Source organism: Antarctobacter sediminis, assembly GCF_019218285.1.
Taxonomy (GTDB): Bacteria; Pseudomonadota; Alphaproteobacteria; order Rhodobacterales; family Rhodobacteraceae; genus Antarctobacter; species Antarctobacter sediminis.
On sequence record NZ_JAHUZG010000006.1, the window covers coordinates 115,344 to 172,500 of the forward strand.

At 64.1% G+C, this 57,157-nt stretch carries 52 protein-coding genes (2 of these 52 only partly in view); 22 read left to right on the forward strand and 30 right to left on the reverse strand.

Going from position 1 to position 57,157, the window contains the following annotated elements:
- Together KJP30_RS21975 and KJP30_RS21980 are read left to right on the forward strand one after the other, a co-directional pair.
- Positions 1–567, forward strand: the 3' portion of a protein-coding gene (locus tag KJP30_RS21975; RefSeq protein ID WP_218451526.1) for an ABC transporter permease. Its footprint begins 372 nt before the window's first position; only the last 567 of its 939 coding nucleotides appear in the window; the start codon falls outside the window, past its left edge; its stop codon occupies positions 565–567.
- Positions 564–2,417, forward strand: coding sequence for an ABC transporter ATP-binding protein (locus KJP30_RS21980; protein WP_218451527.1), 1,854 nt, complete (start codon positions 564–566; stop codon positions 2,415–2,417). Before KJP30_RS21975 ends, KJP30_RS21980 begins: the two co-directional genes overlap by 4 nt.
- An 81-nt stretch (positions 2,418–2,498) precedes the next feature.
- Here the strand turns inward: KJP30_RS21980 and KJP30_RS21985 are convergent, their stop codons facing one another.
- The 6 genes from KJP30_RS21985 to KJP30_RS22010 are packed head-to-tail and all read right to left on the reverse strand — an operon-like array spanning position 2,499 to position 8,692.
- Entirely contained in the window at positions 2,499–3,359 is an 861-nt protein-coding gene (locus tag KJP30_RS21985; protein WP_218451528.1) for an endonuclease/exonuclease/phosphatase family protein, read from the reverse strand.
- Between the two features lie 16 nt (positions 3,360–3,375).
- On the reverse strand, positions 3,376–4,239 hold the full coding sequence (locus KJP30_RS21990) for an ABC transporter permease (RefSeq protein ID WP_218451529.1): 864 nt from the start codon (positions 4,237–4,239) through the stop codon (positions 3,376–3,378).
- Positions 4,199–5,125, reverse strand: coding sequence for an ABC transporter permease (locus KJP30_RS21995; protein WP_218451530.1), 927 nt, complete (start codon positions 5,123–5,125; stop codon positions 4,199–4,201). The genes KJP30_RS21990 and KJP30_RS21995 overlap by 41 nt, the downstream gene beginning before the upstream one ends.
- Positions 5,122–6,147 carry an ABC transporter ATP-binding protein gene (locus KJP30_RS22000; protein WP_218451531.1) on the reverse strand — a complete coding sequence of 342 codons (1,026 nt, stop codon included), beginning with the start codon at positions 6,145–6,147 and terminating at the stop codon, positions 5,122–5,124. The genes KJP30_RS21995 and KJP30_RS22000 overlap by 4 nt, the downstream gene beginning before the upstream one ends.
- The gene (locus KJP30_RS22005; RefSeq protein ID WP_218451532.1) at positions 6,144–7,127 is read right to left on the reverse strand and encodes an ABC transporter ATP-binding protein; all 984 of its coding nucleotides are present in this window, start codon (positions 7,125–7,127) and stop codon (positions 6,144–6,146) included. The genes KJP30_RS22000 and KJP30_RS22005 overlap by 4 nt, the downstream gene beginning before the upstream one ends.
- Positions 7,124–8,692 carry an ABC transporter substrate-binding protein gene (locus KJP30_RS22010; protein ID WP_218451533.1) on the reverse strand — a complete coding sequence of 523 codons (1,569 nt, stop codon included), beginning with the start codon at positions 8,690–8,692 and terminating at the stop codon, positions 7,124–7,126. The genes KJP30_RS22005 and KJP30_RS22010 overlap by 4 nt, the downstream gene beginning before the upstream one ends.
- Before the next feature lie 201 nt (positions 8,693–8,893).
- Here KJP30_RS22010 and KJP30_RS22015 point away from each other — a divergent pair, with 201 nt between their 5' ends.
- A complete protein-coding gene (locus KJP30_RS22015) occupies positions 8,894–9,652 on the forward strand; it encodes a GntR family transcriptional regulator (protein WP_218451534.1) in 759 nt (252 codons plus the stop codon).
- Between the two features lie 33 nt (positions 9,653–9,685).
- Here the strand turns inward: KJP30_RS22015 and nanR are convergent, their stop codons facing one another.
- On the reverse strand, positions 9,686–10,420 hold the full coding sequence (nanR, locus tag KJP30_RS22020) for a transcriptional regulator NanR (RefSeq protein WP_218451535.1): 735 nt from the start codon (positions 10,418–10,420) through the stop codon (positions 9,686–9,688).
- Between the two features lie 14 nt (positions 10,421–10,434).
- Positions 10,435–11,259, reverse strand: a complete 825-nt coding sequence (locus KJP30_RS22025; RefSeq protein WP_218451536.1) for a phosphogluconate dehydrogenase C-terminal domain-containing protein — start codon at positions 11,257–11,259, stop codon at positions 10,435–10,437.
- 87 nt (positions 11,260–11,346) lie between these two features.
- Between KJP30_RS22025 and KJP30_RS22030 the strand changes: the two genes are divergently transcribed.
- Both KJP30_RS22030 and KJP30_RS22035 read left to right on the forward strand, forming a co-directional pair.
- A complete protein-coding gene (locus KJP30_RS22030; RefSeq protein WP_218451537.1) occupies positions 11,347–12,603 on the forward strand; it encodes a ribulose-bisphosphate carboxylase large subunit family protein in 1,257 nt (418 codons plus the stop codon).
- The gene (locus KJP30_RS22035; protein ID WP_218451538.1) at positions 12,603–13,907 is read left to right on the forward strand and encodes a four-carbon acid sugar kinase family protein; all 1,305 of its coding nucleotides are present in this window, start codon (positions 12,603–12,605) and stop codon (positions 13,905–13,907) included. Before KJP30_RS22030 ends, KJP30_RS22035 begins: the two co-directional genes overlap by 1 nt.
- 43 nt (positions 13,908–13,950) lie before the next feature.
- Here the strand turns inward: KJP30_RS22035 and KJP30_RS22040 are convergent, their stop codons facing one another.
- The 4 genes from KJP30_RS22040 to KJP30_RS22055 form a co-directional block, all read right to left on the reverse strand.
- Positions 13,951–15,750: an NAD(P)/FAD-dependent oxidoreductase gene (locus KJP30_RS22040; protein ID WP_218451539.1), complete on the reverse strand. Its 1,800-nt coding sequence runs from the start codon at positions 15,748–15,750 to the stop codon at positions 13,951–13,953.
- 156 nt (positions 15,751–15,906) lie between these two features.
- Positions 15,907–17,646, reverse strand: coding sequence for a sigma-54-dependent Fis family transcriptional regulator (locus KJP30_RS22045; RefSeq protein ID WP_218451540.1), 1,740 nt, complete (start codon positions 17,644–17,646; stop codon positions 15,907–15,909).
- A gap of 97 nt (positions 17,647–17,743) precedes the next feature.
- On the reverse strand, positions 17,744–18,673 hold the full coding sequence (gene kce, locus KJP30_RS22050) for a 3,5-dioxohexanoate:acetyl-CoA acetone transferase (protein WP_218451541.1): 930 nt from the start codon (positions 18,671–18,673) through the stop codon (positions 17,744–17,746).
- 15 nt (positions 18,674–18,688) lie between these two features.
- Positions 18,689–19,621 carry a 3-hydroxyacyl-CoA dehydrogenase gene (locus KJP30_RS22055; RefSeq protein ID WP_218451542.1) on the reverse strand — a complete coding sequence of 311 codons (933 nt, stop codon included), beginning with the start codon at positions 19,619–19,621 and terminating at the stop codon, positions 18,689–18,691.
- 149 nt (positions 19,622–19,770) lie between these two features.
- Between KJP30_RS22055 and KJP30_RS22060 the strand changes: the two genes are divergently transcribed.
- From KJP30_RS22060 to KJP30_RS22085, 6 genes are all read left to right on the forward strand, one after another.
- Entirely contained in the window at positions 19,771–21,408 is a 1,638-nt protein-coding gene (locus KJP30_RS22060) for a tetratricopeptide repeat protein (protein WP_218451543.1), read from the forward strand.
- Between the two features lie 184 nt (positions 21,409–21,592).
- Positions 21,593–22,078, forward strand: coding sequence for an OmpA family protein (locus tag KJP30_RS22065; protein ID WP_218451544.1), 486 nt, complete (start codon positions 21,593–21,595; stop codon positions 22,076–22,078).
- Positions 22,075–22,764 carry a hypothetical protein gene (locus KJP30_RS22070; RefSeq protein ID WP_218451545.1) on the forward strand — a complete coding sequence of 230 codons (690 nt, stop codon included), beginning with the start codon at positions 22,075–22,077 and terminating at the stop codon, positions 22,762–22,764. The genes KJP30_RS22065 and KJP30_RS22070 overlap by 4 nt, the downstream gene beginning before the upstream one ends.
- 53 nt (positions 22,765–22,817) lie before the next feature.
- Positions 22,818–24,491, forward strand: a complete 1,674-nt coding sequence (locus tag KJP30_RS22075; RefSeq protein ID WP_218451546.1) for an ABC transporter substrate-binding protein — start codon at positions 22,818–22,820, stop codon at positions 24,489–24,491.
- Between the two features lie 11 nt (positions 24,492–24,502).
- A complete protein-coding gene (locus KJP30_RS22080) occupies positions 24,503–25,255 on the forward strand; it encodes a VWA domain-containing protein (RefSeq protein ID WP_218451547.1) in 753 nt (250 codons plus the stop codon).
- 3 nt (positions 25,256–25,258) lie between these two features.
- Positions 25,259–25,879, forward strand: coding sequence for a hypothetical protein (locus KJP30_RS22085; RefSeq protein WP_218451548.1), 621 nt, complete (start codon positions 25,259–25,261; stop codon positions 25,877–25,879).
- On the opposite strand, the gene KJP30_RS22090 is transcribed toward KJP30_RS22085, so the two are convergent.
- The 4 genes from KJP30_RS22090 to KJP30_RS22105 form a co-directional block, all read right to left on the reverse strand.
- On the reverse strand, positions 25,876–26,619 hold the full coding sequence (locus KJP30_RS22090) for a maleate cis-trans isomerase family protein (RefSeq protein ID WP_218451549.1): 744 nt from the start codon (positions 26,617–26,619) through the stop codon (positions 25,876–25,878). The genes KJP30_RS22085 and KJP30_RS22090 overlap by 4 nt on opposite strands.
- Positions 26,616–27,782, reverse strand: coding sequence for a M24 family metallopeptidase (locus KJP30_RS22095; RefSeq protein WP_218451550.1), 1,167 nt, complete (start codon positions 27,780–27,782; stop codon positions 26,616–26,618). Before KJP30_RS22095 ends, KJP30_RS22090 begins: the two co-directional genes overlap by 4 nt.
- Entirely contained in the window at positions 27,775–28,815 is a 1,041-nt protein-coding gene (locus KJP30_RS22100; RefSeq protein ID WP_218451551.1) for a pyridoxal-phosphate dependent enzyme, read from the reverse strand. Before KJP30_RS22100 ends, KJP30_RS22095 begins: the two co-directional genes overlap by 8 nt.
- An 80-nt stretch (positions 28,816–28,895) precedes the next feature.
- Positions 28,896–29,615, reverse strand: coding sequence for a GntR family transcriptional regulator (locus KJP30_RS22105; protein ID WP_218451552.1), 720 nt, complete (start codon positions 29,613–29,615; stop codon positions 28,896–28,898).
- Positions 29,616–29,783: 168 nt separating this feature from the next.
- Here KJP30_RS22105 and KJP30_RS22110 point away from each other — a divergent pair, with 168 nt between their 5' ends.
- From KJP30_RS22110 to KJP30_RS22150, 9 genes are all read left to right on the forward strand, one after another.
- Positions 29,784–30,824, forward strand: coding sequence for a TRAP transporter substrate-binding protein (locus KJP30_RS22110; RefSeq protein ID WP_218451553.1), 1,041 nt, complete (start codon positions 29,784–29,786; stop codon positions 30,822–30,824).
- 156 nt (positions 30,825–30,980) lie between these two features.
- Positions 30,981–33,056, forward strand: coding sequence for a TRAP transporter large permease subunit (locus tag KJP30_RS22115; protein WP_218451554.1), 2,076 nt, complete (start codon positions 30,981–30,983; stop codon positions 33,054–33,056).
- Positions 33,057–33,065: 9 nt separating this feature from the next.
- Positions 33,066–33,188 carry a dihydroxy-acid dehydratase gene (locus KJP30_RS22120; protein ID WP_218451555.1) on the forward strand — a complete coding sequence of 41 codons (123 nt, stop codon included), beginning with the start codon at positions 33,066–33,068 and terminating at the stop codon, positions 33,186–33,188.
- 11 nt (positions 33,189–33,199) lie between these two features.
- A complete protein-coding gene (gene araD / locus KJP30_RS22125; RefSeq protein WP_218451556.1) occupies positions 33,200–34,930 on the forward strand; it encodes an L-arabinonate dehydratase in 1,731 nt (576 codons plus the stop codon).
- Between the two features lie 94 nt (positions 34,931–35,024).
- Positions 35,025–35,921, forward strand: coding sequence for a dihydrodipicolinate synthase family protein (locus KJP30_RS22130; protein ID WP_218451557.1), 897 nt, complete (start codon positions 35,025–35,027; stop codon positions 35,919–35,921).
- Positions 35,922–35,932: 11 nt separating this feature from the next.
- Complete coding sequence (locus KJP30_RS22135) at positions 35,933–36,658, forward strand: ribonuclease activity regulator RraA (protein ID WP_218451558.1); 726 nt, start codon at positions 35,933–35,935, stop codon at positions 36,656–36,658.
- 9 nt (positions 36,659–36,667) lie between these two features.
- Positions 36,668–38,197: a UxaA family hydrolase gene (locus KJP30_RS22140; protein WP_218451559.1), complete on the forward strand. Its 1,530-nt coding sequence runs from the start codon at positions 36,668–36,670 to the stop codon at positions 38,195–38,197.
- Between the two features lie 12 nt (positions 38,198–38,209).
- Positions 38,210–39,736 carry an aldehyde dehydrogenase (NADP(+)) gene (locus tag KJP30_RS22145; RefSeq protein WP_218451560.1) on the forward strand — a complete coding sequence of 509 codons (1,527 nt, stop codon included), beginning with the start codon at positions 38,210–38,212 and terminating at the stop codon, positions 39,734–39,736.
- Positions 39,737–39,822: 86 nt separating this feature from the next.
- A complete protein-coding gene (locus KJP30_RS22150) occupies positions 39,823–40,620 on the forward strand; it encodes a glutathione S-transferase family protein (protein WP_218451561.1) in 798 nt (265 codons plus the stop codon).
- A gap of 6 nt (positions 40,621–40,626) precedes the next feature.
- Here the strand turns inward: KJP30_RS22150 and KJP30_RS22155 are convergent, their stop codons facing one another.
- From KJP30_RS22155 to KJP30_RS22220, 14 genes are all read right to left on the reverse strand, one after another.
- On the reverse strand, positions 40,627–41,430 hold the full coding sequence (locus KJP30_RS22155; RefSeq protein WP_218451562.1) for a methyltransferase domain-containing protein: 804 nt from the start codon (positions 41,428–41,430) through the stop codon (positions 40,627–40,629).
- Between the two features lie 67 nt (positions 41,431–41,497).
- Positions 41,498–42,487 (reverse strand): ABC transporter ATP-binding protein, encoded by a 990-nt coding sequence (locus KJP30_RS22160; protein ID WP_218451563.1) that lies wholly within the window; start codon positions 42,485–42,487, stop codon positions 41,498–41,500.
- Entirely contained in the window at positions 42,484–43,437 is a 954-nt protein-coding gene (locus KJP30_RS22165; protein WP_218451564.1) for an ABC transporter ATP-binding protein, read from the reverse strand. Before KJP30_RS22165 ends, KJP30_RS22160 begins: the two co-directional genes overlap by 4 nt.
- On the reverse strand, positions 43,434–44,369 hold the full coding sequence (locus tag KJP30_RS22170) for an ABC transporter permease (protein WP_224874458.1): 936 nt from the start codon (positions 44,367–44,369) through the stop codon (positions 43,434–43,436). The genes KJP30_RS22165 and KJP30_RS22170 overlap by 4 nt, the downstream gene beginning before the upstream one ends.
- Positions 44,366–45,295, reverse strand: coding sequence for an ABC transporter permease subunit (locus KJP30_RS22175; protein ID WP_218451565.1), 930 nt, complete (start codon positions 45,293–45,295; stop codon positions 44,366–44,368). The genes KJP30_RS22170 and KJP30_RS22175 overlap by 4 nt, the downstream gene beginning before the upstream one ends.
- 141 nt (positions 45,296–45,436) lie before the next feature.
- On the reverse strand, positions 45,437–47,053 hold the full coding sequence (locus KJP30_RS22180) for a peptide ABC transporter substrate-binding protein (protein WP_218451566.1): 1,617 nt from the start codon (positions 47,051–47,053) through the stop codon (positions 45,437–45,439).
- Between the two features lie 175 nt (positions 47,054–47,228).
- Positions 47,229–48,011, reverse strand: coding sequence for a hypothetical protein (locus tag KJP30_RS22185; RefSeq protein ID WP_218451567.1), 783 nt, complete (start codon positions 48,009–48,011; stop codon positions 47,229–47,231).
- Positions 48,008–48,346: a hypothetical protein gene (locus KJP30_RS22190; RefSeq protein ID WP_218451569.1), complete on the reverse strand. Its 339-nt coding sequence runs from the start codon at positions 48,344–48,346 to the stop codon at positions 48,008–48,010. The genes KJP30_RS22185 and KJP30_RS22190 overlap by 4 nt, the downstream gene beginning before the upstream one ends.
- 86 nt (positions 48,347–48,432) lie before the next feature.
- Positions 48,433–49,269 (reverse strand): P-loop NTPase family protein, encoded by an 837-nt coding sequence (locus KJP30_RS22195; RefSeq protein ID WP_218451570.1) that lies wholly within the window; start codon positions 49,267–49,269, stop codon positions 48,433–48,435.
- On the reverse strand, positions 49,266–51,275 hold the full coding sequence (locus KJP30_RS22200; RefSeq protein ID WP_218451578.1) for a dynamin family protein: 2,010 nt from the start codon (positions 51,273–51,275) through the stop codon (positions 49,266–49,268). Before KJP30_RS22200 ends, KJP30_RS22195 begins: the two co-directional genes overlap by 4 nt.
- 33 nt (positions 51,276–51,308) lie before the next feature.
- Positions 51,309–52,442 (reverse strand): hypothetical protein, encoded by a 1,134-nt coding sequence (locus KJP30_RS22205; protein WP_218451579.1) that lies wholly within the window; start codon positions 52,440–52,442, stop codon positions 51,309–51,311.
- Positions 52,439–53,335, reverse strand: a complete 897-nt coding sequence (locus tag KJP30_RS22210) for a PP2C family protein-serine/threonine phosphatase (RefSeq protein WP_218451580.1) — start codon at positions 53,333–53,335, stop codon at positions 52,439–52,441. Before KJP30_RS22210 ends, KJP30_RS22205 begins: the two co-directional genes overlap by 4 nt.
- On the reverse strand, positions 53,328–54,230 hold the full coding sequence (locus KJP30_RS22215; RefSeq protein WP_246594699.1) for an FHA domain-containing protein: 903 nt from the start codon (positions 54,228–54,230) through the stop codon (positions 53,328–53,330). Before KJP30_RS22215 ends, KJP30_RS22210 begins: the two co-directional genes overlap by 8 nt.
- A 17-nt stretch (positions 54,231–54,247) precedes the next feature.
- Entirely contained in the window at positions 54,248–55,567 is a 1,320-nt protein-coding gene (locus tag KJP30_RS22220) for a serine/threonine-protein kinase (RefSeq protein ID WP_218451591.1), read from the reverse strand.
- Between the two features lie 250 nt (positions 55,568–55,817).
- Here KJP30_RS22220 and KJP30_RS22225 point away from each other — a divergent pair, with 250 nt between their 5' ends.
- Positions 55,818–56,678, forward strand: a complete 861-nt coding sequence (locus KJP30_RS22225; protein WP_218451592.1) for a tryptophan 2,3-dioxygenase — start codon at positions 55,818–55,820, stop codon at positions 56,676–56,678.
- On the forward strand, positions 56,675–57,157 hold the 5' end (the start) of the coding sequence (gene kynU / locus KJP30_RS22230) for a kynureninase (protein WP_218451593.1). The gene runs 708 nt beyond the window's last position; the window shows 483 of its 1,191 coding nt (coding positions 1–483); its start codon is at positions 56,675–56,677; the stop codon falls past the right edge of the window. Before KJP30_RS22225 ends, kynU begins: the two co-directional genes overlap by 4 nt.

The following is a 57,157-nucleotide window of genomic DNA, read 5'->3' on the forward strand; positions in this document are numbered from 1 at the left end:
GGGATCGCGGCGGCTGTCTCGGGGCGATACGTGGACATGGCGCTAAGCCGCTTTTTTGACGCGGTTCTGGCCTTTCCGAACATCATGCTTGGCCTGATCGTGATCGCGGCATTTCAGTCTTCGATCCCGCTGCTGATCTTTTTGGGGGGATTTGTCTACTCGGCCTCGGTTTTCCGGATAGCGCGCGCCCTTGGGCAAGACATCATGGTGCAGGATTATGTCGAAGCCGCGCGCGCCCGTGGCGAAGGCCCTTGGTGGATCATCACGCGCGAAATCCTGCCAAATGCGATCATGCCCCTTGCCACGGATTTCGGTCTGCGGCTGGTTTATGTGATCCTCTTTGTGTCCAGTCTGAGTTTTCTTGGCCTCGGGGTGCAACCGCCCGACGCCGATTGGGGCAGCATGGTGCGTGAGAACATGCAGGGCCTGTCGCTTGGGATGGGAGGCGGTGCGCTTGCCTGTGTCGCACCCGCGCTGGCCATCGCCTCTCTGGCGATTTCCATCAACCTGATCGTGGACGATATCTCGGCGGCCTCGGGCGGGCGCCTGTCGGAGCGGATGAAATGACAACTGACAAGATCCTTGAAATCCGCGACCTTGCGATTGAAAGCCGCCCACGCAAGGGGGCTCCCGTCACGATCGTCCGGGACATCAATGTCGATGTGCGGCCCGGCGAGGTTGTCGCCCTTATCGGGGAATCCGGGTCGGGCAAGACGACGGTTGCCTTGTCTGCGCTGGGCTACACGCGCCCCGGGCTTCATTTCGCCAAGGGCCATGTCAAACTGCGCGGTCAGGACCTTGTCACCGCCAGCAACGAAGACCGCCGGATGCTGCGCGGAACCAACGTAGCCTATCTTGCGCAAAGCGCGGCGGCCACTTTCAATCCCGCGCTTAAGATCGGCGAACAGATCACCGAGACCGCCGTCCTGCATGGCACCATGACCCAGAACGAAGCGACCGCACGCGCCAATCATCTGTTCCGGGTCTTGGGCCTGCCGGATGCGGAGCGGATCGGCGAACGCTATCTGCACCAGTTTTCCGGCGGTCAGTTGCAAAGGTTGATGGCGGCAATGTCGATGGTGTCGCGGCCCTCGCTTCTGGTGCTGGATGAACCGACCACTGCTCTGGACGTGACCACGCAGATCGAAGTGCTGAAGGCGTTCAAGGACCTGATCCGCACCGAAAAGGCAGCGGCGCTATACGTGACCCATGACCTGTCGGTTGTGGCCCAGATCGCAGACCACATTGTTGTGATGTATCGCGGCCAGATCATGGAGCAGGGGCCGGTCAGCCAAATCATCAAGGCACCGGCACACAGCTATACAAAACGGCTTATGGCGGCGGTCGCTCCGGGTGTGGCCGGGGGGCACACCGCCCGCCCCACAACCAGCGCCGCGCCCGTTGTCGACGTGCGCAAAGTCAATGCCGGGTATGGCAGGGTCACTGACGGGACTCCGGCGGTTCCGGTCCTGAGCGATGTCAGCCTTTCGGTCGATCCGGGCCGTGGGATTGGCGTGATCGGTGAATCCGGATGCGGGAAATCGACGCTTGCACGTGTCATCGCCGGACTTCTTCCCTCGGCAAGCGGCGATGTCTGCCTTGATGGCGACCGGGTACAGCCGGGACTGGAACAGCGCAGCCGCCGCGATCTTCAGCGGGTGCAATTCGTCTTTCAGATGGCGGACACCGCGCTGAACCCAAGGCAAACCATTGGAGAGATCATCGGGCGGCCGCTTGGTTTTTTCCGCAATCTTAGCGGCAAGGCGCGCCGGGACGAGGTGGCGCGCATCCTCGAACTGGTCGAACTGCCAGCCGGTTTCGCCAATCGGTTGCCCGGCGAATTGTCCGGCGGGCAAAAGCAGCGCGTCAACCTTGCCCGCGCGCTGGCCGCAGAGCCGGAGGTCTTGATTTGCGACGAGGTCACAAGCGCCCTTGATGCGATTGTCGGCGACAATGTGGTGTCGTTGTTGAAGGCATTGCAGGAAAAGACCGGCGTTGCGATCATCTTCATCAGCCATGATCTGTCGACGGTCTCGTCCTTTGCCGATGACATCGTGGTGCTTTATGCCGGTCGCGTGGTGGAAAGGGGGTCGACGGCGCAGGTTCTGGCGGAGCCGAAACATCCCTACACGCAGCTTCTGATCGCGTCAGTGCCGGAAATGCGGATTGGATGGTTGGAAGAAACGATCCGGAACCAGACCGATGCCTCGGTTGGGGGTGCCGTCCAAATCGCGCAACAAGGCTGTTCTTTCTTTGCGCGGTGCAAGATTGCCGAAGCGGGACTTTGCGACCGGATCGCCCCAAAGCTGCAACCCGTCGAGCCAGGGCGTTTCGTGGAATGCCACAAGGTACAGGCGCCACAGGTGGCCGGTGGCTACAATCCCGCCAAGGGTCAAGCCTTGGGTGTCGCACCCTGACAGGATGCGTGGGTTGACAGCCAAGTGCAGAGCCGGACAGTCACGGGTGGCGCATGCGCCACCCGCACTGGACGTTCAGCGTCAGGCTGAAAACTCGAAGAAAACCGGCTGATGGTCCGAGCCTTGCGCCTCGGTATCGACCCATGCCTTGGAAACGCGCGCGGCAAGATCCCGGGTGACAAAGCAATAGTCGATGCGTTCGGCATAGGTGTCAAAGAAGATGGTCGGGCCTTCGTCTTCGGCGTGACCGGCGGCGACCCAGGCATCTGCAAATCCATGCGCTTCGTGCACCCGGCCAAACAGGCGCGACTGACCACCGACCATCAGGTCGTATTCGGCGCTGTCCGGGGCAAAGTTGCAATCCCCCATCAGGATGACCGGCGCGGGCATCGGCGGTTCAGGTCGTTCGAACCAGCCAGCGTCGAAAGGTCCACCCCAGCTTGCGCCGGCGCGCGGGCCGTCCAGCAGGATCTCTTTCGCAAGGGCGATTTGCGGCAGGCGGGTTGACGGACCGATGTGGTCAAAATGAACCGAGGCGCAGCGCAGCGCGCCCAGCGGGGTTTCGATCACCGCTTCGATCATGGCGCGGCGCGAATGCACCAGCCCGTGCAGCGCCACCTTTGGCAGGGGATGATTGGTCACGGACAGAAGGGGCCAGCGCGACAGGATCATGTTGCCGAACTGCCGGCGTTTGTTGATCACCCGCCCGTTCTGGACGACCGATACATCCGCGTCGATCCCCGGTCCGTAGGACCAGTACATATGCGGCATCCGTTCGGCGAGTTCCCTTGCCTGATCCAGATCACCGCTGCGTTCAACATGGGTTTCCACTTCTTGCAGGGCGATAAGGTCGGCGTCGCCCAGCTCGGCCACGATACGATCCAGATCGTAGCGGCCGTCTTTGCCCTTGGCATATTGGATGTTGTAGCTTGCACAGAGCATGAAAGCGTCCTTTTGATCAGTGGCTTGCGTGGTCAAGGCGGTCGCGCAGGCTGTCTCCGAGCAGGCTGATCGCGAGTGCGGTGAGGAAAATGGCCAAGGCGGGCAGGGCGGCAAGCCACCAGTGCAGCACCATGTGGCCACGGGATTCATTGAGCATCAGCCCCAAAGAGGTCATGGGCGGCTGGATGCCAAGCCCGACAAAGCTCAGCCCGGCTTCCAGCAAAATGGTCTCGGGCAGGTTGATGGTGAATTGCACCAAGATGGCCCCGGCGATGTTCGGCGCGAGGTGGATCAACGTCACCCGCCATTCGGCCAAACCCATGGCGCGGGCCGCCCGGGCGTATCCCCTTGTATTGGCGTCCAGGACCAGCCCCCGTGCCAGGCGGGCGTATCGCTCCCAGCCCTGAAACCCCAGCAGCAGGATGAACAGCGCAAGATTGTTGCCGAAAAAGGCGATGATCAGCAGCGCGAAAATCAGGAAGGGCAAAGCGGATTGCGCATCGACCAACGCCATCACGGCTTCTTCAAAGAGGCCGCCCCATTGCGCGGCAAGCACCCCAAGCAGCGTGCCCAGAACGGCCCCGATGACCGTGCCGGCCAGTGCGACAATGGCCGAGATGCGGATGGCATAGATCAGGCGCGACAGGACGTCCCGGCCAAGATGATCGGCGCCCAGCAGGTGATCGGAACTGCCGCCAAGGAAAACCGGGGGGGCGAGCCGGGACAAAAGATCCTGTTCTTCGTAGCCATAGGGGGCCAGCACCGGCGCAAACAGGGCCACCAGGCACATCGCGGCCAGCCAGCCAGTGGCCAGTTTCAGGCCAAACGGCCAGCGGCGCCTAGCGGCGGGAGAGGCGAAGCTGGGGGTTGAGGAGAACATATGTCAAATCCACGATAAAGTTGGCGGCGATCATGGTGCCCGCAAACAGCAGGACCAAAGCTTGCACCACGGCAAGATCCCGCGCCGTGATCGCATCAATCAGAAGTCGCCCGATCCCGGGCCATGCAAAGATCCATTCGACGATGATGGACCCGCCGACGAGGCCACCGGCGATAAAGCCCATGACCGTCACCAGCGGGATCGCGGCATTTGGCAGGATGTCGCGCAGGATCACCTGTCGCATCGGCCATCCCTGTGCCCGTGCGGCCAGAACATGCGGCAGCCCCATGACTTCCAGCGTGGCGGCGCGGGCATAGCGGGCCACGATCGCCGCATTGGCCGTGGCCAGTGTCAGCAGCGGCAGAACCAGATGCGCAGGGGTGCCATGCCCCGAGCTTGGCAAAAGGCGGTATTCCACCGCAAAGACCCAGATCAGCCCGACGCCCAGCACATAAGAGGGCATCGCATAGCTGGCCACGGCCAGCGACATGACCAGACGGTCCAGCCATTTCCCCTGCCGGAACGCGGCAAAGACACCGGCAGGCAGGCCGAACACCAGCATGAAGAGAAAGCTCAGCCCCATCAGCAGCAGCGTGTTGGGCAACCTTTCCGCGATGATCCCGGCCACGGGCCGACCGTCCGAATAGGAGGTGCCAAGCCGTCCGTGCAACAGCCCGTCGATATAGATGGCGTATTGCGACCACAGCGCCTGATCCAACCCCCAGAGCTTGCGGTAATAGTCGATGATCTCGGGCGGGGTCGTTTCCGGCGAGAACTGCGACAGGACCGGATCGCCGGTGATGCGCAGCACAAAGAACGTGACGGTGACAACGATCCACGCGGTGATGAGTGCGCGGATCAGACGGGTGATCAGCATCCGGGTCATTGTGCCATCACCTTGGCCCGGGCCGCTTGCGGCGTTGAGGGCAGAACGCCGGTCTGGTCGTGATGGCAGGCCACTTGCCGACCGTCCCGGGCGCGCGTCAGAACCGGCGGAGCCTCGCGGCACAGTTGTGTCGCGCGCGGGCAACGCGGGTGAAAACGGCAGCCCGAAGGCGGGGCCGAAATGTCGGGCGGCCCGCCGACAAGCGCCTTGCGGCGGCGGGGGGCGCCCGGATCGGGGCTGAGAAGCGCGCCGATCAATGCTTGGGAATAGGGATGGCGCGGATCGTGAAACACCTCGTCCGCCGTGCCCAGTTCCACGATCTGGCCAAGGTACATGACGGCGATCCGGTCGCTGATATAGCGCACCACCCGCAGGTCATGCGAAATAAAGACCCCGGTCAGCCCCAGTTGCCGCCGAAGGTCCGCCAGCAGGTTCAGCACCTGTGCCTGCACAGAAACATCGAGGGCGGAAACCGGCTCGTCAAAGACGGTAAAGACGGGTTCGACCGCCAGCGCCCGTGCCATCACCGCCCGTTGCCGCTGCCCACCGGACAATTGATGCGGATAGCGCTCTGCGTGATCGCGGCCAAGGCCCACGCGGGACAGCCATTCCCGGGCCTTCGCCTGCGGATCATCAGCCACACGATGTGTGCGGATGCCCTCGGCCACCTGATAGCCGATCGTCAGGCGTGGGTTCAGCGCTGACATGGGATCCTGAAACACGTATTGCAGCCGCGACCGTGACTTGCGGTAGGCCAACCGGTTGCGCGGCGCGGGATCGGTGCCGGCAACGGTGATCCGGCCTGCGCTGGGCCGGTCAAGCCCCGCCAGAAGCCGCGCCAGGGTGGACTTTCCGCAACCGGACTCTCCGACGATGCCCAGCATCTCGCCCTCGCTGACGCGGAACGAAAGGTCACTGAGGATCCGCAGCGGCGGCCGCCGGAACATCCATCCGCCGGCCGGAACCGACTGCGACAGATCCGCGACCTCGATCAGGGGCGGGGGCAAAAGGCGCATGGTCATGCAAACCCCATGTGGCAGAACACGTCATGAGCGCCGCGCCGATGTGGTTTGGGGCGCATCTGGCGGCAGGTTTCGGTAGTATGGGCGCAGCGGTCGGCCAGCGCGCAGGCGTTCCGCCCGGCGACGGCAAAGGCGGGGGCCTGCCCGGGCAGCGGGGCAAGCAGGGCCGCGCCATGTTCCGGCGGGATCGATCCCAGCAAAGCGCGGGTGTAAGGATGGGCGGGGGCTGCGAACAACTGTGCCACCGGGGCGCGTTCGACAATGCGGCCAGCGTACATGACGGCAACATCCTGCGCGGTTTCGGCGATCACCCCGAAATCATGGCTGACAATCAACAGGCCCATGTCCTGTTCCCGGCACAGGGACTTCAACAGGTCGAGGATGTCGGACTGGGTCGTTACGTCCAATGCTGTGGTTGGCTCGTCCGCGATCAGCAACGATGGCCGCCCGGCAAGCGCCCCCGCAATCAGCACCCGCTGGTTCTGGCCACCGGACAATTCATGCGGATAGCTCTTCATCCGGCGGGCGGCGCCGGGGATGCCCATGGCGTCCAGCAGGCGGATCGCCTCGGCTTCGGCAGCGCGGCCTGTCAGTCCGCGATGCAAGCGCAGAAGATCGGTCAGGAACCTCCCGACCCGGCGCATCGGGTTCAGCGCGGCAAACGGATCCTGAAACACCATGGCCGCATGTTTTCCGCGTGCGGCGGCGATTGCGTCTTGCTGCCCCTTGAAACGGACGCTGCCCGAAGTCCGGCACAGCGCGGGCGGCAAAAGGTCAAGTATGGCAAGGCAGGTCAGGCTTTTGCCGGACCCGCTTTCGCCCACGATGCCCATTGTCTGCCCCGGCATCAGCCGCAGCGACACGTCCGAAACCAGCGGCGGCTGATCGGCCCCCCTGGGTCCGATGGCCAGATCCGAGACCTCCAGCAACGGGGAAGAGGAGGCGGAGACCGCCTCCTCGATGTGCATGGACCCGGTCATCCAAAGCTCAGGTTGTTGGGGCGCAGTTCCATCCATTCGAAGGTCACGGGGCGCCAGTTGATGTCGGCCCGCACGCCATACAGTTCGTAGGGGCGATACAGCGGGAAACCCGGAGCTTCGTCGTCGAAAATGTCGAGCGCGCGCTGGAAGGCTGCCGTCCGCTCGGGACTGTCGGGCGATACCTTGATGGTTTCCAGAAGGCTGTTGAACTCTTCCGGTGCTTTCCAGCCATAGTTGGCCTGCACGTTCGAGGTCGGGCCCCAGTCGGTGGTCAGCGGGGCGACAGGATCGGGCAGCGGGAAGCCGTTCGACCAGTTGCGGCTCATCAGGCCTTCGCCCGTGACCTGTCCCCAGTTTTCCATGATGACCAGTTCGACGTTCAGCCCGGCCTCTTGCCACCACTGCTGCATGACCTGCGCGGCGGCGACAGAGTTCACGTAGTAATCGTTGAGCGTGCGGAAGGTGATCGTTTCACCGGTATAGCCCGCCTCGGACAGCAGTTGTTTCGCGGTTTCGATATGCTGGCCATAGGCCGGGCGGTTCGCGTCATAGGCCATCCCCTGCGAAGGGATCTGGAACCCGTTGGTGACGCCGGCCATTCCTTTCCACAAGGCGGTGTTCAGGGCGTCGCGGTCGACGCAGAGCGACATTGCCTTTCGGATACGCTTGTCCGCCAGGATGTTGTCGACCTGATTGTGAACGATCAGATGGGTGTTCTCGATGGTGGCGCCGCGCGCGTCGACGTTGTCATAGCGGTCCAACAGGGCAATATCGTCCGGCGACAGCGCGCAGGCGAAATCATATTCGCCCGAAATCAGGCCGGCCGCGCGGGTCGACGCTTCGGGAACGACCACGAAGGTAATGGTGCGGGCGGTGGGGCGACCACGGTAGTAGTCATCGTTGGCTTCCAGAACGATCCGGTCTCCGCGGATGAATTCCTTCAGCTTGTAAGGGCCGGTGCCGATGGGGGCCGCGCCGAACCCGTCCAGACCCATGTCGCGGAATGGACCTTCGGGAACGACCCAGCCAATCCACGAGGCAAGGCGCTTTTCCAGCGCATAGTCGGGACCGGCGGTGACGAAATCGACGGTGCGGTCGTCGCGGGCCGTGACCTCGACCAGATCGGGACGGAAATAGGCCGCCCGCGGGGTCATCGGTTCGGCGCCGAACATGCGGTCTTCGCCAAACGAGAACGCCACGTCCCGGGCGGTCAGGCGTTCGCCGTTGTGAAACAGAACGTCGTCGCGGATGGTGGCGCGCACGCGGTTCGGGCCCAGACGCTCGATCCCGGTGGCGATGGCGGGCTGGATCTGGGTGCCGCTGCCGTCTGCGTTGCCAAGATAGTCACGGTACATCAGCGTGTCGAACATGGCGTTGACGACGCGCAGGCCAACGTTCGAAATCGCCTGGATCGGTTCGAAATTGTCGACAAGGGCCTGAACGGCGATGGTCACATCGGGGCGGCCTGATTGTGCCAGGGCGGGCATTCCAAGCGATGCGCTGGCGGCAAGGGCGGTGCCGCCGGCCAGAAACTGGCGGCGGTTGGGAAGCAGAAGGCGGGTCATCGGGGTCTCCGGTTGCGGCAAGGGCCCGAGCAGGCAGCAAGCGCGCGAAGGAGTTTCGCGGCACCGGGCCTGTTCGTGCCGCCGAGATGCACCGCCGTTCATGACAATTGGATAACATCTGTGGCCGGGTGGACCGGGGTTAATGAAAGCTTCACTCACAGTCACTAACTGTGCGGTAGTGTGAGGACGCAGGAGCAGGATTTGTCAGACGATCCCGATGGGTTTGCCGCCGCCTCCCGGCTCAGGCGGATGTCGTGGCGCGATTGCCTTGGCCATTTCCGGCAGGAGATTCGCGAGGGGCGCGTCGCCCCGGGCAGTCGTTTGCCCTCGCTGGCCGAAATCGAAACACAGTTCGGGCTGACACGGTTCGGTGCCCGCCGCGTCGTCGAAGCCCTGCGCGCCGAGGGACTGGCCCACAGTTGGCACGGGCGTGGAACCTATGTGGCCGATCGCCCGATGCGTTTTCGGGTCGGGCCGACAACCCGGTTCAGCACGAATGTCAGCCGTGATGGCCGTTCCGGGCGGGTCGACATCCTTGATCACGGTATTCGCCGCGCACCGGGTGAAGTTGCGGCGCGCCTGGGGATCGCGGTCGGTACAGCCGTGCCATTTGCGTTGTTGCTGGGCCATATCGAGGATCGCCCGGCGGTTCTGGGACAGCATAGCTTTGCCCCTGATCTGCCGGACACCTTGTTGGATGCCTTGGTCCGAAGCGGAGGCAGCGTCAGTCAAGCTCTTGCCGACGCCGGGTTTTCCGGTTTTCACCGTCAGAATACACTGTTCGAGGCACGGCTGCCCACCCGGCATGAGGCTCTGACACTGGATATTCCGCCGTCACAGCCGGTCATGGTGACCACGGCGCTGAACGTCAGCAGCGAGGACGGGCGCATCCTTGAATTGTCGCGTGCTGTGGCCCGTGCCGATCTTGTCGCCTTCGAGGTGCCGACAGCGGCGGCGTGACCGGTCGCAACAACGGCCCGGCTTGTGCAGCCGTCAGTCCGCGTGGCGATACATGTCCGCCGAGCGTTCAAGGTGGCGTTGCATGGCCTGTTTGGCCCGCTCGGGGTCGCGGGCCTCGATGGCGTCAATGATATCCTGATGTTCGCGCAGGGTGGTCTCTTCGTTGCCGGTCCAGCGCAAAAGGTGTCTGTGATAGGCCGAGAGCCAGTTCAGCATGGCTTCGCTCAACGCGACATAGATCGGATTGCCCGAGATTTCCGCGATCTGGATGTGAAAATCTATGTCGGCATAGATAAAGGCCTGCGCGTCGTCGCCGCCCAGCTTTCCCCGCTGAAAGGCCACCGACTCGCGCAGGGCGGCGATATCCGTTTCGGTGGCCCTGCGGGCGGCGGTTTCCACCATGCCGATTTCGAACCGGGTGCGCGCCTCCTTGAGGTGTTCAAGATATTCGGGCGAACCCGAGATCAGCAGGCGCGCGACCGTATCCATGCTGCGCACGGCGGTTTCGGCAGCGATTTCATTGATCCGCGCGCGTCCGCCTTGTGACACAGAGATCAGACCGGCGTCGTTCAGGCGTTGCATGGCCTCGCGCACCGCAGGGCGCCCGACGCCGAATTCCGCCATCAACTCGCGTTCCGACGGCATCTGCGATCCCGGTGCCAGCACGCCCGAGGCGATACGCTCTTGCAGCCGTTCCAGCACCTGGTCCGACAGTTTCTGGCGAACGATCTTGTCCTGCGCTTGGGCCGGTCGTGCGGGCGTGTCCATCAAGGTCCCCTGATTCAGGTGATGCGGCGAATGCTCTCGGCGATTTCGTCGGGTTCGAACACCTTTAGCCAATCTTCCCGCAGGATGCGAGGATAGCCGTTCACGATGGCCTTGTTGCAGGCATCCGAAAAGACGCCGTCGATTTCTTCCATGATGACTGCGCCGAGGATGGTCATATGTCCCATCAGAAAGTCCCGCGCCGCAACCTTGTCGACGCCCCGGCGGACAACCTCGTCCATGGCGTCCTTCATCGCGACCAGAAGGGTGGCGCAGACGGTTTCCGACAATCCGGGTTCCAGCAGGGCCATCTGTTCGACGGTCACCCGATGCGACCGCAGGATCGGCTGGTAGATCGTTTTGGCAATGTCCTCGCCAAGGGCGAAATGCTCTTCGGGGCCTTGCATCAGCGCACTGACGATGGATTGCCGCGCGGCGATACCCCCGAAATAGTCGCGACGGGCGGCCTCTTCGGTTTCATCGTTGAAGATCGGCGGGTGGCAGGGGTGTGTGACAAAATAGCTGATGTCGGCCCGGTCGGGCAGATGCCCGGCGGCGGGCGCCGCAGCGTCAAGGATCACCACGACGGTCCCCGGTGCAAGGTCCCCGATCAGGCCGCTGGCGACTTTGCCGATCAGGGTATCGGGCACCGCAAGGATCACGGCCTGCGCACCGTCCAGGGCGCGGGCCTGATCCACACAGTCGACGCCGACCGCCTCCTTCAGGCGCGCGCGTCCGGCTTCGCTGACTTCGACATGGGCTACGTCGTAATCCGATTTGGCAAGGTTGAGCGACAGCCGAACCCCCATTTTGCCGCCAGCGCCGATCAATGCGATTTTCATGGTCCGTCTCCGCCAAGGAAAGGTTGATTTCCGCCTCAATATCACCTTATCAACTTGTATGACAAGATGATAAGTTTTGAGGGGCACATGGTGCGCATCACTGCCGATTATGAAGTCGAAAGCCCGGTCCCGCTGGAACAGGTCGCAGCGGTCATCGCCGGAGAGCAATCTTCGGGCACGTTCCTGCGCCTGCCGGGTGAGACCGACGACCTGCGCGCACGATCCGGCGCCATCGTCGAAAGCGTGATCCTTGACGAGGTGCGGGCAGATCCGTCCTTGCCCTGCCGCCTGTCAAGCGAGCGGTTCGAACGCGGCCGCATCCGGCTGTCATGGCCAATCGAGACCATGGGGCCGTCTTTGCCAAACCTCTTGGCGACGGTCGCGGGCAACCTTTTTGAGCTGGCCGAAGTGTCCGGGCTGCGGCTGCTGGATCTCGGGTTGCCTCCTGCCTTTGCCAAGGCGAACCCCGGTCCGGCTTTTGGTGCCGCCGGAACACTGCGCCTGTGTGGCCGCGACAGCGGTCCGTTGATCGGCACCATTATCAAGCCCAGCGTCGGGCTTTCGCCGGGGCAGACCGCCGATCTTGTGGCCGAACTGGCCGACGGGGGAATCGACTTTATCAAGGATGACGAGTTGCAGGCGAACGGTCCGGCCTGTCCGCTGAAAGACCGCGTGACAGAGGTCATGCGGGTGGTCAACGCCCATGCGGACCGAACCGGGCGCAAAGTCATGGTGGCTTTCAACATTACGGGGGACATGGACGAAATGCGTTGGGGCCATGACCTGGTCCGCGATGCCGGGGGCACCTGTGTCATGGTCTCGATGCACTGCATCGGACTGGCCGGGATGTTGGCGTTGCGCCGCCACAGCGAGTTGCCAATCCATGCCCATCGGGCGGGATGGGGGCTGTTCGGGCGCTCGCCCGACATCGGCATCAGCTATACGGCTTGGCAAAAGATCTGGCGGCTGGCGGGGGCCGACCATCTGCACGTGAACGGGCTGAGCAACAAGTTTTCCGAAAGCGACGAGAGCGTCACCGCCTCGGCCCGCGCGGTGCGGGCCCCGTTGTTCGATGACGGACCGGCGATGCAGGCAATGCCGGTGTTTTCCTCCGGCCAGACCGCGCTACAGGTGCCGGCTACGCTTGCGGCGGCTGGAACGGATGAGGTGCTTATCTGCGCCGGGGGCGGCATCATCGGGCATCCAGGCGGCGTGGGCGGTGGCGTGGACAGCATGCGCCAAGCGGCAGAGGCGGCCGCGCAAGGCATCCCGCTGACCGATTTCGCCCGGGATCACCAGGCGTTGGCTGGCGCACTGGATGCGTTTGGCGGGCGGATCGCCTGATGCCAGAGCTCAGCTACTACGGTGACGATTTCACCGGATCGACTGACGTGATGGAGGCGCTGACCGGCAACGGTGTCCCGACCGTCCTGTTCACGCGCCTGCCGTCCACGGCGCAGCGCGCCCGCTTTCCCGAGACGCGCGCCATCGGCCTTGCGGGGGAAAGCCGCAGCCGTTCGCCCGACTGGATGGACCGCCACCTGCCGCAGGTCTTTGACTGGCTGCAATCGCTGGGCGCGCGCCATTGCCACTACAAGACCTGTTCCACCTTTGACAGCGGGCCGGGGATCGGCTCGATCGGGCGGGCGGCAGAGATCGGGTTGCGCGCCTTTGGACAACGGCACGCGCATGTGGTTGTGGGGGCACCGCAATTGCGCCGCTACACGATGTTCGGGACACTGTTTGCCAGTTTTCAGGAGGAGGTTCACCGCATCGACCGGCATCCGGTCATGGCGCGGCACCCGGCAACCCCGATGGCCGAGGCCGACCTGCGCCGCCATCTGGCGGGGCAGACGGATCTCCCGATGGGTGTCATCGGCCCCGAGATCGAACGCCAGCCCTCCGGGATCGCGGCGCTGCGCCGGTCGCGGGCGGCCGGGGATCGGCTGACGCTTCTGGATGTGTATGACGCCGCCGCGCAGGCGCGGGTCGGGGCCTTGATCGAAGAGGCGCTGGCGGAAACCGGCCCTTTCATCATTGGATCGTCGGGTGTGGAATATGCACTGATCCGGGCGTGGCAGGCGGCGGGCCAAATCCCGGAACCGGAAGGAACCCGGCCATTGGAGCGCCAAGAGGTGATCGCCGTTGTGTCAGGCAGTTGTTCACCGACCACCGAAAGGCAAATCCGTCACGCCTGTCTGGCCGGTTTTCGCGGCATCGCCGTGGATTATGCCGCGCTGGCCTATGGGCAGGGTGCAGAGGCCGCGTTGGATGCGGCCTTTGACAGTGCGTCGCAGGCCCTGCGCAACGGGCAAAGCCCGATCATGTACACCGCGCTGGGCGCACCCGACGCAAACGCACCCGAAGCGGCGAATAATCGGGTGGGGCAGGGGCTTGGCAGGTTGCTGGACAGGGTGATGACAGACTTTGAACTGCCGCGGGTCGGTGTGGCGGGGGGCGATACCTCCAGCCACGCGCTGTCGATCCTTGACACATACGCCCTTACGCTCAGGCGGCCATTGCCGGATACGCCGGGGTCGCCTGTCTGTCTTGCCCATCGCGAAGGAAAGCCCGGTTTCGAGATCGCCCTGAAGGGCGGGCAGGTCGGGGCCGACGCCTATTTCGTCACCCTGCGCGACGGGCTGTGACACCGCAAAAAGCGGGCCGGAGTGGACCCGGCCCGCCCTTGCCTCAGCCGAGGTGATGTACCTCTTGCAAGCCGTAGACCGGGGTCGGCAGACCCTCCATCCGGGCCTTGATCTGCAAGGAGAGATACTGTGAATAATGCCGCGACTGGTGCAGGTTGCCGCCGTGGAACCACAGAGCCTCTTGCTGGGTCGGCTTCCACATGTTGCGCTGTTCTCCTTCCCACGGACCCGGATCCTTGGTCGTGTCCGAGCCAAGCCCCCAGCATTTTCCGACGCGGTCGGCCATCTCTTGCCCGGCAAGGTCCGCGATCCACCCGTTCATCGAGTTGTAGCCCGTCGCATATACGATCAGGTCGGCGTCCAGATGGGTGCCATCGTCGAGGTTGACGCCGGTTTCATCGACGCTGACCACCTGACCACGCTTCAGCTTGATCTCGCCGTCGATGATCAGCTGGCTGGCACCGATGTCGATGTAATACCCCGATCCGCGCCGCAGGTATTTCATGAACAGGCCCGATCCGTCGTCGCCCCAGTCCAGCCAGAAGCCCGCTTTTTCCAGCCCCTCGTAAAAGGCCGCATCGCGTTTCTTCATCTCTTCATAGGCCGGGATCTGGAATTCATGCAGGATCCGGTAGGGCAGCGAGGCAAAGATCAGGTCCGCCTTTTCTGTGGTCACGCCATTGGCGACCGCCTCTTCGGAGTAGAGCGCGCCCAGCCCCACCTCCATCAGCGTGTCCGAGCGCACGATATGTGTCGAGGACCGCTGCACCATGGTTACGTCTGCGTCATGTTCCCAAAGCGCGGCACAGATGTCATGCGCCGAGTTGTTGGATCCGACGACGACCACCTTCTTGCCGGTCCATTGATCCGGGCCTTCATGTTCCGAGGAATGCTGTTGCACGCCCTTGAACTTGTCCATACCGGGGAAGTCCGGCATCCGTTTCTTGCCGGACATGCCCGTGGCCATGATCAGCTGTTTCGGCTTCAGCACCACTTCTTCGCCGTCGCGATCCACGACAACCGTCCATTCCTTGGCCGCGTCGTCCCAGGTGGCGGATTTCGCCGTGGTGCGGGACCAGTAGTTCAGCTCCATCACCTTGGTGTACATTTCCAACCAGTCGCCGATCTTGTCCTTGGGGGCAAAGACGGGCCAGTTTTCGGGGAACTTGATGTAGGGCAGGTGATCGTACCACACCGGGTCATGCAGGCAGAGCGACTTGTACCGCTTGCGCCAGCTGTCGCCGGGGCGATCGTTGCGTTCCACGATGATGGTCGGCACGCCCAGTTGCCGCAGGCGCGCGCCCATGGCGATGCCGCCCTGTCCGCCACCGATGATCAGGCAATAGGGCTGGGTCGCATAGCCCAGCTCGGCCTCTTCCTTCTCGCGTTCTTCCTTCCATGTGGTGCGGTTCTTGCCCGCGCCATGTTTCGCGCCCAAAGGCCGGTTAAAGCCCTTGGGCTCTTCATGGCCCTTCAGTTCGACCATGGTCGTCAGCAGCGTCCAGATCTTGCCCTCTTTCAGGCGGATCAATCCATAGCCCCGGGCCAGTTCGGTTTCGAATTCGATCCATGCGGTGGTCACGCCGCCGTCTTCGGTTGGCAGTTCCCCCTCGGCGATCTTCCAGCCGAACGGCTTGGTGGTGGCCAGTTGATGACGCAACATGTCGGCCACCTGATCCTTGCCTTCGACCGTCTTGAGGTTCCAGGTAAAGGTCACGAGGTCGCGCCAATAACAATCGTCCTGAAACAGCGCGGTGGCGGCTTCGATGTCGCCGTGTTCCAGTGCCGCGCCGAAACTGTCCAGAAAGGTCTGGGTCTGGTTCGCGATGGTTGTGTCGAGCATAGTTCTCCTCCCATTGCCCAAAGTGATTGCAGCAGTCTGGGAGAGAGTGGGCCGTTCGATCCAGTTCCGGCGTGTGGATTTCGGGGGCAGGGCGCATTTTCGGCCCGGTCCCGTTGCGTGCGCAACGCCGCGCAACATCCGCGTTGCAGCGCCGGTCTAGCAGGGCGGGGTCAAGCCCGACTTTCGGACCCTGCGCAGGATGGTTGACCGGTTGACGCCCAGCCGGCGGGCCGCCTGCGCCATGTTCCAGCCGCAGGCATCCAGAATCGCCTCGAGGTCTTCCGCAGGGGCTTTGGGTTCGATCCGGGCCGGCAGATCGGGCAGGTCGACAACCTGTCCGTCGCAAAGCGAGGCGGCCATATCCAGTGCCGATTGCAACTCGCGGATGTTGCCGGGCCAGTCGCGCCCGCCAAGTTCCGCCCGTGCCGATGGCGATAATTGCAGCGCCCCGGCGGTGCGCCGCCGCAACAGCCGATCCAGCAGCCAGTCCATGTCCTGCCGCAAGCGCAGCGGCGGCAGGTCCAGCACCGCGCCCACGATGCGAAAGAACAGGTCTTCGCGCAGGGGCGAGGATGCGGGTGCGGCCACGCCCGGATCGCGGGCCGATCCGATGATCCGCAGATCCTCGCGCCGGTCCAGAACTGCCAGCAGCGCGGCCTGTGCCTCTGGATCAAGGTCCTCGACGCCTTTCAGGAACAAGGTCCCGGGCTTGGCCTCGTCCAGTGGCGCGATCCCCTCGGGTGTCAGCCCGGCGCAGCGCAACAGGTGAAAACCGCGCGGCGCGCCGCCCGCCACATGGATCGCGCGGGCCAGCGTTTCCTTGCCGGTGCCCGTTTCGCCCAGCAACACGATCGGCACCTTGCTGGAGGCCAGCCGCGCTGCCTTGCGCAGCAGCGTCTGCATCCGGGGATCGGCCCCGGCCAGCGCGGCAAACCCTTCGGGCACGTCACGCGGTTCGGCGCGCCACGGGCGGCGGATCGTCTGGGGGGCGATGGCATGGCCGAACAGGCCGCGCCCGTCGCGATGGTGCAGCACGCGGTCCTCGGTCGGGCGGCCACGCATCAGGTCGGGTAAATCGTCCACCGAGATGTTCAGCAGGTGGTCGATCCGTTTGCCGATCAGGCTGTCGCCGTCGCCCGGCGACAGACACCGTTCCGCCCCGTGGGTCAGGCCGACGATATGGCCCGATCCGTCCAGCGCCACGGCGGCCTCCGGGTCGACCTCTAGAAACTCGGGTGAGGTCGAAAACCGCAACACCCAGTTGCTGCGCGTCATGGCCATGAGGTTCGCCATCTCGACCCGGCGTGCCGAGGCGGTCACAAGGCTCATGGCCAGGTTCTGCGAGGCTTTGGACGATGGCGACCGCAGCAGCGAAATATCCAGAACCGCCGACAACTCGCCCTTGGTGTCAAAGATTGGTGCGGCGGTGCAGGACAGCGGTGTATGCGTCATCCCAAAATGATCGCTTTGGTGGATCGTCACCGCTTCGCCGGTCACAAGACAGGAGCCCACGCCGCAGGTGCCGGCAAGGTCTTCGGTCCAGTTATAGCCAAGGTGCAGACCGGCGCGGCGCAGGTCGTCCTCGAAACTGGGATCGCCAAAGAAATCCACGCAGACGCCTTTGGCATCGGCCAAAAGCAGCACATAGTTCTGCCCCGCGACCTGCCGGAACAACGCCTGAAGTCCCGAGCGCGCCGTGGCGATCAACCGCTCTGACTGCTCCCGGTGTTCGCGCAATTCGCTTTCGGACACGATATGTGCCGGGTCGCGGCGGGTCGGGTCCATGCCGTAGGTTTCGACACAGCGCCGCCAGCTGTCCGCCACCAGTTGATCGCGCCCGGTTTCCTGCCCGCGCAACACACGGTCGATTTCGGTCACATGGTCCAGATCGCTCATGCCGCCCCTCCCCAGTGGCTGCGCGACAGCTTACCCGCAAAAGGGCGTCCGGCCAGAAATTTCGGCACTGGCCTTTTGGACCGGTTGACAGCGGCGGTCAGAACCCGACCTGATCGGCGCCTTTCAGATCCAGCATGTCGCGCGCTTCGTCCGGGGTGGCGGGTTCCAGCCCCAGCCCCTCGATGATCTGGCGCGCCTTCATGACCTGTTCGGCGTTTGTCTTGGCCAGTTGCCCGGGGCCAAGCCAGAGCGAGTCCTCCAGCCCGACGCGCAGGTTGCCGCCCATGGCGGCGGCCATCGCGGCGATGGGCAGCTGGTTCTTGCCCGCGCCAAGAACCGACCAGCGGTATTGATCCCCGAACAGCCGGTCGGCGGTGCGCTTCATGTGCAGCACGTCGTCGGGATGCGCGCCGATGCCGCCCATCAGGCCGAACACCGTCTGGATGAACAGCGGCGGTTTCACCAACCCTTCGTCAAGGAAATGCCGCAGGTTATACAGATGCGAGGTGTCGTAGCATTCGAACTCGAACCGCGTGCCCGAAGCGCCCAGCGTGGTCAGGATGTATTCGATCTGACCAAAGCTGTTGTTGAAGATGATGTTCTTGTTTCCGACGTAGTCGCGCTCCCACTGGTGTTGCAGGTCCGGGAACCGTTTGAGCATCGGGAACAGGCCGAAATTCATGCTGCCCATGTTCAGCGAGGCGACCTCGGGGCGGTGGGTTTCGGCGGGGCGGACACGTTCCTCGACCGTCATCGTGGGCGCGCCACCGGTGGTGATGTTCACAACGCAGTCAGAGGCCTGCTTGATGATGCCAAGGAAAGGGGCAAAGGCCTCGGGCGTCTGATCGGGGCGGCCGTCCTGCGGATCGCGTGCGTGCAAGTGAACAATGGCGGCACCTGCCTTGGCCGCGCCAATGGCGGCCTCGGCGATTTCCGAGGCGGTCACCGGCAGATGTTCCGACATCGACGGCGTGTGGATGGCGCCGGTGACGGCGCAGGTGATGATCACCTTGCGGGGTTTGGCCATTGATAGCTCCTTGGGTCAAAGGGTGTCCGAGGCAAGATGGCGGCGCAGCGCGGCAAGCCGCTTGTCGCGCCGGTCCTGCCGTGCCCGGATGGCGGCGGGGCTGCGATCCTGTTCCCAGCCTTCGGCGATCTTTTCGGCAGTCTCGACCGAAAACACATCCGGCCCCGCCGGTTCTTGCGCCAGCCGGGCATAAAAGCCGCCGTACCGGGCGGCGTAGTCGGTGATCCCGCCGGGGGCGTTCAGGTCGACGGTTTCGATCGGCCCCATCAAGGCCCAACGCAGCCCAAGCCCGTGTTTGATGGTGGCGTCCAGCCCCTCGACGTCGACCACGCCTTCGCCCAGTAGCCGCAGCGCCTCGGCCAACAGCGCGCCTTGCAGCCGGTTGAGGACAAACCCGTCGCGTTCGCGGGTCATGCGCACGGGCACCTGGCCAATGCGGCGATAGAGCGCTTCGGCCCGGTCCAGCGCGTCCGCCGATGTCCATGGCGCGGGGCACATTTCAACAACCGGGACAAGGTGCGGCGGGTTCACCGGATGGCCGACAAGACAGCGGGCGCGATGCGCAAGATCCTCTGTGAACCGCGAGGCGACGATGGCGGATGTCGATGATGCAAGGACCGCCGCGGGATCTGCTGCCCGGTCCAATTGCGCAAATAGCGCCTGTTTGACCTCCAGTTGTTCCGGGCCGTTTTCCTGCACGAAACCGGCACCATCTACCGCCTCGTCCAGCGTGGTGCAGGTGCTTATGCGGGCCAGCGTGCCGCCGCGGTCGTCTAGCAGGCCCTCGGCTGTCAGCGTGTCGCAAAGCGTGGCAACCTCTGCACCAAAGCTGGTCAAGGCGTCGGGGCTGGCGTCCCAGACGCGCACCTTCAGGCCCGCACGGGCAAAGAGCGCAGCCCAGGACCGGCCGATCAATCCGGCCCCGACGATTGCCACGGTTTCGGTCATGGCCGTTTGTCCTCTCCCTGTTTGTCCCGACGATAGGCCGAGCCCGCGCGCCCCGGCAAGCGTCGTGGTATCGGGCCGCCTGCGACGGGCCTGCTCCCCGGAGACAAGGAATTTTGCTAGGATGGGGTGTCAGATCAGGGGGGACTGTCATGACAGAGTATTACAACCTCGGCGACTATGGCCGCAGCGCCAGCGCCGTTCCGGAGGCGCAGACATGGTTCGACAGGGGGCTGGTCTGGCTGTTCGCCTACAATCACGAAGAGGCAATCGTCTGTTTCGAACGGGCGCTTGCGGCGGACCCGTCCTGTGCGCTGGCCCATTGGGGCATCGCCTATGCCATCGGGCCGAATTACAACAAGCCATGGGAAGTGTTCACCCCCGAGGAAAAGGCCCCGTCGCTCAGTCGCGCCCATGCGGCGCTGGCCTCGGGACTGGCTTTGGAAGGGGCCGCGCCGGTAGAAAAGGCCCTGCTTGCCGCGCTGGCGGAACGCTATCCGCAAGACCCCGGGATCGAGGACTACCAGCCTTTCAACGACGGGTTCGCTGCGGCGATGAAACCGGTCTACGAGGCTTTCCCCGACGATCTGGACGTGAACTTTGTCTATGCCGAGGCGATGATGAATCGCACGCCATGGCAGTTGTGGGATTTCCATCGCGGGCTGCCCAACCCCGAGGCCTCGACATCCGAGGCAATGGCGGTTCTGGAGCGTGCCTTTGAACAGCTTGAGGGTGCCTGGGACCATCCCGGTTTGCTGCATATGTACATCCACCTGATGGAGATGTCGCCCCATCCCGAACGCGCCTTGCGCCACGGCGACCGGCTGACGGGACTGGTGCCCGATGCGGGGCATCTTGTGCATATGGCGACGCATATCGACGTTCTCTGCGGCGATTACCAGAATGTGCTGGCACGAAACCTCGCGGCGGCGAAGGTGGACGAAGTCTTCAAGCAGAGGGCAGGGGCCGCGAATTTCTATGCGCTTTACCGCATCCACAACCTGCATTTTGCGCTGTACGGGGCCATGTTTCTGGGACAGCGCGCCGCCGCGCTGGATGCGGCCCACCGGTTGCGGGACGAGGTGCCCGACGAGGTGGTCCGGGTCTACCCGGACCTGTTCGAAACCTTCGTGGCCGCGCTGCCGCATGTCTATATCCGGTTCGGGATGTGGTCCGAGGTCTTGGACCTCGAATTGCCGGAAGACACGCAACTTTACACTACGACCAACGCATTGATCCTGTATGCGCGCGCAATTGCGCTGGCCAACCTTGGACGCCATGACGAGGCAGAGATCGCGGGTCGAGATTTCATGGCCGCCTACGCGGTGGTGCCGGAAGAGCGGATGCTGTTCAACAACACCGCGCGCGACGTGCTGGCCGTGGCCGAACGGATGATGTGGGGGGAGATCGCCTACAAGGCCGGGCGCCGCGAAGAGGGGCTGGCCTGTTTGCGGCAGGCGGTCGCCCTTGATGACGGGTTACAATACGAGGAACCATGGTCATGGCCTCAACCCACGCGGCACGCGCTGGGCGCGCTGCTGATGGATGCCGGACAGCATGACGAGGCAGAGGCCGTCTATCGCGCCGATCTTGGGCTGGACGGATCGCTGCCACGGCCAAGCCAGCACCCGCGAAATGTATGGGCGCTGCACGGGTTGAACGAATGCCTTGTTCGTCGGGGCGAGCTGGTGGAACGCCCGCATATCGCCGGACTGTTGGATCAGGCGCTGGCCCGCGCCGATGTGCCGATCCGGGCCAGTTGCCTGTGCCGGTCGCGGGTGGCCGCCTGACGCGGGGCAAGCGAACCCGTATTGCTGTTGCTTTCTTTGGCGGTTTTGCCGGACTGCCCGCTTTTTAAGCGCTTGACGGCAAAGCTCTGATTTGGGGCGGCTGGGGTATATCCTTACCTGTTTCAACGCGGATTTGGCGGTATGATACCCTAAGTCAACCCGGGCCATGCAAGGAGTGCGCCACGTGACAGCAACACAGACCGCCAGCCAGACAAAGCAAAGCGGACCGGGGCTGCCGCGTCGCGCCATTCTTGGGGCGGTGTTGGTTTCGGCCTCGCTTGGGGTGGCGGCGGCGCTTGGGATTGCCGGGGCGGCCCTGTCCCCCTCCAGCGCGGACTTCGCCTTTAGCCGGGGCACGGCTTTTGCCAATGGCGAAGAGGCGCGGCTAAGGGCACAGGCGGCCCGTCTGGCCGCCGACGACCGGATCGTTTTGCGCATCACCGGTCATAGCGGCACACAGGGGGACGAGGCTGCAAACCTCACGCTGTCCGAGGAACGTGCCGAAACCGCGCGCCAGATCGTTCTGGATGCGGGATTTCCCCTGCGCCGGATCGACTGGGCAGGCGGGGTGGGCGGCGGCGACCCGCTGCCACGTGACAGCGACGTCAGTGATCGCGCCTTCCAGTCCAGCCTCGCACGGGTGACACTGTCATGGCAGGTGCGGCCATGAGTGTTTACGACCGCGCGGCCAGTGGCGGGCGGCTGTCGTCGCGCGCACCGGTTCTGCCCATGTTGCTGGTGCTGGGCGCGGTCCTTGTTGCGGGGCTTGCCTATCTGGCCTTCGTGCGCCTGCCCATGCCTTTTCCCGGCGCCCATGTGGCGGTGGCCGTGGTGCTGGGGCTGGCGTTGTCCCTTGGGGGCCTGATGTTGCTGCCGGCACGCGCGCTGCATTCCGAAGCGGCGCTGCTGGCCCATGCCTTCGACGCGCTGCACGGGGCGCAGGCCGGTCGCCATGCCACCGCGCTGGCCACGGTGATCGACACCCATGACCGCGCGCGGCGGATCCGGCGCATCGTCCCGGGCACGCAACAGGATATTGCCGAACTGCTGACACGCACCGCCGACCGTTTTGATGCTCTGGCGCGCAGCCTGTTCTATGCGCCGCGCGAACTGCCAAAGGTGCAGGCGGTTCTGGCCCGGTCCGACCTCGTGGTCGAGGCGATTGAAACCCATGGTGCCCTGCGCGCCCGCGCGGGCGGCGAAGGCAAGGATGTCGAGGCCAGCCGGGCGCATCTGCGGTCCAGCATAGAAAGCCTGCACGCCGCGCTTGACGGCCTTGAGGCGCGGGCGATCACATCCTTGCTGGAAAAGGTCGAAGTGGCCTCATCCACGGCAGAGACGCTGCTGAGACGCTGAGACCAGTCTGAATTCTACGGGGCGGGGGCCCCGACAACGACAAAGGACAAGTTATGCAGAAACTCATTCGATCCCTTTGCGTGGCCCTTGCGATGGGGGCGATGGCCTTGCCCGTTGCGGCGGAAACCGGCGATCCGCTGGCCGAGGTCATTACCAGCCCTGTCCGCGACTGTTCCGGCGGCACGACACAAAAGATGCCGCTGATTGCCTGGGGCGCGGATGGCGTTGTCGTTCATGCCAATGGCAAGTCGATGTCGCCCCGGCCCGGATTGTTGCAGGACGCGGGATGGGACCTGTCGCTGAGCGTCAAGGACAAGTTCGCCGCGCAGGTCGAGGACTATCTTGCCTGCGACACGCCGTTCCTGCGCGGCACCTTGGGCATGCTGATGGCCGCCGCTCCGGTGACAGAGGCGGATCCGCGCACCGAACAGATCGTGTTCTTCAAACATAGCTGGTCGGCCGGGGACGGGATCGTGGCCGCCGATGGCATCCGCCGCCCCTCTGACCTCAAGGGCAAGCGTATCGCGATTCAGGCCTATGGCCCCCATGTGGATTTCGTGGGCCGGGTGCTGTCGGACGCAGGCCTCAGCTTTGACGATGTGACTGTTGTCTGGGCCGAGGCGCTGACCGGCGATGGCGACACGCCCGCCAATCTCTTTGCCGATGGCAAGGCCGACGCCGCCGCCGTCATCCTGCCGGACGCCCGTTTCCTGACCTCGGGCGGTGCGGTGGGGACCGGTGCCGAAGGATCGGTGAAAGGTTCCACGATCCTGATCTCGACGCTGGAGGCGACCTCGGTCGTGGCGGATTATATCGCGGTGCGGGCGGATTACTTTGATGCCCACCGCGACGAGATCGCCAGAATGGTCAACGTGCTGTTCCGGGCCGAAGAGGAAATGCGCGCCTTCATGACCGAAGAGGGGAATCCCGACCGTGCCGCCATGGCCCGGATCATGGCCAATGATTTCCTTGGCGGCCTGCCCGAGGAAGAGGGGGTCTTTCTCTGGATGGATGCGATCACCGACGGCTGGTCCGGCAATGCCCGCCATTTCGCCGATCCGTCAGACCTGCGCCGTTTCGACGTGCTCAGCACCGAGGTCGCCACCGCCCTGCGCGGCGCGGGCATGATCGATTTCCCGCATGAACTGGCCACGGCGGAATGGGATTACACCACGCTGACCGACGGCCTGAAGAACCTCGACGATCGTCAGGTTGCCGCCTTCAACCCCGAAAAGGCCGCGCAGGCCGTCAACCGGTTGCGCCGCACCGGGCAGTTGGACGCCAATACCAAGATCGATTTCCAAGTCTATTTCGAACCGGATACCCCGGACTTCCCGATGCAGCTTTACGCCGAGGATTTCGCCGAGATCCTGCGCCTTGCCTCGACCTATTCCGGCGCGATCATCACCGTCGAAGGCCATGCTGACCCGTTGCATTTTCTGCGTCGGCAGAAGGACGGGGCGTCGAAGTCCGAGCTGCGCGGCATCCGCACGTCGACGCAGAACCTGTCGCTGCAACGGGCCATCGCCGTCGTCGATGCGCTGGAGCAATACGCCGAGGAAAACGGCATCCGCCTGATCCGCGATCAGTTCATCGTCGATGGCGTCGGCATTTCCAGCCCGGCCTTCAACCCGCCCACAACCGAGGCGGAATGGCGCCAGAACATGCGCGTCGTCTTTCGCGTGCTGACGGCTCAGGCCGAAGCAACCACCTTTGACCCGCTGTAACGGAGGCTGCCATGAGCAAGGCGAAAAATGCAGTCATAGCCGTGGCGGGCTTGGTGGTCGTGGGGGCCTTCATGGTCTACAACACCGCCGTCCGTGACGCGCCCTACGAACCTCAGGTTGACATGGGCACGGTGGACTGGGCCGCGGTCGCGGCATGGCCGCCCCTGATCGAAGTGTCAGATGTCGAAAGCGTCCCGGATCCGGACCGTATCTTTACCATGATCGTGCTGGACGACTCGGGTTCCATGGGATCGGATCTGGATCAGGCCAAGGCCGCCGTGCTGGAGGCGGTGCGCATGATGAAACCCACGGACCGGGTCGGGGTTCTGGCGCTGAATGCCGGTCTGGTGCTGCCGATCACCACGGTCGAGGACGCCAGTCTGACCCTGCAAGGCAAACTGGCCCCGCTGAGTTCCACCGGTTCCACGCCGCTTGGCCCGGCGCTGTCGGCGGCGCGTGACCTGCTGTCCGAAGAGGCGGCGCGCTCGCGGTCCTTCGGGACTTACCGGATTATCGTGACGACGGATGGCGCGGCAGACGATGCCGACCGGCTGGTGGCCGAGGTCAAGGAGACGGTGAACATGACACCGGTTCAGGTTGCCACCATCGGCATCGGCATCGGGCGGCGGCATGTGCTGAATGCCGAGGGTCAGACCAGCTATGTTGCGGTCGATGACGTCAGCAAGCTGAAGGATGCGCTACAGGCCGCGGTGGCCGAAAACGCCAGCTTTGACCCGATCACCGCCTTTGACGGGGACAAGTGACCGATGGGCCGCGCGCTTTTGCAATGGGATGAATGGAATCCGGGGCTGGACACGGATGACATGACATTGGCTGAGGTGCTGGCCACCTTGCCCGCCGCCGAGGCCGAGGATGTCCCCGAGATCATCCGCAAATACGAAAACCCCGAAAGCCCGGACGCGCTGCCCGGTGCGATCAGCCTTGCGCGGCACGATTGCATCCATGTGTTGTTGGGGAGGGGCCTGCATGTGCAGGACGAAGCCTTTGTGATCGGGGCGACCATGGGCGCGGCCTCGGACATTTCCGAGGCGGCGGTGGATACCTTCATACATGTGTCGACGACGCTCTATCCCGAAGTCTGGCAATTCAAGCCCGAGCATATCCCCAGCTACCGGTTGGGGGTGGGGTTTTCGATCGACAACCTGCCGGGGGCGGACCTGCACCTGATCCCGCTGGAACAAGAGCCTTGGCAGTCCATGACCGTGCGCGCCTTGCGCAAGCATTTCGGCATCTTCAAGGAGGAGCTGCGCGCCTATTTCCGCAAGGCGGAACTCTTGGTGCCGGGGACGCGGGCCTCGCGGCGGCTGGATACTTCGGCGCATCGGCGTGACCAGTCGCTGACACCGCGCGGGGGCGATGACGCCTAGCAGGCCGCCAGCAGCCGGTAAGGGCCAGCAGGACGCAGGCCTTTGCCGGTCACGCGTGCCATGGCCCATGCCAGCGCAAGGTTGCTGCCAAAGACCGGAAGGTCCAGTTCCCGTTCCAGATCTTCGATCACGTCCAGCGTTGGCAGGTTGGTGCAGGACAGAAAGACTCCGTCGATCCCGCCGTCGCGGGCCACGGCGCGGGCGGCTTCGATCACGCTGGCCTTGGAAATTCGCGCGACGTTGGCCTCTGCTGCCTCGCCGAAATGCACCGCGCGGACGACCTTGGTTGCGCCGTGTGTAAGGGCATCGCTGACCGGCTGCGCCACATCGGCCCGATAGGGCGATACCAGCCCCAGACGGCCAAGACCCAGCGCGCGACAGGCTTCTCGCGCGGCAGACAGGGGGTTGCAGACAGCGCGCGTCGTGCAGCCAGAGGAGATCAGTTCTGCCACACGCTCGACCCCGATCATCGTCGTGCCGGAGGTGCAGCCATAGGCCACCGCGTCGTATTCGGCCGAGGGCGGCAATAGTTCGACCGCACGGGGCAGGTCGATTTCCATGCGCGCCAGCGTTTCGGGTGTGACCTCGGCCCCGGCGGGCACACGGGTCACGTGGAACGAAGCAGACGATGCCGGAAACAGGCGGCGAAAGTCATTTTCCACGGTTTCATCCGTGTGCAGGGCAATCAGCGCCAGCGTGGGGCGATCCAGCGGGACAAGCTGGTAGGGAAAGCTGGTCATATGTCGATCTCCGGCAGGTCCGCAGGGGCGCGGGGGGAGAGCAATTCTGGACCATCCGCGCGCAACACGATGTTTTCTTCATGGACAAGGATGCGGCCCGGCGCGATCTCGACCGAAGGTTCCAGCGTCAGCACCATGTTTTCTTGCAGCGGCGTGTCGTCCTTGTCGGTGAATGAAGGCCATTCGGTCAGCGTGATGCCCAACCCATGACCCAGCCGCCCCCCGCCGGGCGTTGCGCCCCGCGTGGTCAATCCGTCGCACAGCACCCGATGGGCGTCCCTTGCGGTCATTCCGGGGCGCAGGCTGTCCAGAGCTTGCTCTGTCGCCCGGTACAACGCGTCCTGCGCGCGCCGCACCGTTTCAGACGGCGGTCCGATGGCATAGTTGCGGTCGAAATCGCAGAAATAACCGTCCTTGACCGCACCTGTGTCCAGCATCAGCACATCGCCCGGCCGGACCGGCACCGCCGCGGCTGGAGAGATCACATCGCCATAACCGCCTTGTCCCGCGCCACCCGCAGTGTAGCTGACCCAATCGGCCCCCGCCTCCAGCAGGGCGCATTGGAACTGGCGAAAGATCGCGTCAAGGTTGCGATGCCGGGCAACGATGCCGGGCACCCGGTCAAAGGCCTTGGCCGCGATGGCGCAGGTTCTGCGGATGGCCTCGATCTCGGGTTCGGATTTCACCTCGCGCACGCGCTGCACCGTGGCCGTGGCATCCACAAAGACACGGGGCGCCAGCGCCGCGGTCAGGCGGTGATACTCCGCCAAGGGCATCCGCAGGCTGGTTTCCAACCCCATGGGCAGGCCGATGCATCCCTTTTCCGGCACCAGCCCCGCCAGCGTTTCGGTCAGCAGCCCGATGCCGTCATCGTTCGGATCGGGGGCCGGCCAAGTGCGGATCTCGCCGGTGTGGCAGCTGGCCATCAGATGTGCGCCGATTTCGGGGATCACCGCGACGGGCGCGCCCTTGGCGGGCAGGATCACGAACCATGGCCGCGCCGGGCTTTCCCAAAAGCGGGTCAGGAACCCGGTGAGGTAAAAGACATCCGCCGGACTGGTCAGCAATAGCGCGTCTTGTCCGGCAACCGCCATCCGTGCCTGTAGCGCAGCCCAGCGGCGCGCGTATTCCGCCGCGCCAAAGCCCTGCGCGGCGTCAGCCATCCTCGGGTCCTTCGCTGAGGACGGTCAGCACCCGGGCCTCGGGACCGATGCCAGACAGGCCCGCGATCAGCGCGGCCAGACCGGCCCCGCCCGAAGGGGTGGTGGCCAGTCCATGTTGTCCCAGCAAGTCGACGCCCTGTTGGGCCTCGTCCTCGGTGATGGTCACAAAGGTATCGGCGTCCCGCGACAGCCCCGCAAGGGCGATCATCGACGGTGTCTTGCAGTCCAGTCGACCCATTGACGAAACCGGCCCGGTCGTCGTGACTGCCTTGCCCGCCTGAATGCTTGCAAAAAGCGCAGGGGCCGCGTCAGGTTCGACCACAAGGATCCGGGGCCCGTCCCCCCATGCCTTGCGAAAATGTGCCGCCAAGGCGGCGGCCATGCCACCGACACCGGCCTGCAACAGGATGTGGCTGGGCGCGGCGGGCATCTGGGCGACCGCCTCGGATGCCAGTTGCAAATAGCCTTCCATGACGGCCAGCGGCGGATCGGTGTACCCGTCCCAGGAACTGTCCGACAGCAGGGTCCAGCCCTTGTCGGCGGCGGCCTGTTCGGCGGCGGCCATGCTGTCTTCGTAGGTGGCGCCGGCGCGGACAACCTCGGCGCCCTTGGCGCGCAACCGGTCGGCAAAGGCCTCGGGCACGGTTTCGGCAAGGTAAATCACTGCTCGCGCGCCAAATACCGCCGCCCCGGCGGCCACGGACAGCCCGTGGTTGCCCGCGCTGGCGGCAACATAGGTGCGTCCGTCAGCCGAGGGCGGATCGCCCCCCGCGTCACAGGCGTCGCGGGCGATGGCATAGGCCGCACCAAGCGCCTTGAAACTGCCCAGTCCCATGCGGCTGCTTTCGTCCTTGATGAACAGCGCCCCGACGCCGCAGGCCCCGGCCAGCCCCGCCGCGTCATGCAGCCGGGTCTGAGCATGTTTCGGACAGCGCGCCAGCAGGGCCGAGACCGGCGCCGCGTCATCCGCCGGTTGCGGCCAGTCTTGCAGGATGCCGCTGCCGCGATGGGGGTTCTTCAGGATCTGGGGCAAGTCGAGGCTCCGGCGCTGTGGGATTTCGGGGGAGCCTAGGCACAATCCCCGCACCGCGCAATCGCCCTTGCCGGTCGGGATCACCCGGAGGCGATGTGGTCCGAAAAATGATCCGGGTAGGTCGCGCGCAGCACGTCCAGTCGGCTGATCGTGCCCGACAGATGGCTGCGCATGGCCTCGGCGGCGGTTTCGGGTTCGGCGGCGGCGATGCCGTCAAGGATACGGCGATGGTGATCGACGATATCCGCCATCTTGCCTTCCGAAGGCAGGTCCAGCCGCTGGCACCGCAAAAGGTGGCCCATCCGGCGCAACAGCATCTTTTGCAGGTTGGCCATGCCGACCCCTGCAAAAAGCGTCCGGTGAAAGGCGCGGTCCAGTTCGTTGAACATGCCGATCTGTTCGGTATCGCCCAACAAGGCCTCTTGCATGCGGAGGATGGCGCGGGCGCGGGCGACGGTCTCGGCATGGTCGCCGGTGGCCAGACGGCGTACCACTTCGGTTTCCACGGCCACGCGCAGGAACTGCGTTTCCCATAGCTGATCGACGTCGATCCGGTTCACGACGGTTCCCGACTGGGGCATGATCCGCAACAGCCCGTCTTCTTCGAGTCGCTGCATCGCTTCGCGCACGGGGGTCAGGCTGACGCCGAATTCCTTGGCCAGCGCATTACGCGACAAAGAGGTTCCGGGCGGAAACTCCAGCGACAGGATCTTGCCACGCAGTGCGTCATACACCGTGCCCGCCGCCGATGGCATGGCGGGTTTTGTCGTGTCTCCAAGGCTTTGGTCGATAGAAGACATGGTCGCGAAACTCCTGGATCCGTGCGCCGTTGGCGTGGCCTGTCAGATGCACGGACATGGGCATTCAATCAAGATTGACCGAGCTGATCAACTAATATATTAATTTAGTCAGTCGCTGAGGCAACCGCGTGGAGGAGTGCGGCGCGCAGCGCAATTTGGGAGGAAATAATGAAATTCGATAAGCTCAAGACCCTGTCGCGGGCAGGGGCGCTGGCGCTTGCGGCCATGGCTGCGGCCTCTGCCGCCACGGCCGCGGATCGCGTTCTGAAAATCCAGACCTCGTCCAATGCCAGCCACGCCTCGTTGGCCTATCTGAACGACGTCTGGGTGCCCAAGCTGGAGGCCATGACCGGCGGATCGCTGACCGTCGAACTGCTTCCGGTGGACGCTGTTGTGCCGCGCCGGGAAACCGCCGAGGCGATTTCGGTCGGCATTCTCGACGGCGACCTGACGTCGATCAACTATTTCGCGGGCATCGACCCGGCCTTTGCGCTGATGGGGGACCTGATCGCCGGCTATGACTCGGCCGACCAGATTCAGGCTTTCTGCGCGCAGGGTGGCGGCAAGGAAATGCTGCAAAAGCTGTATGACGCCCATTTCGAAGGGGTGCATGTGGTCGGTTGCGGGGCCTACGCCCGCGAAGCCTTTGTGTCCAAGGTGCCGGTGCGCGGTGTCGACGATCTAAAAGGGCTGAAGATCCGTTCGCCCGAAGGGCTGGCCGCAGATGTGTTCAAACGCGCAGGCGCGGCGCCTGTGTCCATGTCGGGTTCGGAAACCTATGGTGCGCTGGAAAAAGGCGTGATCGATGCGGCGGACAACTCGGCCTATGCCAACAACGATGCCAATGGCATGCACAAGATCGCCAAATATCCGATCTTCCCGGGCATCCACTCTACCCCGATCCTGCAATTCACCGTCTCCGAAGCGGTCTGGGAAGAACTGACCCCGGCCGAGCAGGTCGCCTTGGAAACCTGGTATCTTGCGGCCTACAACGGTCTTCGTCAGCATTTCGACCGTCTGGACCGACAGCTGGTGGCGCGTGACAAGGCGGCGGGCGAGCTGGAGATCATCGACTGGCCGCAGTCTGAGCGCGACAAGTTCCGCATGATCGCGCAGGAAGCGTGGAAGGATTTCGCCGCGGGTTCCGATCTCGCGAAAGAGGTCTATGACGCGCATATCTCCTTCATGAAGCAGGCCGGCCTGCTCTGATCCCAAGGGTCACTCCCGGGGTGCCCGACAGGGTTTCCCCAGACAGACGCGGCGCGTCCTGCGCGCCGCGTCGCAGGATGGCGGAGGCCCATGCCGCCTCGCCAGCAGACTGACATTTTCACGCAGACGTCAGCCAGACGCAGGAGACCCCCCGCGATGACGCAGGACATCGACAAGGCGATTGCGGCCACCGACATCGAGATCGCCGCGCAGGATCCGCTTCACGAGGATCTGGACATCGGGTTCGAAGACTATACGCCGGTCGACCATTTCAGCCACGTGGTGGGCATCGGAATTTCGGGGTTCTACCTCGTTGCCGCGCTGGCCACGCTGTACGAGGTCTTTTCGCGCTACGTGCTGCATGCGCCGACCTTTTGGGCCTTTGAAACCGTGATGGTCACGGTTGCCGCGGCATGGATGTTGTCGGCAGGCTATGTCACGCTCAAGAAACGTCATATTGCGATCACGGTGATCCACGGGCTGACCACGCGCCGTCAGCAATGGTGGCTGGACCTGTTTGCCATGCTGGTGGGTATCTTTGCGTTGTACATGCTGCTGACCGATGCGCCGATCCGCGCCTATGTCTCGGTCGAACGGGTCGAAAAATCCGGCTCTGCCTTCAACTCGCCGCTGCCCCTGATGATGAAGTCGCTGATGGTCATCGGGGCCTTCATGTACCTCGCGCAGTTGATGGTGAACCTGCACCGGCATCTGTCTTCCGGCTGGGCGAAATGGCTGGTCAAGATCGTTGCCGCCTATTTCGTGCTCTATTTTGTCTCGGCCTTCCTGTCCGAGGTTCTGGATTGGTCGGTGGCCAATGCCTTTTCCGGCTTCATCACCGATATCGGCAAGGCGCTGGACCCGTCCAAGGCCTTGCAGATGCGCAAGATGGACCTTGGCACCGTTTCGCTGATCATGGTCATCATGCTGGTGGCCCTGATGATGACGGGCATGCCGCTGGGCATCGTGACGCTGATCGTCTCGGTCATCATGGCGATCGGGTTCTTTGGGCCGCGGGGCCTGTTCCTTGTGTCGTCGAACGCCGTGGGGCTGCTGGAACATTACAGCCTTGTAGCGGTTCCGTTCTTTGTCCTCATGGCATCGATCCTTGAACGGGCGGGCATTGCCGAGGATCTGTTCGACGCAATGTCGATCTTTGCCGGTAACCTGCGTGGCGGCGTGGCGGTGCAGACGACCGTCGTCGCGGTGATCCTTGCCGCTATGTCCGGTGTCATGGGCGGCGAGATCGTGATGTTGGGGCTTGTCGCCCTGCCGCAGATGTTCCGCCTTGGCTATGACCGCAAGATCACCATCGGACTGATCTGTGCCGCAGGGGCTTTGGCCACGCTGATCCCGCCGTCGATCATCATGATCGTCTATGGCCTGTCGGCCGAGGTTGGTATCGGGGACCTGTTCATGGCCGGAGCGATCCCGGGGATCATGCTGGCGGTGTTTTATGCCAGCTATGTTCTGATCCGCGTCAACCTGAACCCGGCGCTGGCCCCGACAGCCGCCGAGGTGGCACAGATGACCGGCAAGGACCAGAAGCTGTCCCGTGAGCGCCTGACCGCGGTTCTGTTGTGTATCCTGCTGATAGGGGCTGTCATGGGGTCGATCTATGGCGGGATCGCCTCGGTGACCGAGGCCGCCGCCGTGGGCTGTATCGGCGCCATGTTCGTGGCCGCTGTTCGCAACCAGTTCAAATGGGACGTGGTCAGCGCCGCGTTGATGGGCACCATGACCACCGTCGGCACCATCATCTGGCTGGTGCTGGGCGCGGTCAGCTTTGTCGGCATCTTCAACCTTGTCGGCGGCGGAGAGTTCATGCGCTCGCTGTTTCTTGACCTCGGGCTGTCGGCGCTGGGCACGGTACTGGTCATGATGCTGATCCTGATGGTGCTGGGCACCTTCATGGAATGGATCGCCATCGTTCTGATCACCGTGCCGGTCTTTGCCCCGGTGGTGATGACGCTGGCGCCCGACCTTGGCCTGACCGAGGATCAGGCCAAGATCTGGTTCGGTATCCTGTTCGTCATGAACATCCAGATCTATTTCCTGTCGCCGCCCTTTGGCCCGGCCTGTTTCTGGCTGAAGTCGGTTGCGCCCAAGGATGTGACCCTGCAAGAAATCTTTCTGTCGGTGCTGCCTTTCATCGGCCTGCAGATCGTTGGTCTGCTGCTGGTGATGTTCTTCCCGCAGATCGCTCTGTGGCTTCCCGAATTGCTGAATTGAGGTGATGACATGATTGGTAGAGACTCGCGCCAAGACATTGACGGTTACGGTATCTGGCCATGGCTGCTGGGTGTTGTCATGGTCGGGGCGCTCATCGGCATCATGTTCGCCTTTGCTTCCCCCATTTCCTGAGAGACGACCCAATGGCCAAGAAACCCGAAGACCTCCGCTCCGCCCGCTGGTTCGCGCCAGATGACCTGCGGTCCATGGGGCACCGTTCCCGCGCCATGCAGATGGGGCTGGATGGCGAAGACTGGGAAGGCAAACCCGTCATCGCCATCATCAACACCTGGTCGGACCTGTCGCCCTGCCATCACCACCTGCGCGACCGTGCGGAGTTCGTGAAGAAAGGTGTCTATCAGGCGGGTGGGATGCCGGTGGAAATGCCGGTGCATTCCTTCAGCGAACAGTTCCTGAAACCCACCTCGATGCTGTATCGCAACATGGGGGCGCTGGAGGTCGAAGAGACCCTGCGCAGCCACCCGATCGACGGCGCGGTCCTGCTGGGCGGCTGTGACAAGTCCACGCCGGCGCTGGTCATGGGGGCGGTCAGCATGGGGCTGCCGTTCATCTTCATGCCGGCAGGCGCGATGCTGCGCGGCAATTATGCCGGGCAAAAGCTGGGATCCGGCACGGATGTCTGGAAATACTGGGACGAACGCCGCGCCGGCAATATCACCAAGGATCAATGGGACGGCGTGCAGGGCGGTATCGCCCGCAGCTATGGCACCTGCATGACCATGGGCACGGCCTCGACCATGATGAGCATCGCTGATGGCTGGGGCCTGACCCTGCCGGGCGCCTCGTCGATCCCGGCGCCGGATGCGGGGCACAAGCGCATGGCCGCGGCCTGTGGCCGCCGCGCGGTGGAAATGGTCTGGGAGGATCTGACGCCGGACAAGATCATGACGCCGGCAAGCACCCGCAACGCGGTGACCGTGGCCATGGCCACCGGCTGTTCGACCAATGCAATCATTCACCTGATTGCCATGGCACGTCGCGCGGGCGTGCCGCTGACGCTGGAGGATCTTGACGAGATCGGCCACAGCACGCCGGTCATCGCCAATATCCGGCCCTCGGGCAAAGACTACCTGATGGAGGATTTCTTTTACGCGGGTGGTCTGCCTGCCCTGATGAAGGAACTGGGCGACAAGCTGGATCTTTCGGTGACAACGGTGAACGGCCGCACGATGGGCGAGAACATCGCCGATGCGGTAAACTACAATGATGACGTGATCCGCCCGCTGTCGAACCCGGTCTACCACGAAGGCTCGCTTGCGGTGCTCAGGGGCAACCTTGCGCCTGACGGCGCGGTGATCAAACCCGCGGCGATGGATCCTAAGTTCCAGAAACACGCGGGCCCGGCCATTGTCGCCGATAGCTATGCCGAGCTGAAAGAGATCATCAACGACGAAGACTATCCGATGACGCCCGACAGCGTTCTGGTGCTGCGCAACGCGGGGCCGCAGGGGGGGCCGGGAATGCCGGAGTGGGGCATGATCCCCATGCCCAAGGCGCTGTTGAAACAGGGACACCGCGATATGCTGCGCCTTAGCGACGCGCGGATGTCAGGTACGTCCTACGGGGCCTGTATCCTGCATGTGGCCCCCGAGGCCTTTATCGGCGGGCCGCTGGCGCTGATCCGGACCGGCGACGTGATCGAGATCGACGTGCCCGGCCGCAGGTTGAACGTGCGCCTGACGGACGAGGAACTAGCGCAGCGGCGTGAGGGCTGGACCGCGCCGGAACCGCGTTTCGAGCGCGGTTGGGGATGGATGTACAGCAAGCACATCGAGCAGGCCGACAAGGGCTGTGACTTTGATTTCCTGCGCACCGAATTTGGCGCGCCGGTTCCCGAACCGGAGATCAACTGATGACAGCGCGCGCAATTGTCCCGGGCTTGCCCCGGGACCTCCTTGTTGTCGGGGCAGAGGCCCCGGATCAAGTCCGGGGCGCGGGGATGCTGTCATGACCGATCTTGCCAAGGCCCTGCGGGGCGTGTCGGGCATTCTGGTGACCCCCTTCGACGCAGAGGGCCAGATTGCACCGGAGTTGCAAATTCCCGTGGTCGACCGCGCCATTGCCGCCGGGGTTCACGTGCTGACCGCCAATGGCAACACGGGCGAGTTCTATGGACTGACCGTCGAGGAGGCCTGCACCATGGTGTCTGCCGCCGGGGCACATATCGCGGGCCGGGTGCCGATGGTGGCTGGTGTCGGGCGCGGTATCCGCGATGCGGAACGTCTGGCCGAAGCCTCGTACCGGGCGGGGGCCGCGGCGCTGATGATCCATCAACCGCCCGATCCCTTTGTCGCACCGCGCGGGCTGGTTGATTACGTGCGTGCGGTGCGGGTGGCAGGGCAGGGCTTGCCCATCGTGCTTTACCTGCGCAACGACATGATCGGCACGGATGCCATTGCCGCGCTCTGCAAGGTCGAGGGCGTCATCGGGGTGAAATGGGCCACGCCCAACCCGATGAAGCTTAAGGCGGCGATGGAGGCCGCGCCCGATCATATCGTCTGGACCGGCGGGCTGGCCGAAGTCTGGGCGCCGACCTTTTACGCGGTAGGCGCGCGAGGATTCACCAGTGGGCTGATCAATGTCTGGCCCGAGCGATCCGTCGCGATCAACGCCGCGCTTGAAGCGGGCGATTTCGCCAAGGCGCGCCAGTTGATTGCCGAGATGCAGGTGTTCGAAGACATCCGTGCCGATGAACAGGGCGGTGCCAATGTGCCCGGGGTCAAGGCGGCCTTGCGGTTGATGGGCGAGGATTGCGGCGCGGCCCGTCCGCCCGCGGCATGGCCGCTGAGCGATGAGCAGACGGCGCGGCTGCGCGCCTTTATGACAAAGAATGGCCTGATCTGAGGACCCAAGACATGACCGATGCACCGATGAACCCCGAAACCAAGGCCAAGCTGGAGCAGGTCTCTGTCGCGACGCTGGCGACCGCCCTGTTCAAGCGCGGGCTGCGCCATCAGGTGATTCAGGATGTGCGCCCCCTGAGCCGGAAGGGCAAGAACATGGTGGGGCCGGCCTTTACCCTGCGCTACATGCCCGCCCGCGAAGACCGCAACCAGCTGGTCGAGTTCCGCAATCCCGACCACCCGCAGCGCAAGGCGATCGAAACCTGCCCTCCGGGACACGTCATGGTCATGGACAGCCGCAAATCGGCCTATGCGGCCAGCGCCGGTGACATCCTCATCACCCGGCTGATGGTGCGCGGCGGTGCCGGTGTGGTCACGGATGGAGGATTTCGCGACGCCATGAACATCGCGGAACTGGACATGCCCGCCTATCATTCGCGCCCGTCCAGCCCCACCAACCTGACCACCAATGAGGCCATCGACATCAATGTGCCCATCGGCTGTGGCGATGCGCCCGTCTTTCCCGGGGATATCGTTGTTGGCGATGACGACAGTGTCATCATCATCCCGGCGCATCTGGCCGAGGAAATTGCGGAAGAGGCGGTCGAGATGACCGCTTACGAGGATTTCGCGCTGGAACAGGTGCAAAACGGAGCGACGATTATTGGCCTGTACCCGGCGACCAAGGAGGAGAACCTCGAAAAATTCGCCGAGTGGCGCAAAAAGACCGGGCGCTGAGCCTCTGTCATGTGTGACGGCCGCTCTCTGGTGATCCGCCTTGATGCGCGCGACAATGTCGTCGTTGCGCGCACCGATATTGCCGCGGGGACGCATGTGCCCGAGATTGGGGCGGTGGCGCGACAGGATGTGCCCGCGGGGCACAAGCTGGCGGCCGTGGCGATCTCCAGCGGGGCGCCGGTTCTGAAATATGCGACCGTGATCGGCTATGCCGGCGATGACATCGCCCCGGGCACATGGATGCATGCGCACAACGTTCTTATGGACGAGATTCAGAAGGACTATCGATTTGGCAAGGATTACGCGTCGGCCGACCTGCTGCCCGTGCAGGAGCGCGCGCGCTTCATGGGGATCGCGCGACCGGATGGGCGGGTCGGGACGCGCAACTACATCGGCGTCTTCATTACCGTAAACTGTGCTGCCACGGTGGCCCGCAAGATCGCGGCATATTTCGACGAAGAGCGGCTGGCCGCCTTTCCGAACGTCGACGGTGTTGTGCCCTTCATCCATCAGCAAGGCTGCGGGATGGAGGCCACAGGCGAACCGATGGATCTGCTGCATCGCACCCTGGCGGGCTATGTCCGTCACCCGAACCTTGCCGGGGCACTGGTCTGTTCGCTGGGATGCGAACGCAATTCGCTGGAGCGTTTCCTTGCCGATACGGCGCTGGAAACCGGGCAGATGCTGCGCACGATCCGAATGCAGGACATCGGGGGCACAGCGGCGGCCATCGCGGCCGGCAAAGAGGCCATACGTGCGATGTTGCCCGAGGCGAACAAGGCCCTGCGCAGCCCGCAATCTGCGGAACACATCCGCATCGGTCTGCAATGCGGCGGGTCGGACGGGTTTTCGGGCCTGTCCGCCAATCCGGCTTTGGGCAAGGCCGTGGATCGGCTGGCACGGCATGGCGGCACAGCCATACTGTCCGAGACACCGGAACTTTACGGCATTGAACACACGCTGACCGCCCGCGCCCGGGACGAGGCCACGGGCCGCGCCCTGTTGGAGCGGATCCGCTGGTGGCTGGAATATACCGACGGGCGCGATGTGCAGATGCAGGGCATCGTGGGACCGGGCAATCAGGCTGGCGGGTTGGCCAATGTGATCGAGAAATCGCTGGGCGGTGCCAAGAAAGGCGGGTCAACCGGGATCGAGGCGGTCTATCGTTATGCCGAACAGGTCACGGCGCGGGGTCTGGTCTACATGGACACGCCGGGCTATGACCCGGTAGCGGCCACGGGCCAAATTGCGGGCGGCGCCAATCTCATCTGTTTCACCACCGGGCGTGGCAGTTGCTTTGGCTCTTTCCCGGCGCCCACGATCAAGCTGGCCAGCAATACACCGATGTTCACACGGATGTCAGGGGACATGGATATCAACTGCGGCACCGTGATCGACGGAGAGCGGACGCTGGACCAGATGGGGCAGGAAATCTTTGCCCGCATTCTGGCGGTGGCCTCGGGCGAGAAATCGAAAAGCGAGGCGCTGGGCATAGGCGCCGAGGAATTTGCACCCTGGCCCATCGGGGTCACAGGTTAGAAAGGACAGGACATGCAGGACACATCGAGCTTTAGGCCGCACGGGCGGCACCTGATCGCCGGCGAGTGGGTCGACGGCGAAACCCGCTTTGCCTCGGAACCGGCGCATGGCCCGGCGCATGACTTCAGCGTGGGCACGCCCGCGCTGGTAGATCGGGCCTGTGCCGCCGCCGAAGAGGCGTTTTGGTCCTATGGCTATTCCTCCCGCGAAACCCGCGCGGCCTTTCTGAACGCCATCGCGGATGAAATCGAGGCGCGGGCCGAGGCCATCACCGAGATCGGCACGCAGGAGACCGGCCTGCCCGAGGCGCGGTTGCAGGGAGAACGCGGACGCACCACCGGCCAATTGCGCCTGTTCGCCAGCCATATTCTTGACGGTGCCTACCTTGATCGCCGCCATGACGCGGCCTTGCCCGATCGCCAACCGCTGCCGCGCCCGGACCTCAAGATGGTGCAACGCCCCATTGGCCCCGTTGCGGTTTTTGGCGCGTCGAACTTTCCCTTGGCCTTTTCCACCGCGGGCGGTGACACGGCCAGCGCGCTGGCGGCAGGCTGCCCCGTTGTGGTCAAGGGCCATTCGGCCCACCCCGGCACCGGCGAGATCGTGGCCGAGGCCATTCATGCGGCGATCCAGAAAACCGGCGTGCACCCCGGCACCTTCAGCCTGATCCAGGGCGGCAAGCGGGACGTGGGCACGGCGCTGGTGCAGCACCCGCTGATCCGCGCGGTCGGGTTTACCGGCTCGCTGGGGGGCGGTCGCGCGCTCTTCGATCTTTGCGCTGCACGGCCCGAGCCGATCCCCTTTTTCGGCGAACTTGGCAGCGTGAATCCGATGTTCCTGTTGCCGCAAGCAACCGAGGCGCGCGGTGCCGAGATCGGGGCTGGCTGGGCGGCCTCGCTGACCATGGGCGCGGGACAGTTCTGTACCAACCCCGGCATTGCCGTGGTCGAGATGGGAGAGGCGGGCGATGCTTTTGTCAGCGCCGCAGCCGAGGCGCTGAAAGGCGTGACGACGCAATGCATGCTGACCGACGGGATCGCCGAGGCCTACAAGAGCGGCAAACAGCGCTTTGACACGCGCAACCCGGTGCGGCCCGTTCTGACCACCGACAGCGAGGGCCGCAATGCCTCGCCCAATCTGTATGAAACCGATGCCGAGCACTATCTTCAGGATCACGCGCTGGGCGAAGAGGTCTTTGGTCCGCTGGGTCTGGTAGTGCGGGTTTCCGGCGCCGACGAGATGGAAACACTGGCGCGTGGCTTCGAAGGACAACTGACCTGCACGCTGCACATGGACGCGGGCGACACCGATCTGGCGCAGCGTCTGATGCCGGTGCTGGAACGCAAAGCCGGCCGCATCCTTGTCAACGGGTTCCCGACCGGGGTCGAAGTGGCGGATTCCATGGTTCATGGCGGGCCTTACCCCGCCTCGACGAACTTTGGCGCGACTTCGGTGGGCACTCTGGCGATCCGGCGTTTCCTGCGGCCGGTCTGTTATCAGAACCTGCCTGACGCCCTGCTGCCCGAAGACCTGCGCTAACCGGGGGCACGGATTGAAAGGCGGGTCGCCGTCAGGCGGCCCGTTTTCCGTTGAAGGACGCGGGTGCGGGCGCATAGGCTTTGATCATGACCCAGAAGCACATCGTCTATCACATCCCCGTCTGCCCGTTTTCACAGCGGTTGGAAATCCTGCTGGCCCTGCGCGGCCTGACCGACGCGGTGGAGTTCCGCGTCGTCGACATTACCAAGCCCCGCGACCCGGAATTGCTGGCCAAGACACGCGGCACCACGGCGCTGCCGGTTCTGGAAACCGCAGAGGGGCGCATCCTCAAGGAAAGCCTTGTCATTCTGCGCTACCTCGACGAGGTCCTGCCCGGCGGACCGTTGCGGCGCAGCGATCCCTTTGAACATGCGGTGGAGTCCATGCTGGTGGCGCGTGAGGGGGCCTTTACCATGGCGGGCTATCTCTACGTGATGAATCAGGACCCGCAAAAACGCGATCAGCACCGCGACAAGATGTTGGGCCTGTATCGCGACATCGACGGTTTCCTGATGGAACATGCGCCCGAGAGGACCTTTCTTTTCGAGGACTTCGGACTGGCCGAGGCGGTGTTCACGCCGATGTTCAAACGGTTCTGGTTCCTTGATTACTACGAGGAGTTCGACCTGCCCGAGGGGCCGGACTATGACCGCGTGCGCAAGTGGCGCGCGGCCTGCATGGACCACCCGGCCACCACGCAGGTCAGCGAGGAAGAGATCGTCAAGCTGTACTACGATTACGCGCTGGGGGCGGGGAACGGCGCGCTGGTCGCGGGGCGGACGCGGTCCAGTTTTGTCTTTGAACCGCATTGGCGAGACAGGCCGATGCCGCCGCGCGACAAATATGCCGGAACGGCCACCGACGCTGAACTGGGGTTGGTCTGAGCCGGCTCAGGCCGGTTTCACGGCAATTGCGCTGGCAAAGAGAATGGCACCGTAAAAAGAGCCATCCGCCACGCGGCGGGCGGCTTCGGCCTCGAATGCGGTGGAAAGTTCCACGCCACATTCCCCGGCCTTGGTGGCGGCGGTCACACCGCGCGCCATGAGCGAAAGGATGTAATCGGGCTGCTGTGTCTGGACAAAGCCATGGGCGGCGGTGCGCGGGGCGTCAAACCCTGCCTCGACCATCATCCGGGGCAACTTGCGCATGATATAGGGATCGTGGATGAGGTTGCGCAGGGTGGCGGTCATGGCGGCCTGCAAAGGATCGCCCTCGAAAAGAGCCACGGTATTGGTGGCATAGTCGCCGTCGAATACCGCCAGCGTGCCGCCGGGTTTCAGCACGCGAAAGGACTCTGCCAGCGCGGCGCGGGGATCGGACAGATGCGAATAGACCGTATGGGCCACCACCACGTCGAAGGCACTGTCGGGCTGGCCGGTGTTGACCGCATCGCCGGGCGCAAAACGGATGCTGTCCTGACCGGCAAAGCGGCGGCGCGCGCGGTCAAGCAGACCTTCGGCCGGATCGACACAGGTCAGTTGCCCGGGCGAGGCGGCATCGACCAGCATGGCGGTGCTGGCACCATTTCCGCAGCCGATTTCAAGGATCGTGGCGCCGGGACCGGGCAGGCGGCCCATGTAACTGGCGCAGATCTCCTGCATTTCCGGGTCGCGCGCCCGGTCGTCCATGGAGTTTGCGATGGCTTCGAGCACCGCGTCGGGTTGGTCGGATATGCTGAGATACAGATCGGGCATCAGGGTCCTCCGAGGGGGAAGGATAACCTGACTCTGGCATTCAGCATAGTTTGACGGCGGATCGGCCTCAGGCGGGGACGGTATTGTCCTCCAGCAGGCAGGCCACTTGACGTCCCCTGCGGTGGATCAGCTCGGGCCGCTGTCGGGCGCAGGCGTCGATCCGTTTCGGGCAGCGGGTCTGGAACAGGCAGCCCTGTGGCAGGTTCAGCGGGCTGGGCAGATCGCCGGTCAGGATCTGCGGTTCCGGTTTGACACGCGGGTCCGGCACCGGCACCGCCGACAAGAGCGCTTGCGTGTAAGGGTGGCGCGGATTGGCCACCAGATCGCGCGAGGGCGCCATTTCCATCATGCCGCCCATATACATCACAAGGATGTCGTCCGAGATGTGCCGCACCACGCCAAGGTCATGCGCGACAAAGATCAGTGTCAGCCCCATGTCCGCCTGCAAATCCTTGAGCAGGTTGATGACCTGCGCCTGAATCGAGACGTCCAGCGCCGAGACGGGTTCATCGCAGAGCAGGATCTGCGGGCGCGCGATCAGCGCGCGGGCAATGCCGATCCGCTGACATTGGCCACCGGAAAATTCGTGCGGAAAGCGGTTCATGTTGCGCTGTGCGATGCCGACCCGGTCCAGCATCTCGATCACCGATGTGCGGCGCTGGTCGGCGGATTGGTCGGGCTGGAAATAGCGCAGCGGTTCGGCCACGATCTCGCGCACGGTCATGCGCGGGTTGAGCGAGGCCATCGGATCCTGAAAGATCATCTGGACACGACGGCGCAGGCGGTTCAGGTCGGCGCGCCGGGCATAGTCGACGGTCTTGCCTTCCAGCGTGACGGTGCCGCTTTCGCGCGGGCCAAGCCCGGCGATGGCGCGGATCAGGGTGGACTTGCCGCAGCCGGATTCGCCCACGACGCCAAGGACGCGCCCCGGCTGGATGTCAAAGCTGACACCGTTGACCGCGTGCAGGTGGCGCGGCGGTGACCAGGGAAAGCGCTTGCCCTGATGCGAGGCAAAGGAAACGTGCAGGTCGCGGACGGACAGGATCGGATCGGTCATGTGAGGTCTTCCACGGGGCGGATGCAGGCGCGCCCGTTTTCGAAGGCGGGCAGGGTCTGATGACAGGCCGCGATGGCATCGGCACAACGCGGCGCAAAGGGGCAGGCGGTGGGCGCCGCCGTCTGGTTTGGCGGGCTGCCGGGAATGGCAGACAGCGGTTCATCGCCTTCGGTGATACGCGGCACCGCGCGCAACAGGCCCCGGGTGTAGGGATGGCCGGGGGCGTCAAAGATCGCCGGCGTCGGCGCAGCCTCCATCACGCGGCCGCCGTAAAGGACCATGGTTTCGTCGCAGAACCCCGCCACCACGCCAAGATCATGGGTGATCAGCAAGACGGCGGTGCCCATGTCGCGCTGGATTTCATCCAGCAGGGCCATGATCTGCGCCTGCACGGTTACGTCCAGCGCGGTTGTGGGTTCATCGGCAAGGATCAGGCGCGGCTTGCAGATCAGCGCCATGGCGATGACGATCCGCTGCCGCATCCCGCCAGAAAATTCATGCGGGTAGGCGCGCAAGCGGTTCTTGGCGTCGGGGATGCGCACGGCATCCATGACTTCCAGCGCACGTTTGCGGGCCTCGGCGCGGCTGGCGCCCTCGTGCAGTTCGACGATCTCGCCCAGCTGACGTTCGATGGTCATGTAGGGGTTGAGCGAGCTCATCGGGTCCTGAAAGATCAGCGCGATCTCGGCGGCACGGATGCGGTTCAGTTCCGATACCGGCAGTCCGATCAGGTTGCGCCCGCCGTATTGGATCTGGCCCTCGGTCATGGCGTTCTTGGCCAGCAGCCCCATGATCGCCAGCGCGATCTGGCTTTTGCCCGAGCCGCTTTCCCCGACGAGGGCCAGTTTCTGCCCCTCGGCCATGTCAAAGCAGACATCGTTGACCGCGTGGACCAGACCGTCGCCGGTACGAAAGCGGATTTTCAGGTTCTGAACGGACAGCAGGCTCATCGGCGATCCTTGGGGTCGAGGGCGTCGCGCAGACCGTCGCCGATGTAGTAAAGCGAGACCTGCGCAATGACGAAGAAGGCGGCCGGAAAGGCCAGTTGCCAGAGCGTGCCGAATGTCATGGTGCGGGCGCCTTCGGAAATCAGGGCGCCCCAGCTGGTGTTCGGTTCCTGAATGCCGACGCCAAGGAAGGAGACAAGGCTTTCGGCCATGATGACCTCGGGGATGACGATCGAGGTATAGATCACGATCACCCAGAGGATGTTCGGCGCCAGGTGTTTGAAGATGATGGCGATGTCGGACATGCCCAGCATCCGCGCGGCGTCGACGAATTCGCGGTGTTTCAGCATCATGACCTGCCCGCGCACGATCAACAGACCGGCGGTCCAGTTCACGATGATGATGACGATGATCATCTGCGTCAGCGAACGGCCAAAGAAGGCCTGCCAGACCACAAAGAAGATGATGTAGGGGATCGAGATCCAGATGGTGTAAAGCCCGGTGATGATCTGGTCGACCCGGCCGCCGAAGTAACCTGCCAGCGCGCCCAGAGTGGCCCCCAGCAGAACCGCAAGCGGCCCGGCGACAAAGCCCACCATCAGCGAGGTACGCGAGCCCTGCACGACGCGCGCATAGAGGTCACGGCCCAGTTCATCGACCCCGAACCAATGGCCGTTCTCCAGACTTGGCGCGCCTTCGGTCTTGATCTGGCCCAGCACGTTCCAGTCGATTTCTTCAAAGCTCCAGCGCGCGATATGGTGGCCGAAGAGGGCAAACAGCACCAGCGCCAGCAGCATGAAGACAGAGAAAACCGCCAGACGGTGGCCCAGAAAGCGCCGTCTTGCATCGGCCCAGAAGGACCGTGAGACCACCATTTCCTCGGCGACGGTGTCGGCGAACTCACGCGAGTTCAATCGTTTCTTGGCGTCGGTCACAGGCTGCTCCGCACCTTGGGGTCGATCCAGGCATACAGCAGGTCGAGCATGAGATTCAGGGTGAAGGTCAGAAGGCTGTATAGGATGGCAAGACCCAGAAGCATGGCGTAATCGCGGCTATAGGCACCGTCGATGAAATCCTGCCCGATCCCCCCGGTGGAAAAGAACACGTCGATAAAGACCGATCCGGTGATCATGTAGACAAAGACCGGTCCCATATAGGTCAGCGTCGGCAAAAGGGCCGGTTTCAGCGCGTGACGCCAGATGATCGTGCGTTCCGGCAGACCCTTGGCACGGGCGGTCTGGATGAAGGGCGCATTCAGCACTTCAAGCATGGATCCGCGTGTCAGGCGGGCCACCCCGGCCATGTAGGAGGTTCCCAGCGCAATGGCGGGCATAACGATGTATTGCCACTGGCCGCCGTTCCAGCCACCGCCGGGCAAAAGGCCCCAGGACAGGGTGAACAGCAGCACCAGGATCGGCGCGAGCACGAAATTCGGAAAGATCTGGGAAAAGATGGCGAGACCCGTCATCGTGTAATCCCAGATGCTGTTGTGGCGCAGCGCCGCCACGATGCCCAGCGGGATCCCCAGCACCAGCACAAAGACCGCCGACCAGAATCCATAGGTCAGCGTGACAGGGAAACCCTGCGCGATCACATCGTTTACCGTGCGGTCCTTCTGGGCGAAGCTGGGGCCGAAATCGAAGTGAAAGACGATGTTCTTGATGTAGGTCCAGAGCTGCACATACAGCGGCTGATCCATACCGTAGCGTTCAAGAACGTTCTGCATGACGGCGGGGGGCAACGGCTTTTCCGAGGTGAAAGGCCCGCCCGGGGCCAGCCGCATCAGGTAGAAGGAAAAGACGATCAGCACCAGCAACGTCGGAACGATCGTCAGCAGGCGGCGCAGGGTATAGTTGAACATGATGGAACGGTTTCGTGCCTGAATGATCGGGGGGCACGGCGGTGGCCCCGTCCCGGGCCTGACCCGGGACCTCGCGCCGGGGGGACCGGGCGGAGGCCCCGGATCAAGTCCGGGGCGGGGGCGCCAGATGCGCGGTTGAGCTTACTCGGCGACCTTGTAGAGGTCTTTCGAATACCAGGTCTGCTCGACGTTGTTGACCGGCCAGCCCTTGATAGACCCGTCCAGCATCATGTTGGTCGAGTAGTGGTAGATCGGGATCACCGGCATTTCTTCGGCAAGGATGGCCTCGACCTCGAAATACAGCGGGTTGGTATCCTGCGACGACTTCGCCTGCGCCATCAGTTCGTCGACGCGCGCGTTCGAGAACTTGCCGTCGTTATAGCCCGACTGCGATGTCAGCAGGTCGAGGAAGGTGGAGGCTTCGTTGTAGTCGCCGCACCATGCGCCGCGCGCCAGTTCAAAGTTCTGGTTGCCGCGCGTTTCGAGGAAGACCTTCCATTCCTGATTTTCCAGCGTCACCTCGACACCCAGCTTTTGCTTCCACATCTGGCTGGCGATGATGGCGATCTGCTGATGGCTTTCCGACGTATTGTAGAGATAGGTGAAAGACAGCTTGTCGCCATCCGGACCATAGCCTGCCTCGGCCAGCAGTTCGCGGGCTTTCTCGTCCCGCTCGGCCTGGGTCATGTTGGCGTAGTCCACCTCGGGGATCTCGAAACCGTCGGTCGCGCCGGGTGTGAAGGTATAGGCCGGGAACTGGCCCCCTTGCAGCACGCGTTCGACGATCAGGCTTCGATCCAGCGCGTAAGACAGCGCCTGACGCACACGCACGTCCTGGAAGGCGTCGGGGCCGTCCTTGAGATTGAAGGTCATGTAATAATTGCACAGGCGCGGCAGGGCATAGGCCTCTTCCGGGAACTCGTCCTTCAGCGCCGGGTACTGGCCCGAGGGGATGTCGGTCTTGTCGACTTCGCCAGCGCGCCAGCGGGTCAGGCCCTGCGCCTCGTCGCCGATGACAAGGGTGACGACCTTGTCCAGCACGGTCTTGTCATTGTCCCAGTACATTTCGTTGCGTTCACGCACCGAACGTTCCTTGGACACATGTTCGGTCAGGACATAGGCGCCGTTCGACACGAGGTTCCCCGGGCGGGTCCATTCCTTGCCGTGTTCCTCGATCGCCCATTTCGGTGCCGGGAAGGTGGTGGCGTGGCTGACCATCTTGGCGAAATAGGGCAGCGGCTGCGACAGTTGCACCACCAGCGTGTGATCGTCGGGGGCGGAAACGCCCAGATCGGTGATCGGCTTTTCACCCGCGATGATGGCGGCGCCGTTCTGGATCGACATCAGTTCCATGTACCACGCATAGGGCGAGGCGGTGGCCGGATCGACCGCACGCTGCCATGCATAGACGAAATCGCCCGCGGTCACGGGCTTGCCGTCCGACCACTTGGCGTCCTGCCGCAGCGTGAAGGTATAGGTCATGTTGTCTTCGCTGACCGTGTGGCTCAGCGCGACGCCGGGAACGATCTCGCCATCGGCGTTCTGGTTGTACAGCCCTTCGAACAGGTCGCGCACGACCTCGGAGCCGTTCACATCCTCGACAATCTGCGGGTCGAAGGAGGAGAATTCGTCAAGCACCCGGTAGGTGAAGGTCTGTTCAGGTGCAAGCGTGGTGCCTTCGGGCACATCCGCGGCAAAAGCCGCCGTCATCAACGTGGTCGACAACAGGATTGGAACAATCGTGGACCGATATTTCATGGTTCTCCCCTTGGTTGGATGCTTTTGACGCGGAGCGTGCCCGAGTTGTCGAGCCCTTGCAAAGGCTTTTCTCGGCGGGCGCAAGGCCGCCGTAGGGTCAACTTGGGGTCGCAGAGCAGAGAGATCGAGTGCCTTGCGCCGAGGTCTTGTCCGGGGGCGCGGTGCCGTCCGCTGTTCAGGGTCCGGAGGCGATCGGGACATGCGGCAGGCTGGCCCAGAAAGCGGCGACCTCTGCCATGGCTTCGGACTCGATCACCAGCGCGGCGGGGCCTTTGTCGGTTCGGGTCAAACCGATGGACAGCGTCTGATCGCCAGCCATGCGAAAGAAAAGGAAATCGTTTTTTGTCAGCGTGTTGTGGAGATATTTGGATGCGGTCAACATCGCCTCGACCCGCGTCGCCATTGCCTGAGACAAAGGGGTATCCGGGCGCATAGTCAAGATCCGCGGGCCGGGACGAATGACCGCCAATAGCACGTCCTGCGCGGCGTCGATCAGGTAGGACAGCGGGTCTGAAATCACCGCGTGAGGCAGGGCAAGACCCATTTGACGGCGCAGGGCGTCGGCGCTCAGGACGCCCTGCGCGGGGTCCGGTGCAACGGGTGGCAGGGCGGTTTCCACGGTCAGGTTCTGGTCGCCCGGAAAGGCGGCCAGCAGGGCTTTTGCGACGGGTTCAAGGTCATCGGCGTGCAACGCGCGACTCGTTGATCCGACAACCTCCGGCTGTGCAAAGGCGGGGCATTCCAGCAGCTGTGACAGGCCGCCGGAGTGCGCTTCGGCACGCAAAATCGGGCCGTCGGGACCGATGATTGTCAGCAACCGGGGTGCCACGCAGGCGGCGATGGCGTCGAGGAGAATGCCAAGCGCCTCTTCCCCGGTTTCGGCCCGCAGATGGCGCGGACCGGCGCCGAAGGCAGCGGCCCGAGCGAGGATGGCGGTCAGCGCGGGATCACCGGTCATGGCGTCCCCCGGGTCAGCAGTTCCTGCGCCGCGTCGAGAAGGCCGGGCAGATCGGCCCGAGGCCCGGCCACGAGGCAGATCACCTCTGCCGGGTCGGCGGAGGATTGCAGGAACAGGCGACTGCCCAGCGGACCGCTTTGAATAGCGCATCCTTCGACGGGCAGGTCGCCGCGGAACAGGGCAATGGCCATGTCGCAGAGGGTATCCAGCCGTTCCTGCCCTTGCGGTATCGCCGCATCCGATGCCAGAACCGTGCGCGCCGAAGTATCGGCGAGCATGACCAGTTCGCATTCGGCGAAACCGGCACGGAACCTTGCAAGATCATCACGGGTCATCGGGCAGCCTTTGCTGTCCTGTCATGCCCTGTGAGCAGTTAATTCCGCCTTACTTTCGATCGCCGGGGCCTGTGAATGGCAAGACCTCAGGCCGGGCGGTGTTCAGGCCGCGCACGTGGGGATTTGCTGCGGGTGATGCGGCGCGGCACGATCCGGTTTGCCCTTGCGGGCTGGCTTTCAGAAATGGGCTGCGGGGCGGCAACCTGCGGGCCGGGCTTTGCGGGGGGCGGGCAGGCCTGTTCCAACCCTTCCAGCGCATTGCACAGGAACCGGACGAGGGCCGCCGCGCCCGTTGCCTCCAGCACATCCTCGTTGTCACGACCGGCCAGTGCCTGCGTCAGCGAAATCGGCAGCACCTCGCGGAACAGCCCGCCAGCCTCGGCCCGGACGCGCGCCAGAACGCGGGCACGGTCTCTTTCGGTCTGCATCTTGTCCATTCGGGTGATGAGAAGCAGGCTTTTGGTCCAAAGCACCGGTGGCACCTGTTCCCAAAGCGCGGCCTCGGATTGTCGCCAAGCCTGGTTCGCCGGGGTACACCAGATCGCAAGGTCCACCTTGGGCAGAAACGCCTGCCAGAAATCCGGTGCCATGTTGGGGTCAGAAGTGCCGGGCAGGTCGATCAGGTCGCAGGCATGCAGCACATCCGCCTCGCGCCAGGCCGAAATCATGCTTGTGTCCTCCGGGGTGACTCCCGACCAATCGTCCGAAGGCAGCGGGGTGGCCTGATCGTCGGTGCCAATCCGTTCAGCGCGGGGCGCGCCCAGCTGATACCAGACGGGGGGCAGTTGCGTGGCCGTCACCTGCACCGGGGAACTGTCCAAGCCCAGCAACAGGTTGGCAAGCGTGCTTTTGCCTGCGCTGAACTCTCCCATCAAGGCGACACGGGGCTTTTGCGGGTCAGCGGCGGTTCGGGGGTCGGTCATGAGGCGGGCCTTTGCAGTCGGGTCATCGAAAGGGGGGCATCCGGTCGGGGCGAGGCGGCGGCGGCTGGTTCACTGGCGGCAAGTCCGGACAGGATTGCGCGCTGGTCCTCGATGAACCGGGCCAAACTGTCGCGCACGGCCTGCGCATAGGGCGCGGCGCATTGCTGTTGCAGGGTGTCCACCACAGGGCGTGTTTCTTCATGGATCAATCGGGCGAAATCCTCGGAAAAGGCCTCATAGCCGCGATGACGACGCCAGAACCGGGCCCACCAACTGCCGCGCAGGTCCAGCGCGATGGTCTGGCCAAGTCCGACGGGGGCCGGGGCTTCGGGCAGGGGGGGCGGTTGAATGCGCGGGCCGTCGCCCTCGGCGGCAAAGGCGGTCTGGTACAGCGCGCTGATGTCCTGTGCGGCGCCGGTCAGAACCTCGTTGCCCGCCTTTGCCGTGCCCTGGGCAAATACCTTGTAGGCGCTGCGCAACAGCATCCGCAGGCCGGACGGATCGTAGGTCCAGACTTCGCCTTCGCCAAACTGTTCGAGATGGCGGACAAGCGACCCGGTCGCGCGCCCCAGAAAAGCGCGCCGCGCATTGTCGGCGCGACCGGCAAAGCCTTCGGACAGCTTGTTCAGGCGCGCCTCCAGCGCGGCGCAGGCGCGGTCCTCGATCTGTTCCATCCGCTGCGCGATCTCTTGCGGCGACATCTCAAGGCGGCGCGGCTGGAAACCACTGTCCTCGCCCTGTGGCGCGGCAGCGGTCAACCCGGTCTGCAAATTGGCCAGCGCCACTTCCAGCGCCTGTTCCAACCGCTGACCGGCGCCATCTTCGATGCGTTCGGCAATTGCCGCCCCAAGCGCGGGAAGCCCGGAAAGATGCCAGATGATCTCTTGTGGCGGCAAGTGCGCCAATGTCCCGTCCACATGGGCCTCGGCCCAAGAGACAAGCGCCTGCGCGCTGTCCTCGCCCAGATCGTCAAGGCTGTGGGCCACGGCGTGATGCCCCCAATAGCCGGACCCGAAAAGGATCCGTGCCTCTTGCGGGCCGTCGAATTTCTTGAGCGTGGCAAGGATACTGGCGTGGATTTCCGGCACCTCGTCCACCGGGTTTGCCAGTTCGTCGATGCGGTTCACGAAGATGATGACATCGCGCGCCTTGACGTTGGAAATCAGCCGGATCAGCCCAAGATCGACCGAGGACAGGGCCTGTTGCGCCGACAGGACCATGACGCAAAGCCGGCTGCCGCGCAGCGCGTTGATGGTGATCTGTTCGCGGATCATGAAGGTGTCGTTCACGCCCGGCGTGTCGCGGATGCACAGGCCCAAGGGCAGGTCCGGCCCTTTGAACCACAGGTCGGCGGATTTGGTGATATCAGCAAAACGGCCCTGATCCGGGCTGCCGTCAGCCTCTTCCCAGAAATCGTCGCCCAGACAGACATAGCGTTGGATCAGCGTCTCGTCGAAGGTTTCGTAATCATGGGTTTGCCCCAGCAACATCTGGAACTTGCGCCCCAGCCGCGCCTTGGATTTCTCGCGCATCGTGTCCAGCTGCGCGCGAACCTTCTCCAATTCATCCTCGGCGCCGGCGCGCGCGGCGATCTCTCCGACGCGGCCGCCCTGACGGATCAGGTGGTCCCATTCCTCGTTGGTGAAAAATCGAAAGGCCGCGCGGCGGTCACCCGGTTTCATCTGCGGCTGCATGTGCAGAGAGGTCACGACCGAGGTCCACGGGTTCACATCGGCGGGCAGCAGATCTGGCCATCCGGTCAGAGCATTGACCAGCGTGGTCTTGCCCGCCTTGACCTGTCCGATAAAGGTCACCGAAGGGTCAAAGCCGCGGATCTGGCGGCGGTATTCCCGGGCCTGATGCGCGATGGAGCTTTGCTGGACTTGACCGAGATCGGCGAAGGCCTTGTCCAGCTTGGACAACCGCCGCGCCAGCCCGCTCAGCCCGTCAAAGGCGCAGAGCGCCGGTGCGCCGGACGGCTCCGCCTGTTGTCTCTCTGCTGTCATCTGCCTTGCCTCACGTGGTTGGTCTCGCCTCTGTCAGGCGGCGAGTTCCTGTTGAATGTCGTTGCGGACCTGCACCAACAGATGCGCGGCATCCGCAACCTGCTCTGGTCCGCCTTCGATCCGCAGGAGGAGGGCCAGATCATGCGCTTCGGTGATCTGGGTGGTCAGGTCGGGACAGCTGTCGTTCAGGTCGTCATTGTCGCTGACCCGCTCGGCGAGGGTGGCAAAAAGCTCTTCGAACTCGGCAAGCAGGTCTTCGGGCGCGGTTGCGCCGCGTTCCATCAGGCCCGAGGCTGAATCGCGGACCGTCTGGAACAGGCGGGTCAGGTCGCCTCGGACGGCATCGGGCAGGCGCGCGGGCGAAGGTTGCGCCGTCGGTTGTGCCGCGGGCGCGATGGGCTGTGCCGCGGGCGGGGTGCTGCGCGGGCGCGGAGCATGGCCATAGCGGCGCAGGAACAGTTGCGCGGCATGGATATCCTCCAGCCGGGCGTCCTCGATCACGCGGTCGATATGGCGCGTCAGCGCCGGCATGGGGTCTTGCTCCCCGGTTGTACGCGACAGATCGAACACCCGGTCGAACCCCTCGGCCGGGGCTGCGCGGGTATCGCCGGTCAGGATCAGAAAGGCATGATTGCGCAGGCTGTCCGGCGCGGCCTGCCAGATGCGGTGCTCGTCATCGGACCAACTGCGGCTGCACCACAGCGCAAGGTCGATCCGGGTAGCTGCCCATGCCAAGCCAGCCAGCATATCGCGGGCGCTGGGGTCCGAAGCGACCAGCAGCAGGCGACGACCGGTCAGCCGCTGGGCCGGAGAGGTCACTTGCAGGAAAACGGGCTGTTGCCGCAAGATGGCATGGTCCGGATAGCCGGGGGCCTCAAGCCGGCTGCCATCGGACAGCACCGCACGGGTCAAAGGATTGTTCCCGCCTGCCAGTTCCAGCGTCGGCAGATCCTGCGCCGCAAGCGGCGCCGGCACATCCCCAAGGGCCGAAAAAAGATCCCGTTTGCCGCTGCCGGGCAGGCCCAGCAGGCCAATGCGTACGGGGGCTTGCAGCTTGAGGATCAGCGCGCCGCAACCGGCAACCGCCTTGGCCGAAAGCCCGCCGGCCTGTTGCAGGTCTTCCAGCGCGGCCAACGTATCCACCTGCGCCTCTGTGCGCGCGATCATGGGCCCGCTCTCCGGTTGGCGGTGCGCAGACCGGGCAGGGGAAAGCTGCGCAACCGGTGCCGCAATGCGGCGATCACGGGCTGCACGGCGGGCAGGGCGCGGGCCTGCACCCTGCAGCGGGCCGGTGTCAGGCGGATCACCACCAGCGAGGTGTTGTCCTGTCGCGGGGCTTGCTTGTCCCGCACGGCAGCCAGCAACGCCCGCGTGACAGCGGTGCTGCCCTCGGGGGCGTGCCGGGCCAAAAGATCCGCGATCCGTTCATCAGGCAGGACATTCAGACCGTCACTTGCCAAAATCAACAAATCGTCCGGTTGCAATGGCAGCGCGGCGTCGGGACAGTCGATCCGGGGCACCGCCTGTCCTGTGACCGCCGAGGTCAGGCAATGGCGGTGGGGGTGGTCGCGCGCGGCCTCCAGTTCCATCGCGCCTTGGCTGACCAGCAGGTCAAGCTGTGCGGCCATGGAATGCAGGTCGTTCAAACGCTGCAAGATGCCGTCGCGGAAGAGGTACAGCGGGCTGTCCCCGACCGACAGCCAGCGTAGGCCGTCCTTTGCGATGCGCACCGCCAACAATGTGCCGCCGGTGTCACCGCTGATGCAACCGGCCTTGATATGCTGGTTCAGCCGCGCATTGGCGCTGTCGAGTGCGGCGCGAAACCCGGTGGAGGTGTCCTTGCCCTGCGGACGGGCGGCCGCGAGATAGAGTTCGGCGAACATCTCGCTTACGAGGATGCGGCTGGCCAGATCGCCGTCGTCATGCCCGCCCATGCCGTCAGACAGGATCGCCAGACCGAGTTGATCGCCTTCGGGGAATTGCGTGACCAGCGCGTCCTCTTGCCGCTTGCGGTCTCCGATCAACTGGCCCGAGGCGACATCGCTGAGCAGGTCAGACATGGTCCGGGTCCGGCGCATCCGCATCGGCCCAGGAAAAGCCGTCATCGCAGAAACCGACAAAGCGCAGCACCGTCTTGCCGATGCGAATGCTGTCACCGTGTTGCAGTTCTTCGGTGCTGAGCAGGGGCTTGTCGTTCAGGCGCACGATGTTCGCCTTGCCGCCGTGCCCGACATAGGTGCGGTTGTCTTCCTCGTCATAGGCGATGGCTACATGTCGTTCGCGGGAAATGGCGGTATCGCCGAAATCTAGCGTAACCGTCTGATCCGCATCACGCCCGATGGTAGAAAGTCCCGCCGTGAGCGTGAAACAGGCACCACGCCCGGGGCCATCGATGACAACGATCCAGCCGATGGGAAAGCGCGGTGCGTCTTGCGTAGGTTGCGCCGCCGGAGCGGCCAGCGGGTCCTGGCCCGTGGGGTCCGAATTGAACCCCAACAACCGCGTCTTGACCCGTTCCGAGGCCGGGCGCGCCGGTTTTGTTGTGTTAGGCACCAGTTGCGCGGCGCTGAGTGCAAGGGCGCTGTCCGATGCGGCGGATGCCTTCATGGCGGGCGGCGCGTCGGTATCCTCGGGCGGCAGGTCCCAGATCTTGGGTTTGCTGGCGGGCGGCGTGGTCAATGCCTCCTGTACCGCGGTGAGGTCGGGCGCATCGGTCGGACCCACGGGACGCGACATCCACTCACGCCGGGGCGAAGGCTGTGGGCGTTCGGGCCGGGGCACGTGGTTGCGGGCCGCGCGGGCACTGTCGATGTCGCAGCTGCGGGGGTCGTCGGCGGCCACCTGTTCTTGCAGGCTGTCCCACGGATCGCGCTGCGGTTCCGGTTCGGCGGGGGCGGCGCTTGTGGCATCGGACACCGGGCGGCGCCGCGCAATAAGGTTCTTGATGCCTTGCATGGTCCTTTCCCCTTTCGTCATGCGTTTGTTTCAATGCCAGCGCGCTGGGCGCGACCGCCCCATGGCAAAAGCGCCGACAGGGAAAACCGCTTGCGGCGCCGGGCTGGCGGTTGCGGCGTCGGTTCCTGCAAGGTGTCCTCGGCGCTTTCCACGACGGTTTCCCGGACCCAGTCGGCCGGGTCCTCGTTCAGAATGGCCCAGTATTCGCGTTCCGCCGCGCGCTTGGCCTCTTCCGGATCGGGGGCTTGCGTTTGCTTGGGAGTGTCCTGTTGCCGCGCGCTGTCCCGGGCAATGACAGCGTGGTTCTGTGCCACCATTTCGGCGATGGCGCTTTCGGTTTCATGATCGACCGGGGCAGCGGGCAGCACCGCGACCTCCGGTTCGGCCAGCGCAGCGATCAGTGTCGGGCGGCGACCGGACAGCGCATCCAGCCAGTCGTCCGCGCTTTGGATGCGATCCTTGGCAAAGAGGTGCAGGCTGCGGTCTATGGTGGCCAACAGCCGCGCGTCATGTGTCGGAAAGCGGCCCGACAGCGGCTGGAAGGGATCGGGTTTCTGTTCGGCCACCGCAGCAAGGCGCAGGCTGCTGTTCGGGGGCGGTGCGCCGGTGATCAGGTGCACGAAGGTGGCCGCGAGGGCATAAAGATCGCTGGACCGCGATTGCGGGCTGCCGGCGATATAGAATTCCTGCGGCGAATACCCGTCCTTGACCGTATGAACCCGCGACAGGATGCGGCTGGCCTGTGTCGCGCTTTGCCGGGCGGCGCCGAAATCAATCAGGACGGGTGTGCCCATCGTGTCCAGCAGGATGTTGTCTGGTGAAATGTCGCGGTGCAGGATGCCGTTGCGATGCACGTAGGACAGGGCCTGCAACAGGATCACCGCCAGTTCATGCACCGCCTCGGGCGTCAGGGCATCGGGGTGCTGGTCCAGCAGGTCGAACAGATCGGTGCCTTCGACGAAATCCAGCGCCATGTAGGCTGTGCCATTGGCCTGAAAGATCTGGTGCACACCGACGATATTGGGGTGCTGCAACTGGGCCAGCGCGCGGGCTTCTTTCTGAAAGAGTTCGACCGCGCGGGTAAAATCCATGTCGAAATTCTGCGAGCGCAGACGGACGGTTTCGCCGTTGCGGCAGCAGATCGCATTGGGGAAACATTCCTTGATCACCACCCGGCGACCAAGGCTGTCACGGGCCAGGTAAGTGATGCCGAACCCGCCGGAATTGAGGTATTTGTCGACCGTGTACTGCCCGTTGCACAGCGTGGTTCCGGGCGGAAGCCCGTCACCAAGCGGCTCTGCCGGGTCTGCTACCGGGATCTGCGACTGATAGGTCATACCTCGATACTCCTGTTCGAACCGGACAGGCTGCGGGCGGGGATGCAGTTGTGCCTTTGGGTCGTCAATGGGATCGAAATCACCAGCCAATGCAGGCCGACCGGTGTTTGAATTGGGGCGAAAACGCGCCGCTTGGATCGAAGAAAGTTTAATATTTACAGGTATTTGATTGGGTGAAATTCGACTAAATTTCGCACCCCTGCCGATCTGCTTGCCAAGACGGTGTTTTCTGGCAAAGACTGGCGCCGAAATGAGCACACCCACCGATCAAGATCCCGCCGCCCCCTTCGACCCGTCCAAGGACGGGGCCAAGATGGGCTTTGCCGATGCCATGTCCTATGGCGACTACCTGCGTATCGAGACCCTGCTGGCACAGCAGCATTGTCAAAGCGATGCGCATGACGAGTTGCTGTTCATCATCCAGCACCAGACCTCGGAGCTGTGGATGAAACTGGCCATTCACGAACTGGGTGCTGCGCGCGATGCACTGTTGTCGGGGGACACGGCGACCATGTTCAAGATGCTGGCCCGGGTCAGCCGGATCTTTGAACAGTTGAACAACCAGTGGGACGTGCTGCGCACGATGACGCCCGCCGATTACACGCGGTTCCGCGAGGCGCTGGGCCCGTCGTCGGGGTTCCAGTCGCATCAATACCGGATGATCGAATACATCCTCGGCAACCGGAACACCCACATGATGAAGCCGCATGAGCATCTGCCAGAACTGCGCGGCGCGCTGGAGGCGGAACTGGCCCGGCCCAGTTTCTACGACGAGGTCGTGGCGCTGCTGTTTCGTAAGGTCGACGGGTCGACCGATGCGATGCCCGCGCCGCAACTGGACAGCCCCCATGCCGCGCAGGCCGAGATTCAGGCGCGCTGGAAGGTGGTGTACGAGGATATCGACCGGTACTGGACGCTGTATGAACTGGGCGAAAAGCTGGTCGATCTGGAAGATTACTTTCGCCGTTGGCGGTTCAACCATGTCACCACGGTGGAACGGGTCATCGGCTTCAAACGCGGGACGGGGGGCACCTCTGGCGTGGCCTATCTGCGGCGGATGCTGAGCGTCGAGCTGTTCCCGGAACTTTGGCACCTGAGGGGAGACCTATGACCGATCTGCCGCGCAAGCACCTGTTCGACCTGCCGGAAGGCGTGATCTATCTGGATGGCAACTCGCTGGGGCCGCTGCCCCGGGGGGCGGCGGAACGGGTGCAACAGGTCATGACCCTCGAATGGGGGCAGGATCTGATCCGAGCGTGGAACACCGCCGAATGGATGGCGCTGCCCGCCAAAGTGGGCGACCGGATTGCCGGGCTGATCGGTGCGCCGGCGGGATCGGTGGCCACGGGCGATACCCTGTCGATCAAGGTGTACCAGGCCTTGGCGGCGGCGCTGAAGATGAACCCGGACCGGCGCGTGATCCTGTCGGACGCGGGCAATTTCCCCAGCGATCTGTACATGGCGCAGGGGCTGATCGGGACCATCGACAAAGGGTACGAGCTGCGCACCCCCGCGCCCGAGGACGTGGCCGGGGCGATCACCGATGAGGTCGCCGTGGTCATGCTGACACAGGTGGATTACCGCTCGGGG

Bases quoted from the DNA above. Each gene is read 5' to 3' on its own strand.
- KJP30_RS22195 (WP_218451570.1), bottom strand. From the start codon at position 49,269: ATGACCGACCCCCGAACCGCCGCTGACCCGCAAAAGCCCCGTGTCGCC.
- KJP30_RS22085 (WP_218451548.1), top strand. From the start codon at position 25,259: ATGGGCCGCGCGCTTTTGCAATGGGATGAATGGAATCCGGGGCTGGAC.
- kce (WP_218451541.1), bottom strand. From the start codon at position 18,673: ATGGCCAAACCCCGCAAGGTGATCATCACCTGCGCCGTCACCGGCGCC.
- KJP30_RS22175 (WP_218451565.1), bottom strand. From the start codon at position 45,295: ATGTTCAACTATACCCTGCGCCGCCTGCTGACGATCGTTCCGACGTTG.
- KJP30_RS22145 (WP_218451560.1), top strand. From the start codon at position 38,210: ATGCAGGACACATCGAGCTTTAGGCCGCACGGGCGGCACCTGATCGCC.
- KJP30_RS22040 (WP_218451539.1), bottom strand. From the start codon at position 15,750: ATGCTCGACACAACCATCGCGAACCAGACCCAGACCTTTCTGGACAGT.
- KJP30_RS22140 (WP_218451559.1), top strand. From the start codon at position 36,668: ATGTGTGACGGCCGCTCTCTGGTGATCCGCCTTGATGCGCGCGACAAT.
- KJP30_RS22105 (WP_218451552.1), bottom strand. From the start codon at position 29,615: ATGTCTTCTATCGACCAAAGCCTTGGAGACACGACAAAACCCGCCATG.
- KJP30_RS22075 (WP_218451546.1), top strand. From the start codon at position 22,818: ATGCAGAAACTCATTCGATCCCTTTGCGTGGCCCTTGCGATGGGGGCG.
- KJP30_RS22200 (WP_218451578.1), bottom strand. From the start codon at position 51,275: ATGACAGCAGAGAGACAACAGGCGGAGCCGTCCGGCGCACCGGCGCTC.
- KJP30_RS22135 (WP_218451558.1), top strand. From the start codon at position 35,933: ATGACCGATGCACCGATGAACCCCGAAACCAAGGCCAAGCTGGAGCAG.
- KJP30_RS22110 (WP_218451553.1), top strand. From the start codon at position 29,784: ATGAAATTCGATAAGCTCAAGACCCTGTCGCGGGCAGGGGCGCTGGCG.
- KJP30_RS22035 (WP_218451538.1), top strand. From the start codon at position 12,603: ATGCCAGAGCTCAGCTACTACGGTGACGATTTCACCGGATCGACTGAC.
- KJP30_RS22180 (WP_218451566.1), bottom strand. From the start codon at position 47,053: ATGAAATATCGGTCCACGATTGTTCCAATCCTGTTGTCGACCACGTTG.
- KJP30_RS22225 (WP_218451592.1), top strand. From the start codon at position 55,818: ATGAGCACACCCACCGATCAAGATCCCGCCGCCCCCTTCGACCCGTCC.
- nanR (WP_218451535.1), bottom strand. From the start codon at position 10,420: ATGGACACGCCCGCACGACCGGCCCAAGCGCAGGACAAGATCGTTCGC.
- KJP30_RS22190 (WP_218451569.1), bottom strand. From the start codon at position 48,346: ATGACCCGTGATGATCTTGCAAGGTTCCGTGCCGGTTTCGCCGAATGC.
- KJP30_RS22095 (WP_218451550.1), bottom strand. From the start codon at position 27,782: ATGGCTGACGCCGCGCAGGGCTTTGGCGCGGCGGAATACGCGCGCCGC.
- KJP30_RS22220 (WP_218451591.1), bottom strand. From the start codon at position 55,567: ATGACCTATCAGTCGCAGATCCCGGTAGCAGACCCGGCAGAGCCGCTT.
- KJP30_RS22010 (WP_218451533.1), bottom strand. From the start codon at position 8,692: ATGACCCGCCTTCTGCTTCCCAACCGCCGCCAGTTTCTGGCCGGCGGC.
- KJP30_RS22215 (WP_246594699.1), bottom strand. From the start codon at position 54,230: ATGCAAGGCATCAAGAACCTTATTGCGCGGCGCCGCCCGGTGTCCGAT.
- KJP30_RS22150 (WP_218451561.1), top strand. From the start codon at position 39,823: ATGACCCAGAAGCACATCGTCTATCACATCCCCGTCTGCCCGTTTTCA.
- KJP30_RS22165 (WP_218451564.1), bottom strand. From the start codon at position 43,437: ATGAGCCTGCTGTCCGTTCAGAACCTGAAAATCCGCTTTCGTACCGGC.
- KJP30_RS21995 (WP_218451530.1), bottom strand. From the start codon at position 5,125: ATGACCCGGATGCTGATCACCCGTCTGATCCGCGCACTCATCACCGCG.
- KJP30_RS22090 (WP_218451549.1), bottom strand. From the start codon at position 26,619: ATGACCAGCTTTCCCTACCAGCTTGTCCCGCTGGATCGCCCCACGCTG.
- KJP30_RS22185 (WP_218451567.1), bottom strand. From the start codon at position 48,011: ATGACCGGTGATCCCGCGCTGACCGCCATCCTCGCTCGGGCCGCTGCC.
- KJP30_RS21985 (WP_218451528.1), bottom strand. From the start codon at position 3,359: ATGCTCTGTGCAAGCTACAACATCCAATATGCCAAGGGCAAAGACGGC.
- KJP30_RS22205 (WP_218451579.1), bottom strand. From the start codon at position 52,442: ATGATCGCGCGCACAGAGGCGCAGGTGGATACGTTGGCCGCGCTGGAA.
- KJP30_RS22080 (WP_218451547.1), top strand. From the start codon at position 24,503: ATGAGCAAGGCGAAAAATGCAGTCATAGCCGTGGCGGGCTTGGTGGTC.
- KJP30_RS22000 (WP_218451531.1), bottom strand. From the start codon at position 6,147: ATGACCATGCGCCTTTTGCCCCCGCCCCTGATCGAGGTCGCGGATCTG.
- KJP30_RS22060 (WP_218451543.1), top strand. From the start codon at position 19,771: ATGACAGAGTATTACAACCTCGGCGACTATGGCCGCAGCGCCAGCGCC.
- KJP30_RS22210 (WP_218451580.1), bottom strand. From the start codon at position 53,335: ATGTCTGACCTGCTCAGCGATGTCGCCTCGGGCCAGTTGATCGGAGAC.
- KJP30_RS22055 (WP_218451542.1), bottom strand. From the start codon at position 19,621: ATGACCGAAACCGTGGCAATCGTCGGGGCCGGATTGATCGGCCGGTCC.
- KJP30_RS22045 (WP_218451540.1), bottom strand. From the start codon at position 17,646: ATGAGCGATCTGGACCATGTGACCGAAATCGACCGTGTGTTGCGCGGG.
- KJP30_RS22115 (WP_218451554.1), top strand. From the start codon at position 30,981: ATGACGCAGGACATCGACAAGGCGATTGCGGCCACCGACATCGAGATC.
- KJP30_RS22025 (WP_218451536.1), bottom strand. From the start codon at position 11,259: ATGAAAATCGCATTGATCGGCGCTGGCGGCAAAATGGGGGTTCGGCTG.
- KJP30_RS22155 (WP_218451562.1), bottom strand. From the start codon at position 41,430: ATGCCCGATCTGTATCTCAGCATATCCGACCAACCCGACGCGGTGCTC.
- KJP30_RS21980 (WP_218451527.1), top strand. From the start codon at position 564: ATGACAACTGACAAGATCCTTGAAATCCGCGACCTTGCGATTGAAAGC.
- KJP30_RS22070 (WP_218451545.1), top strand. From the start codon at position 22,075: ATGAGTGTTTACGACCGCGCGGCCAGTGGCGGGCGGCTGTCGTCGCGC.
- KJP30_RS22005 (WP_218451532.1), bottom strand. From the start codon at position 7,127: ATGACCGGGTCCATGCACATCGAGGAGGCGGTCTCCGCCTCCTCTTCC.
- KJP30_RS22030 (WP_218451537.1), top strand. From the start codon at position 11,347: ATGGTGCGCATCACTGCCGATTATGAAGTCGAAAGCCCGGTCCCGCTG.
- KJP30_RS21990 (WP_218451529.1), bottom strand. From the start codon at position 4,239: ATGTTCTCCTCAACCCCCAGCTTCGCCTCTCCCGCCGCTAGGCGCCGC.
- araD (WP_218451556.1), top strand. From the start codon at position 33,200: ATGGCCAAGAAACCCGAAGACCTCCGCTCCGCCCGCTGGTTCGCGCCA.
- KJP30_RS22120 (WP_218451555.1), top strand. From the start codon at position 33,066: ATGATTGGTAGAGACTCGCGCCAAGACATTGACGGTTACGGTATCTGG.
- KJP30_RS22130 (WP_218451557.1), top strand. From the start codon at position 35,025: ATGACCGATCTTGCCAAGGCCCTGCGGGGCGTGTCGGGCATTCTGGTG.
- KJP30_RS22160 (WP_218451563.1), bottom strand. From the start codon at position 42,487: ATGACCGATCCGATCCTGTCCGTCCGCGACCTGCACGTTTCCTTTGCC.